The organism is Streptomyces sp. UW30, assembly GCF_008042075.1.
GTDB lineage: Bacteria > Actinomycetota > Actinomycetes > Streptomycetales > Streptomycetaceae > Streptomyces.
This window is the reverse complement of record NZ_RDBN01000033.1, coordinates 65,012-121,508: the sequence shown is the minus strand read 5'-3', so window position 1 is coordinate 121,508 and position 56,497 is coordinate 65,012. Positions and strand designations below refer to the sequence as shown.

The following is a 56,497-nucleotide window of genomic DNA, read 5'->3' as shown; positions in this document are numbered from 1 at the left end:
CATGTCGAAACCGTTGACGGGGACATGCCCGACTTTTATCTTCTGACTCCATCACGATCGGAATCACGAACTTCGTTCGAAATTACGGACAGGGACGGTCTCGTATGCCCCGGATGTCTCACCCACCGCTCAGGAAACGCCGCAGATCGCTGATCCTCTGTGTACTCGCCGCGCTCCTGGCCCTGGTGGCGACCACACAGCCGGCGTCCGCGGCCGACGGCCGCCCGTACACCAACCCGCTGAAGTCGTTCAAGGGCGCCGACCCGTGGCTCCAGTACCACGACGGCAACTACTACCTGATCACGACGACGTTCACCGGCATCCTCGGCATCCGCAAGTCGCCGACGCTCGCGGGCCTGGCCACCGCGCCCAGCGTTCAGGTGTGGTCGGACACCACGTCGACCCGCAACACCAACATCTGGGCGCCGGAGATGCATCTGTTCAACGGCCATTGGTACGTGTACTACTCGGCCGGCCAGAGCGGCGTCGCCTGCTGCGACTCCCAGCGCACGCACGTCCTGGAGAGCGCCGGCACCGACCCGATGGGGCCGTACACCTACAAGGGTTCGCTCACCGGCTCCAACCTCACGCCGGGCGGCTGGCTGATCGACGCGAGCGTGCTCCAGGCGAACAACAAGCTGTACCTGGTCGGCAGCGGGTTCATCAACGGCAGCACGCAGAGCCTGGTCATCGCCCCGCTGAGCAATCCGTACACCCTGGCGAGCAGCTCCTTCACGATCATCTCCAGTCCGACGCTGGACTGGGAGCGCTCCGGCAGCCCCGTCAACGAAGGCCCGGAGCCGCTGTACCACAACGGCCGCACCTTCCTGACGTACTCCGCGAGCTCCTGCCAGACCGCCGACTACAAGCTCGGCCGGCTGGAGTTGACCGGCTCCGACCCGCTGAGCCCGGCGTCCTGGACCAAGAAGCAGACCCCGGTCTTCCAGCGCAGTGACGCGAACGGCGTCTACGGCCCCGGCCACAACGGCTTCTTCACCTCCCCCGACGGCACCGAGAACTGGATCGTCTACCACGCCAACTCCGCATCGAACGGCGGCTGCGGCAACGGCCGCACCACCCGCGCCCAGGAGTTCGGCTGGAACGCCGACGGCACCCCGGACTTCGGCACCCCGGTCACCCTCGGCAGCACGCTCCCCGGCCCGTCCGGCGAAACGGCCGCGACGCCGACGTCGTACACCCTCGTCAACCGCAACAGCGGCAAGTGCCTGGACGTGAACGGCGGCAACAGTGCCGACGGCACGAACATCTTCCAGTGGACCTGCACCGGCGGGACCAACCAGAAGTGGCGGGTCGAGGACCTCGGCGACGACACCAACCGGCTGGTCAACATCGCCACCGGCAAGGTGATGGACACCGCCGACTGCTCCGCGGCCGACGGCGCCGACATCCGGCAGTGGTCCTGGCTCGACAACAAGTGCCAGCGCTACCGCCTCGTGTTCACCGCGACCGGCGACCACGTCCGCATCGTCAACGAGTCCACCGGCAAGGTCGCCGACGTCGCCGACTGCTCCACCGCGAACGGCGCCGACGTACGGCAGTGGACCTGGCTGAACAACACCTGCCAGCAGTGGCGCCTCGTCCCCACGACCTGACGTGAACCGGATCTGGAGAACTCCCTTGAGACGCAACGCCGTGTCCCTGCTCCTCGCGCTGCTGGTCGCATGCGCGGCCTGCCTCGTCGCGCCGGGCTCCCCCGCCCAGGCCGCCGTCCCCGACTCCCCCGCCGTGACCTACACCAACCCGATCGCCGAGAAGCGGGCCGACCCGCACATCTTCAAACACACCGACGGCTACTACTACTTCACCGCGACCGTCCCCGAGTACGACCGCATCGTGCTGCGCCGGGCGACCACCATCCAGGGCCTGTCCACGGCCCAGGAGGTCACGATCTGGACCAAGCACGCCGGCGGGGTCATGGGCGCGCACATCTGGGCGCCGGAGATCCACTTCATCGACGGCAAGTGGTACGTCTACTTCGCCGCCGGCGCCACCAACGACGTGTGGGCGATCCGGATGTACGTCCTGGAGGGCACCGGCGCCAACCCGCTGACCGCCACCTGGACGGAGAAGGGCCAGATCAAGACCCAGTGGGAGAGCTTCTCCCTGGACGCCACGACGTTCGTCGTGGGCGGCGTGCGCTACCTCGCCTGGGCCCAGCGCGACCCGTCCGTGAACAACAACACGGACATCTACCTCGCCAGGATGGCCAACCCCTGGACCATCACCGGCACTCCGGTGATGCTGTCGCGGCCCATCTACTCCTGGGAGACCGTCGGCTACAAGGTCAACGAGGGCCCGGCGGTGATCCAGCACGGCGGCAAGGTCTTCATGTCGTACTCGGCGAGCGCCACCGACAGCAACTACTGCCTGGGGCTGCTGTCCGCCTCGGCGAGCGCCGATCTGCTCAACGCGGCGAACTGGAGCAAGAGTTCCACGCCGGTGTTCACCAGCAACGCCGCCACCAGCCAGTACGGGCCGGGCCACAACTCCTTCACCGTCTCCGAGGACGGCAAGAGCGACGTTCTCGTCTACCACGACCGCAGCTACAAGGACATCACCGGCGACCCCCTCAACGACCCCAACCGCCGCACCCGCGTCCAGAAGCTGTACTGGAAGGCCGACGGCACCCCCGACTTCGGCATCCCGGTGGCCGACGGCGTCACCCCGCAGCGCTTCTCGTCGTACAACTTCGCCGACCGCTTCATCCGGCACTGGGAGTACCGGGCACGTATCGAGGCCGGTGTCTCCCCGCTCGCGGACTCACAGTTCCGCGTGGTCACCGGCCTGACCGGCAGCGGCACGGTGTCGCTGGAGTCGGCCAACTTCCCCGGCTTCTACCTGCGGCACAAGAACTTCGAGGTGTGGCTGGAGAAGAACGACGGCACGACACAGTTCGCGTCCGACGCGAGCTTCTTCAAGCGGGCCGGGCAGGCCGACTCGGCGGGCGTCTCCTACGAGTCGTACAACTACGCCGGGCGCTACATCAGGCACTACGAATACCTGCTCCAGGTCCAGACGCCCGGCACGGCGACGGATCGGGCGGACGCCACGTTCTACGCCCAGTAAAACCGCTGGAAGACGCAGGTCAGACGCTATGAACACCCACTATACATGGCGAGTATACTCGCCATGTATAGTCGCGATATGTCTTTTCCGATCAAGAAGATGAAAAAATCGTGGGCCTGGTTGTGTGCCGCCGCCGTACTGGTGGCGGCCGCTGCCTTGCTGGCCTTCCAGCAGTACATGCACATGGACACCACCTCACCCAGCGACGCCCGGGCCCAGGCCACGTCCACCACCAAGGCCGGCCTCGGCGGCGTCGACTGCCGCAAGGCCAAGTGCGTCGCGCTGACCTTCGACGCCGGGCCCAGCGAGCACTCCGCGCGACTGCTCGACATCCTGAAGGAGGAGAAGGTCCCGGCAACCTTCTTCCTGCTCGGCAAGCGGCACATCGAGAAGTACCCGGAACTGGTCGAGCGGATGGCCGACGAGGGCCATGAGGTGGCCAACCACACCTGGGACCACAAGAGACTCACGGAGCTGGAGCCCGACGAGATACGCGAGGAGATAGAGCGGCCCAACAAGGAGATAGAGCGCATCATCGGGCGGCGCCCCACGCTGATGCGCCCGCCGCAGGGCCGGACGAACGACACGGTGCACGACATCTGCCGCGAGCTGGGGATGTCGGAGGTCCTGTGGAGCGTGACGGCCAAGGACTACACGACCAATGACTCCGAGCTCATAGAGCAGCGTGTCCTCGATCAGACCGAACGGGACGGAATCATCCTGCTGCACGACCTCTACGACGGAACCGTGCCGGCGGTGCCGGGGATCATCGACACGCTGAAGGAGCGGGGGTTCGTCTTCGTGACCGTGCCGCAGCTGCTCGCGCCGGGGAAGGCCGAGCCGGGGACGGTGTACCGGTGAGCCGTCTCACCAGGTGAGGTGGAGGCGGTACGGGGAGCGGTGGATCATCGTCGGACGCATCTCGACCGGATGCTCCTCGGCACACCGCAGGCCCGGCAGGCGCCGGGTCAACTCCTGGATGGTGAGCCGGAGTTGTTCACGGGCGAGCTGTGCGCCGGGGCAGCCGTGCGCACCGAGGCCGAAGGCCAGGTGACGGACCGGGGCGCGGGTGATGTCGAACGTGTCGGGTTCCGGGTGCCGGGCGGGGTCCCGGTTGGCGCCGCCGAAGGCCACGAACAGCGTTGCCCCGGCGGGGAGTTCGGTACCGGCGAGGGTGAGCGGCCGGGTCGTGAGCCGGCGGAAGCCCTGGAGGGCGGTGTCGTGCCGGGCGGCCTCCTCGACCGCCACCGGGATCCTGTCGGGCTCGGCACACAGCAGCTCCCACTGGGCGCGATGCCGGAGCAGGTGCAGGACCGTCGTACCGATCAGGGCCGTGGTGGTCAGATGCCCCGCGAGCAGCAGGTTCTGGAGGTGGCCGACCGCCTCGTGCCGCTGCTCCAGCGTGAGTTCGCCGTCGGTGAGCGACGCCACGATCTCCGAGGCCAGGTCCTCGCGGGGACGGGCGTGCCTCTCCCGTACATACCGGTCCAGGACGTGCTGCATCGCGACCACGTCCTCGGCGGCGGCGATCTGCTCGGCCTGCGCCAGGGGCCGGAACAGCAACTCCTCGGCACGGTGTCCGCCGTGCACCACGGCCGGTACGTCGGCGGGGTCGAGTCCGACGATCCTGCCGATGACGTCGCCGGGGAGGCGCCGGGCGTAGGCGGACATCAGCTCGACCCGGCCGTCCTTGACGAAGGAGTCGACCAGGACCGCCGTCCGTTCGGCGGCGTACGGAAGAGCGGCGGCGACCCGGGCCGGGGACAGCCCGCGGACGATGGGCGCGCGCAACTGCTGGTGCACGGCGCCGTCGGTGGTGACGACGACGGGCCGTCCGCCGAATCCGCCGCCGAGGACGGCGAGCGCGGCGGGAGCCGGCAGCACGTCCGGCCGCAGGCTGTTCGCCGACGAGAAGTCCTCGGGGTGGCGCAGCACTTCGCGCACGTCGGCGTCCCGGGCGACCAGCCAGGCATCGAGCTCGGGCACGTGGACGAGCCCGTCCGCGCGACGGGCTCGCTCGTAGTGCGGATACGGATCGCGCTGCAACTCGTCGAGCACGTCGTGCGGTTGACGGTCCACGGGACGCCCTCCCGAGTGTGGTCCGGGTCGCGCTCATCGTGCCGTACGGGTATACGGGGGCGGTAGACGGCGTGCTTCGGCCGCGCGCCCGGGTCAGAAGACGACCGACCAGCCTTCCCGGCCGGCCTGCTCGGCGGTGTAGGACACGCCGTCGACCTTGATCAGCCGGGCGTCGAGGAGGCTGATCTCACCGCCGTGGTTGCCCAGTTGCGCGCCGCCGCCGAGCGGTACGGTGCGGCCGGCACCCGCCGCGAGCGGGCCGGGCGGCACGTCGGAGCGCCGGCCCAGCCGGTCCTGGAGCTGCCAGCCGGTCAGGTCGACGGGGTCGGGCGAGGCGTTCAGGAGGGTCACGGTCTCGGCCTCGGGGGCGGGGCCGCGCGGGTTGACGAGCGCGGCGACGATACGGACGGGCCGGGTGCCGGGCACCGGGCGCGAACCGTCGACGTCCTCGATGGTGTGGCCGGTGGCGTCGTCCGTCTTCCAGGACTGGCTCTGGAAGGCGAGGAAGACGGCGACCCAGCGGGACTGTGCCGGGAAGTGGATCAGCAGTCCGCCGTCCTGCCAGACACCGTCGTCGCCGCGGAAGCGGCCGCTGTTGCCCTGGTTCATATGGATGTCGTGGACGCCGTTGCCGGGCAGGAAGCCGAAGATCTTGTCCTTGACCCTGACCTCGGGCCCCCAGCGCTCGCCGAACAGATACACGCGGGCCTGCGCGTCGGTGACCGCGCGGCGCACGGAGTGGTCGAGGAGGTCGGCGAGGTCGTTGTCGGGGCCTTCGAGGTCCGGGGGCAGCTTGCGCATCAGGGCCGGGTCGAAGAGGTTGCCGCGCACGAAGTCGAGGTTCGGGCCGCCGGGGCCGGGCGGCAGCGTGTTCCAGCCGCTCGTCAGTCCCTCCAGACGGGCCGTGATCGGGTGCCGGAAGTCCTCGCTGACGAAGTACAGCAGCTCGGAGGGCTGCTGCGCGGACAGGACGTTGACGGCGGCGCGGTAGTCGGTGCCGTGGTCGTCGGTGATGTGGATCTGGTAGTGCGGCGAGTCGCTTCCGCCCTCGCGCCGGGTGTCGACGGCTCGTCCGATCAGTACGCCGTAGGTCTTCAGCGGCATGACGATCAACTCCCCCTGGCGGCGGGCGGATTGCCCGCTCTTGGGAGGAAGCGTACGGGGTGGGCGGGGCGGCCGAAGGGGAGTTCACCTCACGTACGCCTCCCCGCCGACAGCCGGCTGGACCGCCTGCACGACCCGTATACGACCGGGCTGTGACCAGCCCTGATCCCACAGAACCGTTCCGTAGGATCACCCCGTGGCGAACTTCCTCCTCGAACGTACGGTTCCACTGCCCCTGACCGAGGCGTGGCGCCGCCTGACGGAGTGGCCCCGCCACGCCGAGGTCGTCCCCCTGACCCGCGTCCGCGTCACGACGCCCGCGCCGACGCACGAGGGCACCCGCTTCGTCGCCCGCTCCGGCCTCGGCCCCCTCTCCTTCGACGACCCGATGGAGGTGACGGTGTGGCAGCCGCCGGGCGACGACGACTCACCGGGCCTGTGCCGGTTGGACAAGCGCGGCCGCGTCATCACGGGCTGGGCCGAGATCGAGGTACGGCCCGGTCCGGGCGGGCGTACCCGGGTGGTGTGGCGGGAGGAGCTGCGGGTGCGGTTCGTGCCGGGGGCCCTGGACGGGGTGGTGGAGCGGGTGGGTCGGTATGTGTTCGGGCGGGCGGTGAACCGGTTGCTGCGCAGGTCCTGACACCGGTGGATGTCAGTGCCCTCTCGTAGGGTCGCGGCGATCTCACGGATCCCGCACGGGGGGGGCGATGTCATGGGTGGCAGCGGCTGGGAGTACGTCACCGCGTACAAGAGCAGTGTCGAGGAGTCTCTGGCTGCACTGCACGAGCAGGTGTTCGCGGAGCTCTACGGCAACGACGACGAGTACGGGTCGATCGAGGAACTGTGGGCGGACGAGGAGTTCATGGGTGAGGAGGGCACCCATTCCATCCTCGACATCCAGCGGGTCGTGCACACGACGGCCGCGCCGTCGGAGCAGGCCATCGAGGACTACGGGACCCTGCGCCCCCTGCCGACCGGCCGGATCGCCCACCACTTCGGCGGCAACAGGCCGACGCCCGAGCGATTCCAGGAACTGCTCGACGAGTCGTACGAGGCCATGCGCCGTCGCCGGCCGCACGAGCAGGGGCAGACGCTCATCGACGAGTGCCGGATGCGGTGGACCGGTGTGTTCGTTGTCCTGTACACCGACGAAGAGGCAAGCCACGTAGGGATCTTCGGATACTCGGGCGACTGAGCAGGCGACGACGCGGAAGCGGGGCAAGGGACATGGCACTGAACGAGGTCGAGCCACCGACCGCCGACGAGGTCGAGGCGCTGGCGGTGGACGGGATGCGGTGGCTGCTGGCCGTCGCGCGGGACACCGGGGACGACGGCGGACTCGGCTGGCCCGTCAAGCCCTCCGACCACGAGATCGACCCCATGTTCTACAACGGCACCGCCGGAGTCGTCCCCGTCCTCCTGGAAGCCTGGCGGCACTTCGGCGACGACTCCTACGCGGACGCGGCCCTGCGCGCGGCCCGCGCACTGGCGGCATCCGTCGAGAGCTGGGAGGACGACTCCCTCTACTTCGGCCGCACCGGAATCGCCCTCGCGCTGCGTGCCGTTCACGACGAGCTGGGCGACCCGGCCGCCGAGGCCGCCGCCGACCGGGCCCTGGAGCTGGTGCGGGCGGGCTTCGACGGGGAGCGTTGGGGCGAGCTGTACGAGCTGATGGGCGGCAACGCGGGGATCGGCCTCGGAGCTCTGTCGGCCGGGGCGCAGGACCTCGCCGTGCGTGCGGTGGAGCCGTATGCCCGTACGGCCGAGCGGACCGCGGCAGGTGTGCAGTGGCAGCATCGGCCCCACGTGACCGGGCGCATGCACCACATCTCGCACGGCACCCTCGGCATCGTGTACGCGCTGGCCGCGGTCGGCCGTGCGACGGGCCGCACCGACCTGGTCGAACTGGCCCTCGCCGGCGCGGCGGACGTCGTATCTCGCGACGAAGCCGGTCCCGACGGCTTCCTCGTGCCCCACTCCGACCCTCGGCACGGCGGTGAGAAGACCGCACGCCACAACTACGGCTGGTGCCACGGCCCCACCGGCGACGCCCAGGTCTTCCGTCTGCTGCGGAACCTGACCGCCGACCCCGCCTGGCCGTCCCTCGCCGACCGCTGCTGGCACACCGTCACACACTCGGGCCTGCCGAACCGGCCGCACCCCGGGTTCTGGGACAACAACGGCCGCTGCTGCGGCACGGCGGGCGTCCTGGCCCTCGCCTGCGACCGGATCGCCGAGCAGGGCGACTCCCCCGACTTCGCCCGGATCCTCGTCGCCGACATCGCCGCCCACGCCACCCGCGACGCCGACGGCGCCCGCTGGTCCAACGTGGAGCACCGGGCCGACCCGAGCGACCTGGAACCGCAGACCGGGTGGGCGATGGGCAACGCGGGGATCGTGCGCGAACTGCTGCGCTTCGTCCGGATCAGCCGGGGCGGCGACCCGGCCTACGCCTTCGCCTGGCCCGACCAGCCCGCGCCGAGCGCTCAGGCCACCGACCCGATCCGCCCCGCCGGCGAGGGCGTGGACGTCGCGTCGTGATGGATCGGCGTGTGCGCGCCGGTCAGTGAGACCCCGCTGCCGCCACGCAGACCCGCGACGATCTCCGAGGCGATCGACAACGCCGTCTCCTCGGGCGTACGGGCGCCCAGGTCCAGGCCGATCGGGGAGCGGAGCCGGGCCAGCTCCAGTTCGGTGACGCCGACTTCCCGGAGCCGCTCGTTGCGGTCGAGGTGCGTGCGGCGCGAGCCCATCGCGCCCACGTACGCCACCGGCAGCCGCAGCGCCAGCTGGAGCAGCGGGATGTCGAACTTCGCGTCGTGGGTGAGCACGCACAGGACCGTCCGGGCGTCCACCTCGGTGCGCTCCAGGTACTTGTGCGGCCACTCCACGACGATTTCGTCGGCCTCCGGGAAGCGGGCCTTGGTCGCGAAGACCGGGCGGGCGTCGCACAGGGTCACGCGGTAGTTGAGGAACTTGCCGATCCGCACCAGCGCCGACGCGAAGTCGATCGCGCCGAAGACGATCATCCGGGGGGCGGGGACGGAGGACTCGATCAGGACCGTGACCGGGGCTCCGCAGCGCGAGCCCTGTTCGCCGATCTCCAGCGTGCCCGTGCGGCCCGCGTCCAGGAACGCGCCCGCCTCCGCCGCGACCGTGCGGTCCAGTTCGGGGTGGGCGCCGTAGCCGCCGTCGTACGTGCCGTCGGGGCGGACCAGCAGCGCGCGGCCCATCAGGTCGGCGGGGCCCGACACGATCCGGGCCATCGCCGCCGCCTCCCTGCCCGCGGCCGCCCGCAGCGCGGTCGCGAGCACGGGGCGGGCCTGGTCCGTGGCACGTACCGGCGTGACCAGGATGTCGATGACGCCCCCGCACATCAGACCGACCGCGAAGGCGTCATCGTCGCTGTAGCCGAAGCGCTCCAGGACCGTTTCGCCGTCCTCGAGCGCCTGTTGGCACAGTTCGTAGACCGCGCCCTCCACACAACCGCCGGAGACCGAGCCGATGGCCGTGCCGTCGGCGTCCACCGCGAGCGCGGCACCCGGCAGGCGGGGTGCGCTGCCGCCGACGGCCACCACGGTGGCCACGGCGAAGTCGCGTCCCTGCTCGACCCACCGGTGCAGCTCTTCGGCGATGTCCAGCATCCGTCGGTCTCCTTCACAGCGTTGTGTGGAAGGCGATTCAACCAGTCCCTAGTGCACGCCCATCCAGCTCTCAATGGGATTGAGGGCGAAATAGACCAGGAAGATGCCTGTCAGGGCCCACATGAACGCCCCGATCTCCCGTGCCTTGCCCTGGGCGACCTTGATCGCGACGTACGAGATGACGCCGGCCGCGACACCGGCCGTGATCGAGTACGTGAACGGCATGATCACGACGGTGAGGAACACCGGGATCGCGGTGGCCCGGTCGGCCCAGTCCACGTGCCGCGCGTTCATCATCATCATGGCGCCGATCACCACAAGGGCAGCGGCCGCGACCTCGCCCGGCGCGATCGCGGTGAGCGGGGTGAAGAAGAGACAGGCCGCGAAGAACAGACCGGTGACGACCGAGGAGAGACCCGTACGGGCACCCTCGCCCACACCCGTCGCCGACTCGACGAACACCGTCTGCCCGGACGCGCCGGCCACACCGCCGATCGCACCGCCGGCGCCGTCGATGAACAGCGCCTTGGACAGGCCCGGCATCCGGCCCTGGTCGTCGGCGAGCTTGGCCTCGGTGCCGACGCCGATGATGGTGGCCATCGCGTCGAAGAACCCGGCGAGCACGAGCGTGAAGACGATCATGCCGACGGTCATCGCGCCGACCTCGCCCCAGCCGCCGAACTCGACGTTGCCGAAGATCGAGAAGTCCGGCATGGACACCGCGCTGCCGTGCAGTTCGGGAGCGCCGCTGGCCCACTGCTTGGGGTTGATCACGTCGAAGGCGTTGAGGACGACGGCGAGCACGGTGCCGCCGACGATGCCGATCAGGATCGCGCCGGGTACGCCGCGTGCCTGGAGCATGAAGATCGCGAGCAGAGTGATCGCGAAGAGCAGGACCGGCCAGCCGGCCAGCTCGCCGGTCGGGCCGAGGCTGAGCGGGGTCGCCTTGCCCTGGTGCACGAAACCGGCCTTCACCAGGCCGATCAGGGCGACGAACAGGCCGATGCCCATGGTGATCGCGTGCTTCAGCGCGAGCGGGATCGCGTTCATGATCATCTCGCGCAGGCCGGTGACGACCAGCAGCATGATGATCACGCCGTACATCACACACATCCCCATGGCCTGCGGCCAGGACATCTGCGGGGCGACCTGCGAGGCGAGCACGCCGGAGACGGAGAGGCCGGCGGCGAGGGCGAGCGGCACCTTGCCGAAGAAGCCCATCAGCAGCGTGGTGAAGGCCGCCGCGAACGCGGTCGCGGTGATGAGGGCCTTCTGCCCGAGGGTGTCACCTGCCGCGTCCTTGCCGGACAGGATCAGTGGGTTGAGCAGGAGGATGTACGCCATCGCCATGAAGGTGGTGACGCCGCCGCGCACCTCGCGCGCGACCGTGGATCCTCGGTGGGATATGTGGAAGTACCGGTCGAGCCAGGACCGTCCAGCCGAGACGCGGGTGCCTTCTCCCGCGTCGTCGGCTGTGGTCGCCGGCTCCAGTGACTGCTGGGTCATGTGGGCCTACTCCCAAGGTTCAAAGGGGCACCCGCGCGGCCGCCCTGACGGCTACGGGATTTGGGAAGGTGCTTCGGCCGCACGACCCGGGGGACGGCCCGAGACGAACGAACAGGATCTTTGGTGCTGGTACTTGCTGGGTTCCCGAGTGCCGTGAGCGGTACGGCAGCCGGAGTACTCCGGGCGGCGCGGCGGAGTGTGTGACGTTCCCACACGCCGCCCGGAGGGTCTTTCGGGATTCCTTACGCCGTGCCGGTGAGGTGTTCCGGCCGTACAGGCGTTCGGTTGAGCTCCAGCCCGGTCGCGTCCCGGATCGCCGCGAGGACGGCCGGGGTCGACGACAGGGTGGGCGCCTCGCCGACGCCCCGCAGCCCGTACGGGGCGTGGTCGTCGGCGAGTTCGAGCACATCGACGGGGATGATCGGCGTGTCGAGAATCGTGGGGAGCAGGTAGTCCGTGAAGGACGGGTTCCTGACCTTCGCGGTCTTGGGATCGACGATGATCTCCTCCATCACGGCGATGCCCATGCCCTGCAGCGTGCCGCCCTGGATCTGCCCCAGGACCGACAGCGGGTTGAGCGCCTTGCCGACGTCCTGGGCGCAGGCCAGCTCGATCACCTTCACCAGGCCGAGCTCGGTGTCGACCTCGACGACGGCGCGGTGCGCGGCGAAGGAGTACTGGACGTGCCCGTTGCCCTGGCCGGTGCGCAGGTCGAAGGCCTCGGTCGGACGGTGCCGCCACTCGGCCTCGATCTCGACGGCCTCGCCCTCAAGGACGTCCACCAGATCGGCGAGCACTTCGCCGGCGTGGGTGACGACCTTGCCGCCCTCCAGGAGCAGCTCGGCGGTGGCCCAGGCGGGGTGGTAGGAGCCGAACTTGCGGCGCCCGATCTCCAGGACCTTGTCGCGCACCAGCTCGCAGGAGTTCTTGACGGCGCCGCCGGTGACGTACGTCTGCCGGGAGGCCGAGGTCGAACCGGCGCTGCCCACCTGCGTGTTCGCGGGGCGGATCGTCACCTGCGTGACGCCCAGCTCGGTGCGGGCGATCTGCGCGTGGACGGTGACGCCGCCCTGGCCGACCTCCGCCATGGCGGTGTGCACGGTGGCAACCGGCTCACCGCCGACGACCTCCATACGCACCTTGGCCGTCGAGTAGTCGTCGAAGCCCTCGGAGAAGCCGACGTTCTTGATGCCGACCGCGTAGCCGACGCCGCGTACGACGCCTTCACCGTGGGTGGTGTTGGACAGACCGCCGGGCAGCTGCCGTACGTCGGCGCCCTCGCTGGACTCCCACTGGCGCTCCGGCGGCATCGGCATCGCCTTGACGCGGCGCAGGAGTTCGGCGACCGGCGCCGGGGAGTCGACCGGCTGCCCGGTCGGCATGATCGTGCCCTGCTCCATCGCGTTCAGCTGCCGGAACGTGACCGGGTCCATGCCGAGTTCCTTGGCCACCTTGTCCATCTGCGCCTCGTAGGCGAAGCACGCCTGGACCGCTCCGAAGCCGCGCATGGCGCCACAGGGCGGGTTGTTGGTGTAGAGGGCGAGGGCCTCGATGTCGACGTCCTCGACGACGTACGGGCCGATGCTGAGCGAGGAGGCGTTGCCGACGACCGCCGGGGAGGCGGAGGCGTACGCGCCGCCGTCCAGCACGATCCGGCACTTCACGTGGGTGAGCTTGCCGTCCTTCGTGGCCCCGTGCTCGTAGTGGAGCTTGGCCGGGTGACGGTGAACGTGCCCGAAGAAGGACTCGAAGCGGTTGTAGACGATCTTGACCGGCTTGCCGGTGCGCATCGCCAGCAGGCAGGCGTGGATCTGCATCGACAGGTCCTCGCGGCCGCCGAAGGCACCGCCGACGCCGGCCAGCGTCATGCGGACCTTGCTCTCGGGCAGGCCGAGGACCGGGGCGATCTGCCTCAGGTCGCTGTGCAGCCACTGGGTGGCGATGTAGAGGTGGACGCCGCCGTCCTCGTCCGGCACGGCGAGGCCGGACTCCGGGCCGAGGAAGGCCTGGTCCTGCATGCCGAAGGTGTACTCGCCCTTGACGACGACGTCGGCCCGCCGGGCGGCCGCCGCGGCGTCACCGCGCAGGATCGGCTGGCGGTGCACGATGTTCGGGTGCGGGACGTGACCGATGTGGTGGTCGTCGCGGCCCTCGTGGATGAGGATCGCGTCCGGCGCGGTCGCGGAGGCCTCGTCGGTGATGACGGGCAGCTCGCGGTACTCGACGTGGATCTTGGCGGCSGCKCGGCGGGCCGTCTCCGGGTGGTCGGCGGCGACGATGGCCACCGGCTCGCCGTGGTGGCGTACCTTGCCGTGCGCGAGGACCGGGGTGTCCTGGATCTCCAGGCCGTAGTTCTTCACGTCGGTCGGCAGGTCGTCGTACGTCATGACGGCGTACACACCCGCCGTCGCCAGGGCCTCGCCCGTGTCGATGGACACGATCTCGGCGTGCGCGACGGTGGACCGGAGGATCTGCCCCCAGAGCATGTCCTCGTGCCACATGTCGGACGAGTACGCGAACTCGCCGGTGACCTTGAGGGTTCCGTCGGGGCGGAGCGTGGACTCACCGATGCCGCCCTTGGTCCGGGAACCCTGGGTCATCTTCGTGGGAGCGCCGGCGGGGGTACCGCCCTGCTCGATCCTGGTTGCGTGCTTGGGGGAGGGCATGCTGCTCAGACCGCCTCTCCCTGCCGGGCGGCCGCGAGGCGGACCGCGTCCATGATCTTCTCGTAGCCCGTGCAGCGGCACAGGTTGCCCGACAGGGCCTCGCGGATGTCCGCGTCGCTCGGGTTCGGGTTGTTCTCCAGCATCTCGTCGGCGGCGACCAGCAGACCCGGGGTGCAGAACCCGCACTGGACGGCGCCGGCGTCGATGAACGCCTGCTGGACCGGGGAGAGCTCGGTGCCCTCACCTGTCTGCGAGTCCTGCCCCTTGGCCGCCCATGCCCGGGCGTCCTGGAGCGAGGTACCGCAGGCACCGGTGGCGCACCCGCCGTGCTCCGCGCGCTGCTTGGCGTAGTCCGCGAGCCCCTCGACGGTCACGACCTCACGGCCCTCGACCTGCCCGGCGGCGACGAGACACGAACACACGGACACGCCGTCGAGCCGGACCGTGCAGGACCCGCACTCGCCCTGCTCACAGGCGTTCTTGGACCCGGGAAGCCCCATCCGCTCCCGCAGCACGTACAGCAGGGACTCGCCCTCCCACACGTCGTCGGCTTCCTGCGGACGTCCGTTGACAGTGAAGTTGACACGCATCACGCGGCTCCTTCAGTGGGGCGGCGCTCGCCGCGGTACGACTCCCAGGTCCAGGTGAGCGTCCGGCGGGCCATGACGCCGACCGCGTGCCGGCGGTAGCTCGCCGTGCCCCGGACGTCGTCGATCGGGTTGCAGGCGCCGGAGCACAGATCCGCGAACTGCTTGGCGACCGACGGGGTGACGATCTTGCCGTTGTCCCAGAAGCCGCCCTCTTCGAGTGCCGCGTTCAGGAACTCCTCGGCGGCCTTGGCCCGAACGGGTGTGGGCGCGGCCGAGCCGATGCCGGTCCGCACGGTCCGCGCCCCGGGGTGCAGCGCGAGCCCGAAGGCGCACACCGCGATGACCATGGCGTTCCTGGTCCCCACCTTGGAGTACTGCTGCGGCCCGTCGGCCTTCTTGATGTGCACGGCCCGGATGAGTTCGTCGGCGGCGAGCGCGTTGCGCTTCACGCCGGTGTAGAACTCGTCGATCGGGATACGGCGGCTGCCGCGCACCGACTCGACCTCGACCTCGGCGCCGGCCGCGAGGAGGGCGGGGTGGGCGTCGCCGGCCGGGGAGGCGGTGCCGAGGTTGCCGCCGACGCCGCCGCGGTTGCGGATCTGCGGGGAGGCGACCGTGTGCGAGGCGAGGGCGAGACCCGGCAGCTCTGCGCGCAGGTGCTCCATGATCTTGGCGTAGGGCACCGAGGCACCCAGTCGCACGCTCTCCTCGCCGACCTCCCACTCTTCGAGGTCGCGGATGCGGTTGAGGTCGAGGAGGTACTCGGGCCGGCGGTGGTCGAAGTTGATCTCGACCATCACATCGGTGCCACCCGCAATCGGCACAGCGGTGGGGTGCTCGGCCTTCGCGGCGAGCGCCTCCTCCCAGCTGGCGGGGCGAAGGAAGTCCATGACCGGCTCCTTCCTCGTCTCATGGGGTCGTACGGTTTGAGCCAGATCAGGTCCGGCGAACCCGGCTCGTTCACGTGCTGTTAACGCGCATTGACGTCAGTACACAGCGCCGTACTCCACCAGGGTCAGTCACGGAAACCATGAAGGAGTTGGCTGGCCAGGGTGGTCATCTTGTAGATTCGTATGAACAGAGGTCACCAGAAACCTCCACGTCTTTCTCCGGAAACAACCGGCACGGCCCTGTGACCTGGGACACCGTCCGAAAGACGACGAGCACCGCCGCCCGGCGCCGCTCATCGGCCCGCCGTACGGGCCGCCCCGACAGACCCTTCACCCTTCATCGTAGATTTCGAGACAAAGAACGGCGGCGACGAAATGCGGCTGCGCGCACTGCTGGAAACGGACGCGCTGGGCCTCAAGCTGCTCGGCGGCGAGGACGAGCTGGATCGCACCGTGCGCGGCGTGATGACCACCGACCTCAGGGACCCCAGCCGCTACCTCTCCGGCGGTGAGCTGGTGCTCACCGGGCTGGCGTGGCGTCGCGACGCGGCGGACTCCGACCCTTTCGTGCACCTTCTGGTGCAGGCCGGCGTGGTGGCCCTGGCGGCCGGTGAGGCCGAGCTCGGCGACATACCCGACGACCTGGTGGTGGCCTGCGCCCGCCACCGCCTCCCGCTCTTCGCCGTGCACGAGTCGGTGGCGTTCGCGACGGTCACCGAGCACGTCGTACGGCAGGTGAGCGGCGAGCGGGCCGGGGACCTCGCGGCCGTCGTCGACCGGCACCGCCGGATGATGACCTCGGGCCCGGCGGGCGGCGGCCCGGACGTGGTCCTGGACCTCCTCGGCTCGGACCTGGACCTGCGGGCGTGGGTGCTGTCGCCGACGGGCCGGCTCATCGCGGGTTCGGAGGTCGGGGGCCCCGCCCTGCCCGCCGAGCTGTGCGCGCGGCTGGCGGCGGAGCATCTGACGGCCGCCCGCACGGGCCGCCGCGGCCCGCACCGGATCACCCTCGGCGCCGCGACGTACTCCCTGTTCCCGATCCGCAGCAGCGGCCGCTCAGCGCCGGGCTCGCGGGACTTGCGCGAGACGCTGCTGTCGGACTGGCTGCTGGCCGTGGAGGCGGACGCGAGCGACTGGCCCGAGGAGCGGCTCGACCTCCTGCAGGGCGTCACCCAGCTGATCGCGGTCGAACGGGACCGCCGGGACGCGGCGCGCACGGTCCGCCGCCGTCTTGCGCAGGAGGTCCTCGAACTGGTCCAGACGGGCGCGGCACCCGCGGAGATAGCCGCACGCCTGAGGGTCGCGGCACCGGTCCTGCTGCCGGGTCTCGGTGCGGCCCCGCACTGGCAGGTGGTGGTCGCCCGGGCCGAGTGGGAGGACGGTGACATCGAGGCGGGCCCGATCGCGCAGTCCCTGCTGGAGGAGATCCTCGTGGACCCGCTCGCCACGGGCCCCGAACCCTCCGACCGCATCGCGGTGGCCCACACGGGCGACGAGGCCATCGCGCTGGTCCCCCTCCCCGCGGTCTCCTCGGAACACGACGGCTCGGAGACCGGCATCCTCGCCGACGCGCTCCTGGAGTCGGTGCGGGCCCCGCTCTCCGCGGGCCTGGACGGCGACGGCCGCGTCACGCTCGGCGTCAGCGCGGCGGTGCACTCGGCGGAGGGCCTGCGCGGCGCCCTGGAGGAGGCCCGGCATGCCCGCAGGGTGGCGGCGGCGCGCCCCGGGCGGGTCTGCGCGGCGGGCCACCAGGAGCTGGCCTCGCACGTCCTCCTCCTGCCCTTCGTCCCGGACGACGTACGACGGGCCTTCACCGCCCGCCTCCTGGACCCCCTGCGCGACTACGACCGCCGCCACCGCGCGGAACTGATCCCGACGCTCGAAGCCTTCCTGGACTGCGACGGCTCGTGGACCCGCTGCGCGACCCGTCTTCACCTGCACGTCAACACACTGCGCTACCGAGTGGGCAGGATCGAGCAGTTGACGAGCCGGGACCTGTCCCGGCTGGAGGACAAGCTGGATTTCTTCTTGGCATTGCGCATGAGTTGACCTCGTCCGGCCCGCCGCCGGGATGACACGAAGTGCCGCCGCTGTCCCACGACTTTGTGAAATCCTTCACCCACCCTCTTGGCCGAGCCCGGAGATTCGTGCTGAGATGCCGCAACCACTCAACAGCTCGATGGCGTGCTCGGGGAGGGCAGGTGGCGTATACCGCCATGTCTGGTAACGGAACGACCGCTGGTGACGATCCACTCCAGACCGCGGTATGGCGGCTGCGCTCACGCGCCTGCTGGGCGGACGCGGCGGCCCTGCTGCAGCCGGTGACCGCACCGGCCGCGCTCCAGCGGGCGTCGCTGCTGGTGGAGCGCTGTCTCTACACCGAGCAGGGCTGGGAGGAGGCCGAGGACGCGCTCCGTACGGCCGAGGCGCTCGCCCACAGTGACGACGAGCGGGGTGCGGCCGCTTGTGAACGAGGGCAACTTGCGTACGCCGCCACGCTGCACTCAGTGCGCGACCGGGCCGACGAGGCGCGCGCCGCGCTGGGGCGTGCGGCGGCGCTGATCGCTCCCGGGGCGCAGGGCCGCGCCCTCCTGGACTTCCGCCGCGGTCTCCTCGCGGAGAACCTGGCGCACTCGCCGCAGGCCGCGCGAGCCGCGTACCGCAGGGCCCATGCCGGTGCGACGGCGCATGCCGACCCGCTCCTGCTGTCCTTCACCTGGCGTCATCTGGCCGGACTGGCCCTGCGGGACGGCGAGTTGGCGGAGGCCCGGCACGGCTTCGCCGAGTCCCTCCGCATCCGGGAGGAGCTCGGCTATCTCGTGGGCACGGCGCCCGCGTTGGCGTCCCTGGCGGACGCGGAGAGCGAACCGGAGGCCTCCCGGCTGCGCGAGGAGGCGGGCCGCCTGTTCCGCCTCCTGGGCGGCGTCCCGACGTGGCTGTCCCGCCAACTGACGCCACCGGCGGCCCGCCTCCTCCGCCTCCTCGCGCAGCCGGGAGGCCTCCGGTTCGCTCTCCGCGTCCGCCAGGGACGCCAACGCACCACCCCCCTGCTGTCCCTGACCGCGAGCGCCCCCGAGCCGGACGAGATCCGGCCCCTGCTGGCGGCACTGTGCACGGACCTCGACCTCACGGCGGGCCCGGTGGGGATCTCCTTCACGGTGGACACGCCCCTGGGGGCGGTGACCTTCGAGTGAGGTGAGCCGGCAAGGACGCGAGCGCGCAGGTGGTGTCCGATTCCTTCAAGACCGGCCGGCCGGTCCCTGCCTACGGTGGCCGCATGACTCCACGATTCGATGCCATCGGCCTCGTCGTCACCGACATGGCCGCCTCCGTCGCCTTCTACCGTCGCCTCGGCTTCGCGTTCCCCGCCGGCGCCGAGAGCGAGCCGCACGCCGAGGCCGAACTGCCCGGCGGGCTGCGCCTGTTGCTCGACACCGAGGAGACCGTGCGGTCCTTCCACCCGGGGTGGCGAGCGCCCACGGGCGGCAGCCGCGCCGGGCTGGCACTGCGGTGCGCGGATCCGGCCGAGGTGGACGCGGTGTACGAGGAACTGCTGGAAGCCGGCCACCACGGCGAACTCAAGCCGTGGGACGCCTTCTGGGGCCAGCGGTACGCCACCGTGCACGACCCGGACGGCAACGGCGTCGACCTGTTCGCGCCGCTAGCCGCCGCGCCGGCCGAGTAGCTCACCGAGCGGCAGACCCGCCAACTCCTTGACGTCCCGCGCCAGATGGGCCTGATCGGCGAACCCGGCCCGCACGGCCGTGTCCGCGAGGCCCACTCCGCCCCGCGCCAGCGCGAGCGCCCGCTGCAGCCGCAGAATCCGGGCCAGCGTCTTGGGACCGTAGCCGAAGGCGCTCAGACACCGGCGGTGCAACTGCCGGGCGCCGAGCCCGAGCTCATCGGCGGTGACGGCGACGGGCCGACCCGCGTCGAGGGCGGTCACGACGGCTCGCAGGAGCGGATCGGGCGGCTCGGCATCGGCGGCGCGCTCCAGCGCAACGTCTTCGAGGGCGGTCACCGGGTCGGCGGCGGCACCGATACGGCCGCACAGCCGTCGTACGTCCCCTGCCGGCCACAGGTCCGCGAGATCGACCCGCCGGTCGCGCAGCTCGTGAGCCGGTACGCCCAGGACGGCGGGAGCGGTGCCGGGAGAGAAGCGGACGCCCGCCCAGCTGCTCGACTCCCCCGCGGTGACGTACGCACGCGTGTCGGGCCCGGCGACGAGCAGCCGCCCGTCGTGCCAGAGCAGATCCATGCACCCGTCGGGCAGCACCCGTCCGGCGCCGCCGACCGGCGGCGTATTGGTCCAGACGACGGCATCCAGGACCCGGGACGCCCGCTCCTCATACACATACGCCAGCGTAAGCGCCCCTCCAGGGGAGCGGGGCTACAACGAAACCCGCCCCCGGTGCTCCTGCGGACTCACCCCATAGACCCTCTTGAACGCACTGGACAGGGCAAACGCGCTCCCGTAGCCGACGTGCCGGGCAATGGCATCCAACGTGTCGTCGGTATCACGCAGCGCATCCGCCGCGAGCGCCATCCGCCACCCCGTGAGGTACGTCATCGGCGGCTCCCCCACCAGCTCGGTGAACCGACGGGCCAGCGCGGCCCGCGACACCCCCGCCTTGGCGGCGAGCGACGCAACGGTCCAGGGCAGGGCCGGGTCGTCCTGGACGAGCCGCAGCACACGGCCGACGACCGGGTCGGCCATCGCCTGGTACCAAGCCGGGGCCGCCGCCTCCGGCCGGGAGAACCAGGCCCTGAGCGCGGCGATGACCAGCAGGTCGAGCAGCCGGTCCAGGACGACCTCCTGACCGGGTTCGTCGCGGACGATCTCGTCCATGAGGTAGGGGGTGAGCGGGCAGTTCCACACGTCGGCCGTGAGGGACAGCAGCGGCGGCAACGCCTTCAGCAGCCGCCCGCTGATCTCGCCGTCCCACAGATACGTACCGATCAGCATCACGGCCGAGCCGTCGAGCCGGTCGCCCCAGGTGCGCACGCCGAGGTCCATGGAGCCGCTGAGGGAGCGCCCGTCGGGGTAGTGGCACTCGGCGCCCGGCAGGATCAGGGCCTGTGGCGCGGTGCCGGGGTCGTCGGCGCAGGTGTAGGGGTCCGGGCCGCGGGCGATGGCGAGGTCGCCGGGGCGCAGCCGGATCCGCTCGCCCCGGTCCGGGAGCACCCAGGCCTCCCCGCGAACCATGACCATGACGGTGAGCGGGGCCCGGTCCTCGATGCGGATGGACCACGGCGGCTCGAAACACGCGCGGATCATGAAGGCGCCACGGGCACGTGGACCCTCCAACAGTCCTGCAAGGGCGTCCATGTCGTCAGCGTAGACGCCCGCGCATGGGAGTGAGCCGTTCAGCGATGGGCTGTTGGCGCGCGCGGCCGTTGACTTGAGGCATGACGGAAAACGCAGCCGACAAGGCGAACACGCAAGCGATGACAGTGGTGGTGACCGGTGCCTCGGGTCGTGCCGGGAGCCGGGTGGCTCGGGCGGCGAGCGCGGCGGGGCTGACGGTGCGGGAGGCGTCCCGGGCGCGGGGCTTCGACTGGGAGGACCCGACGACCTGGGCGGAGACCCTGCGGGACGCGGACGCGGCGTATCTGATGTACCCGTCCGACATCGGCGCCCCGGCGGCGGCCGAGGGCATTGACGCGCTCGCGCGGGAGGCGGTCGGGCTCGGGGTGCGGCGGCTGGTGCTGCTGTCGGCACGCGGCGAGGACCAGGCGCTGCCGGCCGAGGAGGCGCTGAGGTCGTCGGGCGCGCACTGGACGGTCGTACGGGCCGCGTGGTTCGCGCAGAACCTCAGCGAGGGGCCGCTGGTGGAGGGGATGGTCCACGGGGAGCTGGTCTTCCCGGCGGGCGAGGTGACGGAGCCGTTCATCGACGTGCGGGACATCGCGGACGTGGTGACGGCCGTGCTGACGTCCGGCGACGGCTATGCGGGGCGGACGCTGGAGCTGACCGGGCCGCGGCTGCTGTCGTGGCGGGAGGCGGTCGCGGAGATCTCCGCGGCGACGGGCAGCACGATCACGTACACGCCGGTCCCGACCCGTGCCTACGGCGAGGCGCTGGCCGGATTCGGGGTCCCGCCGGAGGAGGTCGAGCTGCTGGTGGACGTCTTCGAGACCCTCATGGACGGCCGCAACGCCCATGTCACGGACGGTGTCCGCGAGGTGCTGGGCCGTGCGCCGCGCGACTTCACCGACTTCGCGCGGGAGGCCGCGGCGGCGGGGGCCTGGAAGGGCTGAGCGGCCACGCCGCCGCATGAGCCGCTAGGAATCCTCCGGCTTGTGCGGCGGGTGGTGCGGGTGGTGCGGGCTCTTCACATGGGTCCGCAGCCTCGACGTCAGGTCCTCCGGTGGCAGGAAGCGGGACCAGCGCTCGGGGAACTCCGACGGCATGTCCGGGTCGTCCGGATCGTCCGGGGCGGACTCGCGGCTCGCGGCGGCGCGGGCCACGTACTCGGCGACCTGGGCCTCACGCATCCGCTCGTTCGCGGCGCGGGCCGCGGCCGTCGCGGCGGCCGGCCAGACCCGGTCGATCGCGGCGTTGACCGCGGCCCCGACGAGCACGGCGAACGCGGACACACCGATCCACAGCATCACGGCGACGGCGGCTGCGAGGGAGCCGTAGATCGACGCGCCCTCGATCGTGTTCGTCAGGTAGATGCGCAGCAGGAAGCTGCCCAGCACCCACATGCCGAGGGCGACCAGCGCGCCGGGCACGTCCTCGATCCAGGGTGAGCGGACCGGCACGGACACGTGGTACAGCGTCGTCAGGAACGCGATCGACAGGATGATCACGACCGGCCAGTACAGGACCTGCACCAGGGTCTCCGACCAGGGCACGATCCGTACCACCGCGTCCGGCCCCGCCACCATCAGCGGCAGCGCCACCGAGCCGATCAGCAGCGCCGCGATGAACAGCAGGAACGCCACCAGGCGCGTCCTGACGATGCCGCGGACGCCGTCGAGGCCGTACATCACGGTGATGGTGTCTATGAAGACGTTCACCGCCCGCGACCCCGACCACAGGGCGAACAGGAAGCCGACGGAGATCACGTCGGGGCGCCCGCCGTTCATCACGTCGTCCAGGATCGGCTGCGCGATCTGCCGCACGCCCTTGTCGGACAGGACGGTGCGGGAGGCCTCCAGGAGGTTGGTCTCCAGGCTCGAGATGCTGTCGGTGCCGGTCCAGTCGTCGACGTATCCGAGGAGGCCGATGAGGCTGAGCAGGAGCGGCGGCACGGACAGCAGCGTGAAGAACGCGGCCTCGGCCGCGAGACCGAGGATGCGGTACTCGATGCAGGAGTTGACGGTGTCCTTGAGCAACAGCCAGGCGGTCCTGCGCTTGGAGACGTTCCGGTAGAGGACACGCGCCCGGTGGAGACGACCGGAGGAGCGCTGGGGGGACGATTCACTTGCTGGCTGCACGACCTAAAGGTATCCGCCGTGCGGCGCGCCACTCGTCGCGGCGCCGGATCCCCCGCCAAGGGATAGGTTCGCAGTCATGGCAGGCAGCACGCACTCGGTGACCAACCAGCCTCCGCCCCTGGTCGGCCACGACGTCTACAGCTGCGACCGGGCCCTGTCCGAGGCCGTCGAGCGTCACGTCGTGCCCGAGCTCCTGGACGAGGTCCGCGGGGAACTGACCTCCTTCGGACGGACCTGTGGGTCGGCGCAGGTGCAGGAGTGGGGGGTCCAGGCGAACGAGCACCCGCCACGGCTGCGGACGCACGACCGCTACGGCCACCGTGTCGACGAGGTCGACTTCCATCCGTCCTGGCACCGGCTGCTCGGCAAGGGTGTCTCTGTGGGGCTCACCGCGGCCTGGGGGCGGCCCGGCGGGCATGTGCGCCGGGCGGCGGCCTTCCTGCTCTGGACGCAGGTCGAGGCGGGCAACGGCTGCCCCCTGTCCATGACCCACGCGGCGATTCCCGCCCTGCGCACCGACCCCGGCCTGGCCGCCGAGTGGGAGCCGAGACTGACGTCGACGGTCTACGACCGTGATCTGCGCCCGGCGGGGCAGAAGGCCGGGGCCCTGTTCGGTATGGGCATGACGGAGAAGCAGGGCGGCAGCGACGTGCGCGCGGGCACGACGGCCGCCACTGCCCTCGCGGAGGCCGGGACGTACGCGCTGACCGGGCACAAGTGGTTCTGCTCGGCTCCCATGTCGGACGGGTTCCTGGTGCTCGCCCAGGCGCCGGAGGGTCTGACCTGCTTCCTCGTGCCGCGCGTGCTGGAGGACGGCAGCCGCAACGTGTTCCTGATCCAGCGGCTGAAGGACAAGCTGGGCAACCGGTCGAACGCGTCCGCCGAGGTCGAGTTCGACGGGACGTGGGCGCGCCGGGTCGGTGACGAGGGGCGCGGGGTGCGCACCATCATCGAGATGGTGGCGGCGACCCGGCTCGACTGTGTGCTCGGCTCGGCGGGGCTGATGCGGCAGGCCGTCGCGCAGGCGATCCATCACTGCACCCACCGCGCCGCGTTCGGCGCGAAGCTCGTCGACCAGCCGCTCATGCGCAACGTCCTGGCCGACCTGGCCGTCGAGTCCGAGGCGGCGACCACCCTCGCGCTGCGGCTCGCGGCCGCCTACGACGACGGCGGCGAACAGGAGCGGGCGCTGCTGCGAATCGCGGTGCCGGCCGCCAAGTACTGGGTGACCAAGCGGTGTACGCCGGTCACGGTCGAGGCCGCCGAGTGCCTGGGCGGCAACGGGTACGTCGAGGAGTCCGGGATGCCGCGGCTGGTGCGCGAGTCACCGCTGAACTCGATCTGGGAGGGCGCGGGCAACGTCCAGGCGCTGGACGTGCTGCGGGCGTTGCAGCGGGAGCCGGCGGCGCTCGACGCCTATCTGCGGGAGGTCGGCAAGGCACGCGGCGCCGATCACCGCCTGGACGGGGCGATCAAGGGGCTGTTGACGGAACTGGCCGACCTGGAGGGCATCGAGGCACGCGCCCGGCGCCTGACGGAACGCCTCGCGCTGGTCCTGCAGGGTTCGCTTCTGGTCAGGTTCGCGCCACCGGAGGTGGCCGACGCGTTCTGCGCGTCCCGCTTGGGCAACGACGGAGGCGCGGCGTTCGGCACCCTGCCGCACACCGTGAATCTGCCCTCGATCGTGGCCCGGTCAAGGCCGCAGGCCTGACGGCGGCCGGGGGCGCGGGGCTGTATCGATATGCGGCTCCGCCGCGATGGGGGTCCCCCCTGCTCGAGCGAAGCCGAGAGCTTGGGGGAGCGACCAGCCACAACGCGCCCGCAGCCGCCGACGCACGTCAACCAGCACCCTCTGAAGCGCAACGCCGCCCAACCGCCGGAGGCAAGGGGTGGTGCTGCGCCGACACGGCACCACCCCCGCCATGGCCCGTTCGAGGCCGCGAACGCCGCTCGAAACGGCGTCGCTCAAGTTTCAATCAAGCCAGGGCGGTCCACCAGGGTTGCAAGGGGTTGCAACTTGTCGGCGACTGTGTGCGGACTGTGTCCCTCCGCGCTCGGCGGGGCGGCACTATGAGACGCACGGTCAGGATGAGAACGCTTCTCCCGGGAGGACCCTTGGACGCGGCACGGGCGGCGCGAGTACTGAGCGAGGTCCGCGCCGCCGCACTCGCCGGACAGCGCACGCCCGTCGCGCCGCGCCCGGTGATCGAGCAGTCCTGGGAGCGCATGCTGCGCGGCGGGGTCGATCCGGACCACGACTTCCGGTCCGGGGTGCTGCCCCGCGAGGAGGTGCAGCGGCGTCGGGAGTCCACCGCGCTCAGACATGTGCTGCCGGTGCTGCGCGAGGGGCTGCTTTCGGTCGCCGACATCGCCCACCACATCATGGTCGTCGCCGACGGCGAGGGCCGGGTGCTGTGGCGGGAGGGCAACTCCTCGGTGCTGCGCAGGGCCGACGGCCTCGGCTTCGAACTCGGCGCCGACTGGCGGGAAGACGTCGTCGGTACGAACGGCATCGGCACCCCGGTCGTGGTGCGCCGCCCCGTACAGGTCTTCGCCTCCGAGCACTTCCACCGCTCGCAGACCTCCTGGACCTGCACGGGCGCCCCCATCACGGATCCACGCGACGGCCGGCTGCTCGGCGTGGTCGATGTCAGCGGCCCGCTGGAGACCATGCACCCGGCGACGCTCGCCTGGGTCGACTCGGTGGCCAAGCTCGCCGAGGCCCGGCTGCGGGAGCTGCATGTGACCTCGCTGGAGCGGCTGCGCGCGGTGGCGGCGCCGGTGCTGGCGCGGCTGACCGGGCGGGCCCTGGTGGTGGACCGGGACGGCTGGACGGCCGCGGTGACCGGGATGCCGTACACGAGCCGGATCTCGCTGCCCAAGGCGCTGTCGCCGGGCCTGCGGTGGCTGTTGCCGCTGGGGCTGTGCGCGGTGGAACCGCTCGCGGGCGGCTGGCTCCTGCGGCCCGCGGACGAGCCGGCGCCGCCCGGGGCGACGCGGATCGCGCTGGATCTGACGCAGCCGCGCCGCTGGTCGATGACGGTGTCCGCCGGCGCGGGCACCTGGAGTCATGAACTGAGCCCCCGGCACGCCGAGTTGCTGTATCTGCTGGCCCTGCACCGGGGTGGCCGCAGTGCCGCCGGGCTGGCCGATGACATGTTCGGGGACCCGGGCCGTACCGTGACGGTGCGGGCCGAGCTGTCGCGGGTACGGCGCTATCTCGGGGGACTTCTGGAGCACCGGCCGTACCGCTTCTGCGAGGACGCGGACGTCGAGGTGCTGTTGCCGGACGATCCGCGCGAGCTGCTGCCGCACTCGACGGCGCCCGCGGTGGTGCGTGGGCGGATCTCGGCCGACATGCCCTGAGTACGGATCCTTCTTCCGCATATTTGCAGGGTCTTACTCCGCAAGCGTGCTCAACTGCCGTAGCATCCCTGTACGGGCCACCCCACCTGCTTCTTTGGTCAACACTCGGACCAATAGCCGCAGTTGGCTCGCCTCGGGAGGTTTGATGAAGCACCGCGGCAGACACCGTCGACGCAAGCAGGGACGTGCGGTGCGCGCGTTCCTCGCCGGAACCGCCCTGGCACTCACCGCCGCCGCCACGATGATCAGCGCCTCGCAGGCCACGGTCGGCGACAACCCCGGGGCGCTGACGCCTCTCACCAGGGCCGCCGACACCGGCGCGCTGCGACTTCAGGAGCAGTCGGTCCCGCAGGCCACGCTCGACGGACTCTCCTCCGGGATGGGCAAGCCGGTCGGTGTGAGCGCCGTCCTGGAGACCGCCGACCGGAGTCTGCGCGACGCGGCCGGCTGTACGGCCACCGAGCGCTCGGCGCTGCCGGTCGCGCCGACGGCCACGCGCGCGTACTGCTGGGACGCCGCCGACACCCGGACCTGGCGGGCGGGTGCCGTCACCACCTCGGGCGACGCCGACGACGACGGCTGGTGGAACGACAATCGGGTGATCCTCTCCGGCTGGAACGAGGGCACCGCCGACCGAGGGCTCGCCCGGGTCTCGTTCGTCGACGCGAACGACCTGGCCCACCTGAGGTACGCCTCCGCCCTCCTGGTCGTCCCGGTGGACGGCGGACGCGACTACCGCGCGCTGACCTCCCGTCTCTCCGGCATGGTCTGGTACCAGGACAAGCTGCTGGTCACCGCCGCCGACGGCCTGTACGTGTACGACATGAACCGCGTCCAGCGCACCACGGTCGACAGCGCCGCGGTGGGCCGGGTGGCGGCGGGCTGGTCGGCCCACGGCCACCGCTTCGTGCTGCCGGCCGTCGGCTCGTACCGCCTGACCGGCGCGAGCGCCGCGCCGCACCTCGGCGGCATCTCCCTCGACCGCAGCACGGCACCCGACAGCCTGGTCGCGAGCGAGCGCACGGCGGCCGACAGCGACCGGCCCGCCCGCCTGTGGCGCTACGACTTCGACAAGGACCCGGCCCGCCCCGGCCTGCTGGCCACCGACGCCACCGGATCCGCGTCCGCGGTCGAGGCGTACGAGACGGACGCGTCCGGCATCGAGGGCGTCCTGTCTCACCGGGCGAGCGGGGCGCAGGACCCGGCCTGGTACGTCGGCCGGGCTCCGGGCAGCACCGACCGGCACGGCAGCTTGTGGCGCCAGGACGCCGAGGGCGCCGAGGCGACCCGCTGCGGCGAGCAGAACGCCCCCAGGTGCTGGGGCCTGCAGGCCGGCCCCCTGTCGTACTGGGAGGCCACCGGCGAGGTCTGGTCCCAGTCGGGCCGGATGCTGTTCGCGATGCCGCTGGAGTCGATCGACGGGGCGCTCGGCTAGCCGTCCGCGGCCGACCGCCGAGGGAGCCCCCGGGTGGACACCGATCGACAGATCGGCCACTCGGGTGATTCCCTGGCGGTCATGACCAACATCCCCGTGACCACCTGGTCCCTGGAGCAGACCTCCCCCGACGACCTCCTCCCGGCCGCCGCCCCGCAGGGTGACGTCAGGATCGTCCGCGCCGAGGTGCCCTCCCCCGAGTTCAGCCGCTACCTGTACGCCTCGGTCGGCGGGGACATCCTGTGGATCGACCGGCTCGGCTGGACGTACGCGCGGTGGCGGGAGCACCTGGAGCGTCCGGGGGTCGAGACGTGGGTGGCCTACGACCGGGGAACGCCCGCGGGGTATGTGGAGCTGGGCCCGCAGGACGACGGGGTCGTGGAGATCGAGTACTTCGGCCTGATCCCGGCCTTCCGCGGCCGCCGTATCGGTGGGCATCTGCTGGCGTACGGCGCCGCGCGCGCCTGGGACCTGGCGGATCGCTGGCCGGGGCTGGGGCCGACGAAGCGGGTATGGCTGCACACCTGCAGCAAGGACGGCGAGCATGCCATGGCCAACTATCAGCGCCGCGGCTTCACGCTCTTCGACACCAAGGTCGAGGCGGAGGCCGAGGCGGCCACGCCCGGACCGTGGCCCGGGGCCTACCCAGCCTGACCTGGGCAGAAACGGCCCAATACGGCCATGTGACCGACGACACCCTTGTCTCGCTCTACGAGACAAGGGTGTCCGCATGATGGACGAAGCTGGACTGTGTCCAGATCGCCATGCCACGCTTCCGTCATGTCTGGAACTGGGATTGCCTTGGTGAGTCGGCGGCACGTCGACCTCGGCCGCATGTCCAGCGCCATCTGTCCGGCGCGCTGACAGCCTCGCTGCGCCCGACATCTCCCTCTTTTCCGCTTCATTCCCGCGCAACGACGCGCACCTATACCCATGCGCCCGTATGCGCAGGTCAGAGCCGCTTTCCCGCCTGTCCCGAAGGACGTATCAACCATGGCCGCCACCCCGCAGAAGCCTGCCGCCGCGACTCCCCGCCGCAAGGTGAGCCGTCACCGCGGTGAGGGTCAGTGGGCCGCGGGGCACTTCACCCCGCTCAACGGCAACGAACAGTTCAAGAAGGACGATGACGGTCTCAATGTGCGGACACGCATTGAGACGATCTACTCCAAGCGCGGCTTCGACTCCATCGACCCGAACGATCTTCGCGGCCGGATGCGCTGGTGGGGGCTCTACACCCAGCGCAAGCCCGGGATCGACGGCGGCAAGACCGCGATCCTGGAGCCGGAGGAGCTGGACGACAAGTACTTCATGCTGCGGGTGCGGATCGACGGCGGTCGGCTGACCACCGAGCAGCTGCGCGTCATCGGCGAGATCTCGCAGGAGTTCGCGCGCGGCACCGCCGACATCACCGACCGGCAGAACGTGCAGTACCACTGGATCCGGATCGAGGACGTGCCCGAGATCTGGGACCGTCTGGAGGCCGTCGGCCTGTCCACCACCGAGGCCTGCGGTGACACGCCCCGCGTGATCCTCGGCTCGCCCGTCGCCGGCATCGCCGCGGACGAGATCATCGACGGCACCCCGGCCATCGAGGAGATCAACCGCCGGATCATCGGCAACAAGGACTTCTCGAACCTGCCCCGCAAGTTCAAGTCCGCGATCTCCGGCTCGCCGCTGCTCGACGTGGCGCACGAGATCAACGACATCGCCTTCGTCGGCGTGAACCACCCCGAGCACGGCCCCGGCTTCGACCTTTGGGTCGGCGGCGGCCTGTCCACCAACCCCAAGATCGGCGTCCGGCTCGGCGCCTGGGTGCCGCTGGACGAGGTCGCGGACGTCTACGAGGGCGTCATCTCGATCTTCCGCGACTACGGCTACCGGCGGCTGCGCACCCGCGCCCGCCTGAAGTTCCTGGTCGCCGACTGGGGCACGGAGAAGTTCCGGCAGGTCCTGGAGGACGAGTACCTCAAGCGGAAGCTCGTCGACGGCCCCGCGCCCGCCCAGCCCGTGGAGCGCTGGCGCGACCACGTCGGTGTGCACCGGCAGAACGACGGCCTCTTCTACGTCGGTTTCGCCCCGCGCGTCGGCCGCGTCGACGGCGCCACGCTCACGAAGATCGCCGAGCTGGCCGAGGCGCACGGCTCGGGCCGGGTCCGTACCACCGTCGAGCAGAAGATGATCGTGCTCGACGTCGAGGAGACGCAGGTCGAGTCGCTGGTCGAGGCCCTGGAGGCGCTGGACCTGACCGCCAAGCCGTCCCCGTTCCGGCGCGGCACCATGGCCTGCACCGGCATCGAGTACTGCAAGCTCGCCATCGTCGAGACCAAGGCGCGCGGCTCCTCCCTGATCGACGAGCTGGAGCGCCGGATCCCGGACTTCGACGAGCCGATCACCATCAACATCAACGGCTGCCCGAACGCCTGCGCCCGTATCCAGGTCGCGGACATCGGTCTCAAGGGCCAGCTGGTCGTCAACGACCAGGGCGAGCAGGTCGAGGGCTTCCAGGTGCACCTGGGCGGCGCGCTCGGCCTGGAGGCCGGGTTCGGACGCAAGGTGCGTGGCCTGAAGGTCACGTCCGACGAGCTGCCCGACTATGTCGAGCGGGTCCTCAAGCGGTTCCAGGACGAGCGTGAGGACGGCGAGCGGTTCGCGACCTGGGCCGCACGCGCCTCCGAGGAGGCCCTCTCATGAGCGAGCGGGCCGCCCCCTTCTACTGCCCCTACTGCGGCGACGAGGACCTGCGTCCCAGCGAGCAGGGCCACGGCGCATGGGAATGCGCGGCGTGCAACCGCGCATTCCAGTTGAAGTTCCTCGGGCTGCTCGCCCGTGGCCTTCAGCCCAACGACGCAGGGGGAGACGAGACATGACCGCGGTTCAGGAAGAGCGCACGACCGAGGATCTCAAGGCGCTCGCCGAGCAGGCGGGCCGTGACCTGGAGGACGCCTCCGCGCTGGAGATCCTCCAGTGGGCGACGGACACCTTCGGCAAGCGCTTCTGCGTGACCTCGTCGATGGAGGACGCGGTGGTCGCCCACCTCGCCTCCCGCGCGATGCCCGGCGTCGACGTGGTGTTCCTCGACACCGGCTACCACTTCGAGGAGACCATCGGCACCCGCGACGCGGTCGAGGCCGTGATGGACGTCAACGTCATCACGCTGACGCCGCGTCAGACGGTCGCCGAGCAGGACGCCGAGTACGGCCCCAAGCTGCACGACCGCGACCCCGACCTGTGCTGCAAGCTGCGCAAGGTCGAGCCGCTGGAGCGGGGCCTCAAGGGCTACGTGGCCTGGGCGACCGGACTGCGCCGCGACGAGTCCCCGACCCGGGCGAACACCCCGGTCGTGGGCTGGGACGACAAGCGCCAGAAGGTGAAGATCTCCCCGATCGCCCGCTGGACCCAGGACGACGTGGACGCCTACGTCACCGAGCACGGCGTCCTGACGAACCCCCTCCTGATGGACGGCTACGCCTCCGTCGGCTGCGCCCCCTGCACCCGCCGGGTGCTGGCGGGCGAGGACGCGCGCGCCGGCCGCTGGGCGGGCAACGCCAAGACCGAGTGCGGGCTGCACGGCTGACCATGACCGAGCTTGCTACGAATTTGGAGAACCACGTGACGAGCGGAGCCACCGTCTGGCTCACGGGTCTGCCGAGCGCCGGCAAGACCACCATCGCCTACGAGCTGGCCGGCCGGCTCCGCGAGGAGGGCCACCGCGTCGAGGTGCTCGACGGCGACGAGATCCGCGAGTTCATCTCGGCGGGCCTCGGCTTCAGCCGCGAGGACCGGCACACCAACGTGCAGCGCATCGGCTTCCTCGCCGAACTGCTCGCCCGCAACGGCGTCAAGGCGCTCGTCCCGGTGATCGCGCCCTACGCCGACAGCCGTGACGCGGTACGCAAGCGTCACCAGGGCAGCGGGGCGGCGTACCTGGAGATCCACGTGGCCACGCCGGTCGAGGTGTGCTCCGTACGCGATGTGAAGGGTCTGTACGCCAAGCAGGCCGCGGGCGAGCTGACCGGGCTGACGGGGGTCGACGACCCGTACGAGACGCCCGAGTCGCCCGATCTGCGCATCGAGTCCCAGGACCAGACCGTGCAGGAGTCCGCGGCGTCGGTGTACGCCCTGCTCACCGAAAGGGGACTGGCATGACGACGACCGTCGCCACGCTGGAGGAGGGTACGGCCAGCCCGTACGCCCTCTCGCACCTGGACGCGTTGGAGTCCGAGGCGGTGCACATCTTCCGTGAGGTCGCGGGTGAGTTCGAGCGGCCGGTGATCCTGTTCTCCGGCGGCAAGGACTCCATCGTCATGCTGCACCTGGCGCTGAAGGCGTTCGCCCCCGCGGCGATCCCCTTCTCCCTGCTGCATGTGGACACCGGACACAACTTCCCCGAGGTCCTCGACTACCGCGACCGTGTGGTGGCCGCACATGGGCTCCGCCTCCATGTGGCCTCCGTACAGGACTACATCGACCGCGGTGTGCTCCGCGAACGCCCCGACGGCACCCGCAACCCCCTCCAGACCCTGCCCCTCACCGAGAAGATCCAGGCCGAGAAGTTCGACGCCGTCTTCGGCGGCGGACGCCGGGACGAGGAGAAGGCGCGGGCCAAGGAGCGGGTGTTCAGCCTGCGGGACGAGTTCTCGCAGTGGGACCCGCGCCGGCAGCGCCCCGAACTGTGGAACCTCTACAACGGCCGCCACGCCCCCGGCGAACACGTCCGCGTGTTCCCGCTGTCCAACTGGACCGAACTGGACGTCTGGCAGTACATCGCCCGTGAGGGCATCGAGCTGCCGGAGATCTACTTCGCGCACGAGCGTGAGGTGTTCAAGCGGGCCGGCATGTGGCTGACCGCCGGCGAGTGGGGCGGCCCGAAGGACGGCGAGACCGTGGAGAAGCGGCTCGTGCGCTACCGGACCGTGGGCGACATGTCCTGCACCGGTGCCGTCGACTCGGACGCCCTGACGCTGGAGCAGGTCATCACCGAGATCGCCGCGTCCCGGCTCACCGAGCGCGGCGCGACCCGTGCCGACGACAAGATGTCCGAGGCCGCGATGGAAGACCGCAAGCGCGAGGGGTACTTCTAAGCATGAGCACGACCACGACCGAGGAGCTCTCGGCCACCACGCTGCTGCGGTTCGCCACCGCCGGCTCCGTCGACGACGGCAAGTCCACCCTGGTGGGCCGGCTGCTGCACGACTCCAAGTCGATCCTCACCGACCAGCTGGAGGCCGTCGAGCGCGCCTCCGCGAGCCGCGGCCAGGACGCCCCCGACCTCGCCCTGCTCACCGACGGCCTGCGGGCCGAGCGCGAACAGGGCATCACGATCGACGTGGCGTACCGTTACTTCGCCACGCCCCGGCGCCGGTTCATCCTCGCCGACACCCCCGGCCATGTGCAGTACACCCGCAACATGGTCACCGGCGCCTCGACGGCCGAGCTGACGGTGATCCTGGTCGACGCCCGCAACGGCGTCGTCGAGCAGACCCGCCGGCACGCGGCGATCGCGGCTCTGCTGCGCGTCCCCCACGTCGTCCTCGCCGTCAACAAGATGGACCTGGTCGACTACCAGGAGTCCGTGTTCGCCGCCATCGCCGAGGAGTTCACGGCGTACGCACTCGAACTGGGCGTCCCGGAGATCACCGCGATCCCGATCTCTGCGCTGGCCGGCGACAACGTGGTGGACCCGTCCTCGAACATGGACTGGTACGGCGGACCGACCTTCCTGGAGCACCTGGAGACGGTCCCGGTCACCCACGACCTGAGCCACTGCCACGCCCGGCTGCCCGTGCAGTACGTGATCCGCCCGCAGACCGCCGAGCACCCCGACTACCGGGGCTACGCCGGTCAGATCGCCGCCGGTTCGTTCCGCGTCGGCGAGTCGGTGACCGTGCTGCCGTCGGGCCGTACGTCGAAGATCTCCGGCATCGACCTGCTGGGCGAGCCGGTCGACATCGCCTGGACCACCCAGTCGGTGACCGTCCTCCTGGAGGACGACATCGACATCTCGCGCGGCGACCTGCTCGTGCCGACCAAGGACGCGCCCGCGACCACGCAGGACATCGAGGCCACCGTCTGCCATGTCGCCGACGCCCCGCTGACCGTCGGGCACCGTGTGCTGCTCAAGCACGGCACCCGCACGGTCAAGGCCATCGTCAAGGACATCCCGTCGCGGCTCACGCTCGACGACCTGTCCCTGCACCCGCACCCGGGGCACCTCGTCGCCAACGACATCGGCCGGGTGAAGATCCGTACCGCCGAGCCGCTGCCGGTCGACTCCTACGCCGACTCGCGCCGCACAGGATCGTTCATCCTGATCGACCCCAGCGACGGCACCACGCTCACCGCGGGCATGGTCGGCGAGTCGTTCGCCTCGCCGGAGCCGGTCAAGGACGAGGCCGACGACGACGGGTGGGACTTCTGACATGAAGCCCTACGACGTCTACTCCACGTTCGCGAAGGAGGGCGGCCGCGTCGGCAGCGGCCGGCTCGGCAGCGGGCAGGGCGGAGTGGCGCGATGTGTGCGCTGACCCGCGCGCACCTCATGCGCGCCGCTCCGGACGAACCCGCCGACCTCCCGGCCACGACCTGCTGAGGGCGTGAGCGCCGGGCCACCGAGAGGAACCCCTCCGTGCCTGCCACCCCCGCCCTGCGACGGACGTTCGCCGTCCTGGCCGCGCTGCCGCTGCTCGCCCTCGCGGCGTGCGGCTACGGCTCGCAGGCCAAGGAGAACACCGAGCAGGCCGTCGCCGGGGCGGCCAAGGTCGACGGCCTGGACTCGGTGAAGATCGGCTACTTCGGGAACCTCACCCACGCCACCGCGCTGGTCGGCCGGCACGAGGGGCTGTTCCAGAAGGAGCTGGGCGGCACCACGGCGCAGTACTCGACGTTCAACGCCGGTCCCTCCGAGATCGAGGCGCTGAACTCCGGCTCCATCGACATCGGCTGGATCGGTCCCTCCCCCGCGATCAACGGCTACATCAAGTCGGGCGGCAAGAACCTGCGGATCGTCTCCGGTTCGGCCTCGGGCGGCGTGAAGCTGGTCGTGAACCCTAAGAAGATCAAGTCCCTGAAGGACGTCAAGGGCAAGAAGATCGCCACACCGCAGCTCGGCAACACCCAGGACGTGGCGTTCCTCAACTGGATCTCCGAGCAGGGCTGGAAGGTCGACGCCGAGAGCGGCCAGGGTGACGTGTCGGTGGTCCGTACGGACAACAAGATCACGCCGGACGCGTACAGGTCCGGCTCGATCGACGGTGCCTGGGTGCCCGAGCCGACCGCGTCCAAGCTGGTCGCCGAGGGCGGGAAGGTGCTGCTGGACGAGGCCGGCCTGTGGCCCGACAAGAAGTTCGTGATCACCAACGTGATCGTGTCGCAGAGCTTCCTGAAGGATCACCCGCAGGCCGTGGAGGCCGTCCTGCGCGCCTCGGTGAAGGCCAACAAGTGGATCGGCGCCAACCCGGACCGGGCGAAGGCCGCGGCGAACGCCCAGCTGAAGGCCGACACCGGCAAGCCGCTCCCGGCCGGTGTGCTCGACCCGGCGTGGCAGTCCATCCAGGTCATCGACGACCCGCTGGCGGCCACGCTGAACACCGAGGCCGAGCACGCGGTCAAGGCGGGGCTGCTGCAGCAGCCGGACCTGACCGGCATCTACGACCTGGCCCCGCTGAACAAGGTCCTCAAGGCCGAGGGCAGGCCCGAAGTCGACGACGCCGGTCTCGGCGTCAAGTAACCACCGCACCCGATGAGTTCACAGGAGGTGACGACCATGGCAACCGCCCTCGCCAAGGCCGCCGACACGGCTGCGTCCGTGGAGCACGCCGCGCGCATCGACCACGTCTCGAAGTCCTTCGCCGGCCCCGCCGGACAGCAGCTCGTCCTCGACGACATCACGCTCGACGTCGCGCCCGGCGAGTTCGTCACCCTCCTCGGCGCGTCCGGCTGCGGCAAGTCGACGCTGCTGAACCTGGTGGCCGGGCTGGACCGGCCCAGCGCGGGCAGCATCACGACCGACGGCCGCCCGGCGCTGATGTTCCAGGAGCACGCCCTGTTCCCGTGGCTGACCGCGGGCAAGAACATCGAACTCGCCCTGAAGCTGCGCGGGGTCGCCAAGGCGGAGCGGCGCGAGCGCTCCGAGGAGCTCCTCGAACTGGTCCGCCTGAAGGGCGCGTACGGCAAGCGGGTGCACGAGCTGTCCGGCGGTATGCGCCAGCGCGTCGCCATGGCGCGGGCGCTCGCCCAGGACAGCAAGCTGCTGCTGATGGACGAGCCGTTCGCGGCGCTGGACGCGATCACGCGCGATGTACTGCACGACGAGCTGACCCGTATCTGGCGCGAGACGCAGCTGTCCGTCCTGTTCGTCACGCACAACGTGCGTGAGGCAGTGCGCCTCGCCCAGCGCGTCGTCCTGCTGTCCTCCCGCCCGGGCCGGGTCGCCCGGCAGTGGACGGTCGGCATCCCGCAGCCGCGCCGCATCGAGGACGCCGAGGTGGCCGAACTGTCCCGGGAGATCACCGAAGAACTGCGTGGGGAGATCCGCCGCCATGGCCAGCACTGAGACGACCGCCAAGGACGGCGGCAACGATCTCGCCGGGCTCGAAGCCGGCCTGGACGCCCTGGAGACGGTCCAGACGAGCCGTACGCCGTTCCGCAGGACCCTGACGCAGAAGATCCTCCCGCCGATCGTCGCCGTCGCGCTGGTGCTGGGCATCTGGCAGCTCCTGGTGTCGACGGGTGTCGCCGACGACCCGACGAAGCTGCCCGCGCCGTCCGACGTGTGGGGGGAGCTGCGCGAGGCCTGGCTGCAGGGCACCCTGCACGAGTACATCTGGACGTCCGTCTCGCGCGGTCTGCTCGGTTTCCTGCTGGCGCTGGTCATCGGCACGCCGCTGGGCCTGCTGGTGGCGCGTGTGCGGTTCGTGCGCGCGGCGATCGGGCCGATCCTGTCCGGCCTGCAGTCCCTGCCGTCCGTGGCGTGGGTGCCGCCGGCCGTGATCTGGCTGGGCCTGAACGACCGGATGATGTTCGCGGTGATCCTGCTGGGCGCGGTCCCCTCTATCGCCAACGGGCTGGTGTCCGGCGTCGACCAGGTGCCGCCGCTGTTCCTGCGGGCCGGCCGCACGCTGGGCGCGACGGGTCTGAAGGGCACCTGGCACATCGTGATGCCGGCCGCGCTGCCCGGCTATCTCGCGGGTCTGAAGCAGGGCTGGGCGTTCTCCTGGCGTTCGCTGATGGCCGCGGAGATCATCGCGTCCTCCCCCGACCTCGGCGTGGGCCTCGGCCAGTTGCTGGAGAACGGCCGCAACACCAGTTCCATGTCGATGGTGTTCTTCGCCATCCTGCTCATCCTGATCGTCGGCATCGCCATCGACCTGCTGATCTTCAGCCCGCTGGAGCGGTGGGTGCTGCGCAGCCGCGGTCTGCTGGCAAGGAGCTGAAGCCCGATGTCCATGAAGCCGGTTCTCCTCGTCATCGCCCACGGCAGCCGCGACCCGCGGCATGCCGCGACCGTGCACGCCCTCGTACGGCGGGTTCGGTCGCTGCGCCCGGACGTACGGGTGGAGACCGGCTTCCTGGACTTCAACATCCCGTCCGTGCAGGGCGTGCTGGAGTCGCTTGCGGCTCAGGGCGTGCGGGACGTCGTGGCGCTGCCGTTGCTCCTGACCCGCGCCTTCCACGCGAAGGCCGACATCCCGGCGGTCCTGAAGGACGCGCCGCCGCAGCTGCGGATCCGGCAGGCGGAGGTCCTCGGCCCGTCGCCGCTGCTGTTGTCGGCCCTGGAGCGGCGCCTGTACGAGGCGGGGCTGACGCCCGCCGACAAGTCCTCGACCGGGGTCGTGCTGGCCTCGGCGGGGTCCACCGACCCGGAGGCGATCGCAGTGATCGCAGAAATCGCGCGGGAGTGGCGGCACACCGGTTGGTGCGCCGTGCGGCCTGCGTTCGCCTCCGCATCTCTTCCTCGCACCGAGGACGCCGTGAGTGAGCTGCGCGCACTCGGCTGCGAGCGGGTGGCCGTGGCGCCGTACGTCCTGGCGCCCGGCTTCCTCCCGGACCGCATCGCCCGGGGCGCGGCCGACGCGGACGTCCTGGCGGACGTGCTCGGGGCCGCGCCCGAGGTGGCGCGGGTCCTGCTGGATCGGTACGAAGCGGCGCGGGTACCGGTGTTGACGGCCGTCGGCGCCTGAGCGCCTGACACCCGGGGCAGCCCGAGGGCGCCGGTGCGCGGCGCCCTGCGTCACCCCTCACACGTCCAGTACGCGGCCGATCTCCTGCACCAGGATCAGGCAGCCGCCGCCCGCCGCGACGCCGATGCCGATCGCCTCCAGGGCGAAGCGGATCCGGCCGCGGTTGGCGGGCAGGCCGTCCTGCGCGGCGTACAGCAGCTCGTTGAGGATGATCTCCCCCTGCGGGACGAGCACCGGCTTCTCTATGCGCAGCCGCTCGACGAGACGCTCGGCGAGACGCAGCACCGCGGCGGGGTCGGACCCGTCGTGGGCCGAGCCGTCGAAGTCGCGCATGTTGTAGCTGCTCACTGTCCCGCCTCCTGTGGCTTGCACGGCCGAGCGCACGGGCGGCGTGCCGCCGCCCCTGGTGGGACGGGTTCAGGCGCACCGCCCACCGCGGTGACCTGCCCTTCCCGCCGTCCTGCCGCGGATCACCCTAGGGACAACGGCAGCCGTTTGTCCCGTGGTTGGACCGAGCCGCGGTCAGATGATCAGCGTGTGTTGACGACCGCCTCGTGAGCCAGCCGCACCAGCTCGCCCACCGGCATCGATCCCGGGGCCCGCCGTTCGCGCGCGAAGGTGTTGGCGAGGTGCTGGAACAGTTCGTTCAGCGGGGTCGGTACGCCGTGCAGACGGCCCAGCAGGGCGATCTCGCCGTTGAGGTAGTCGGCCTCGATGGTGCCGGTGCCGCGGTTGAGGGACTGCCAGGAGGAGCCGCCGCCGCGCGGGGCGCCGTCGAGGGGGACGAGGGTGACCTTGTCGCCCCGTACCTTCTGCTGTTCCTCGGTGCTCACGTACGCGATCCCGGCGGCGTCCAGCACGGCCACGCCCTCGGCCCGCACCTGCCGCAGCAGCGCCGCCGCCTCCTCGCTGTCGACCGGCCCGGTCACCGCCTCCAGGGCGTTGCCGAGGTTGGACAGCAGCTTGGCGTACTGCCAGCGCGCGATGTCCGCCACGACCGGCGCCTCGAAGTGCGACTTCTCCAGGTCGGCGGCCACGAGGCGGGTGGTCTCGTCGGTGCCGTGCGGGTGGCGGCCGAGGTGCAGGATGCCGGTGAGGGGGCTGCCGGCCGCGGAGACGACGCCGGGTTCGACGTACGTCGACGGCAGCCAGACGCAGACGCCGTGGACCCGGCGGAACAGGCGCAGGGCGAGCCGCTTGCCCTCGACGCCGTTCTGCGCGCAGAACAGGGGCAGCCTCTCGGCGGCCGTGCCGCCGCCCCTGACGGGGACCGGACCCCAGGTCCGCAGCGCGGCCACGCTGTCCTGTGTCTTCACGGCGAGGAGGAGGACGTCGTCGGGGCGCAGTTCCCCGAGCGCGGCCGGTCCGTCGACGACGGGCAGCCGGTGGGTCAGCTCGCCCTGGGGCACCCTGAGCCGCAGCCCGTGGTCCCGTAGGGCCTCGTGGTGCGCGCCCCGGGCGACGAGGACGACCTCGTGTCCCGAGCCCGCGAGCCGTCCGCCGATGACGCCGCCGACGGCTCCGGCCCCGATGACGATGTAGCGCAAGGTCAGTTCCCCTCGGTGCTGAACGGTGTCCCCTGATGGAAGTACATCTGCCAGCCGTCGTCCGTCCGCCGCCAGAGCGAACTGCGGTGTGCGTGGCCGCCGTTGTACACCGTGTCGAAGGTGAGGTGGACGACGTCCGGGGCGAGCCGGACGCCCTCGATCCCGGAGGTGACGACGTACCGGTCCGCCGGGTCGGTGTCCGCGGGCAGGCGGGCCAGGGTCGACTCCCGGTCCCAGCGCCGTCCCGACGAACCGAACTCGTGGAACTCGGGGTGCAGCAGCGCCCCGAGCTGTTCGGGCGAGCGGCGGACCTCGGGGTCGAGCAGCCTCAGCTCGCCCTCGATGGCGGCCCGTACAGCGCAATCGTGTTCAGTCACCTGTCATCTCCACAAGCTTCACGACGGTGTTCCAGTTACGGCTTGTGGCGATCAAACCCTTGTTGAGGCGGGGGCGCGACAGCATTTCGGCGAGCTTGGAGCGGCCCAGGCCATTCGGGGCGTACAGGTACAGCGCGCGGTCGCCGAGCCGGAACTCCTCCGGGAGGAAGGCGGCCTGGTCGATCTCCGCGAAACGCTCGGCGTCGACCGGGGCGGAGAAGTAGGTGACATGGAGCTGCTTGGGCTCCAACTCGGCTGCGGGGAAGGGGCAGTTGTCGGCGATCGCCCTGAGGTAGGCATGGTCGCGCACGATGACGTCCACGGCGAAGCCGAAGTGCTTCTCGATCGCCGACGCGAGCTCGGCGGCCAGCGAGTCCTCGTCGCCGTGGTCGGAGGCGAAGACCGCCTGGCCGCTCTGGAGATAGGTGCGTACGCCGTCGTGACCGAGGTCGGTCATCAGGGTGCGCAACTCGGCCATCGGGACTTTTCTGCTGCCGCCCACGTTGATCCCGCGCAGCAGCGCCGCATACGTCGTCGTCATCCGGCCACCTTATGGCGCTGTGACCGGCTGGGTCCGGCCGTCGTGCCCCGTGGGGGTGGGCACGACGGCCGGACCCCGTAAGTTACTTACCGGTCAGCATGAAGCACAACCTCTTCCGCCTGATCCGCCACACCGTTCCCCCTGATCCGCTCCCCCGACCCGACCGGATAGATGTAAGGGACCCCCATCCTCCCCAGTGGGGAGAGCCCGGGGTTCGAGCGGATGATTTCCGGCCGCCGGACATCACCGGGCAGCACGACGAGATGGCTTTATCCGGCCCATACCTTCGAAACGTAAGGAGGCGGCAGGGGGCCGCCACCGCAAGACGAGGGGGCAAGCCCATCATGGGGAACGGAGAAACGCGGGTACGGGGCCTCGCCGCCCGCGCCGGCGGCTGGAGCGCCCGCCATCGATGGGCTGCCGTCGGCATCTGGGTGCTGTTCGTCGTCCTGGCGATGGGGCTCGGTTCGGCGGCCGGCCGGGTCGACGTCAAGGACAGCGACCAGCTGAAGGGCGAGACGCACACCGCCGCCAAGATCATCGAAGACGCCGGGATCGAGGAGCCGGCCAGTGAGACCGTCCTGATCCAGGCGAAGGACGGTTCGCTGAAGGCCACCGACAGCGAGTTCCGGGCCGCCGTCACCGCGGTCGTCGGCGCGGTCGAGGGCACCGGCAAGGTCACGGACGTGACGTCGCCGTACGACACACAGACGATCTCCAAGGACGGCCGCAGCGCGCTGGTGCAGTTCGACATACGCGGTGACTCCGAAACCGCGGGCGAGCGCGTCGAGCCGGTGCTGAAGGCGGTCGAGGACGTCCAGAAGGACCATCAGTCGCTGCGGATCGAGGAGATCGGCGGCGCGAGCATGATGAAGACGTTCGACGACGCGTTCGGGGACGACTTCCAGAAGGCCGAGTACTCCGCGGTGCCCGTGGCCCTCGGCATTCTGCTCATCGCCTTCGGCGCGCTGGTGGCGGCCCTGCTGCCGGTGCTGCTGGCGGTCACCGCGATCATGGCGACGATGGGCCTGATGGGCATCGTCAGCCATGTCATGCCGATGAGCGACACGGCGAACTCCGTGATGCTGCTGGTCGGTCTCGCCGTCGGCGTCGACTACTGCCTGTTCTATCTGCGCCGTGAGCGCGAGGAACGCCAGGCCGGCCGGGACGCGCAGACCGCGCTCCAGGTCGCCGCCGCCACCAGCGGCCGGGCGATCATCGTCTCCGGCGTCACGGTGTGCGTGGCGATGGCGGGCATGCTGTTCACCGGGCTCGCCGAGTTCGAGGCGATGGGTCTGGCCTCGCTGATGGTCGTGGCGGTCGCCATGGTCGGGTCGGTGACGGTCCTGCCGGCACTGCTGTCGCTGCTGGGCGAGCGGGTCGAGAAGGGCAAGATCCCCTTCCTGCACCCGGACAGCAAGCTGCGTCGCAACCGGGGCCAGGGCAACCGCGAAAGCCGGTTCTGGACGGCCGTACTGAAGGGCGTCCTCGCCCGGCCGGTCATCTCGGTGGTGGTCGCCGCCGGTGCGCTGCTGGCCATCGCGGCTCCCGCGGTCGGCATGAAGACGCAGAACCTCACACTGGACCAGGAGTTCGGCGACTCGCTGCCGATCGTGCAGACGTACAACCGGGTCAACGAGGCCTTCCCGGGCGGCTCGGAGCCGGCCGAGGTGGTCGTCAAGGCGAACGACATCAACGCTCCCGAGGTGAAGTCCGCGCTCGCCGACTTCCGTGAGCGGGCGATCAGTTCGGGTGCCTCGCGCGGCCCGGTCGAGATCAAGCTGCACGACCAGCAGAACGTCGCCTTCGTGTACGTCCCGCTGGTCGGCGGCTCCGACCTCGACAAGGCGGGCGCGAGCCTGGACAAGCTGCGCGACGACGTACGCCCGGCCACGCTCGGCAAGGTGGACGGGGTCGAGGCGCCGATCACCGGGCAGGTCGCCGGCTCGAAGGACTTCAACGACCAGCTGGCCGGAGCGGTCATCCCGGTCTTCGCCTTCGTCGTGGTCTTCGCCTTCGGCCTGATGCTGCTGTCCTTCCGCTCGCTGACGATCGCCGTCACGTCGATCGTGCTGAACCTGCTGTCGGTGGGCGCGGCGTACGGCATCCTCGTCGCCGTCTTCCAGCACGGCTGGGGCGCGTCCCTGGTGGGCGCGGAGGGCGTCGGCGCCATCATCACCTGGCTGCCGCTGTTCCTCTTCGTGATCCTGTTCGGCCTGTCGATGGACTACCACGTGTTCGTGGTCTCCCGGATCCGCGAGGCACGTATGCGGGGCCGCAGCACGAAGGACGCGATCCAGCACGGCGTGGTCACCACGGCCGGCGTCGTCACCAGCGCCGCGGTCATCATGGTCGCCGTGTTCGCGATCTTCGGCACGCTGTCCATGCAGTCCATGAAGCAGATGGGCGTGGGCCTCGCGGCCGCGGTCCTCATCGACGCGACGATCATCCGGGGCGTGTTGCTCCCGGCGGTCATGGCGCTGCTGGGCGAGCGCAACTGGTACCTGCCGAAGTGGCTGAACCGCCTGCCCGACCTGACCCACGACGAGGCCCCCGAGGCCGTGACGCGTGACAAGGCCCGGGACGACGAGGGCGAGCGCGTTCCGGTCTGACCCGACCCGCCATGGCCGAGGGCCCGTTGACTCCGGGGGAGTCAACGGGCCCTCGACGCGTGCCTCCTCAGTCCGTGAGGCGACGCACCTCCAGCACGGCCTCGTCGCAGCGCACAATCTCCAACTCCCGCTCCGGGCGGACTCCTTCGAAGGTCAACAGGACATGACCGTCCGTCACCAGCCGCCAGTGACCGGGTACGGCCGCGGGAGCGTCGCCGCGTCCGAGGGGATGGTCGACGAAGGCGCCGTCGGGTGCGAACTCCATGCCGCGGCGTCCGCGGGCCGGCGGGAACGGGTAGTCGTCGGGCCGGTAGACCCGCACGTCACCGTGATCCTCCTCGTAGGAGTGGATCCAGGACCGGAACAGGTCCGCAGGGGGCTCTCGCATGACCCGGCCACCTCGCTCACTTCCGTGCCGCAAAAATTGCCGGTCTTCTCCACCAATGCCTAGGATTATCAGTGTATGGGTACAGGGGGAGCGGGCAACCGAGCATGCCGACCGGCGCCCGGCCCCCACAGCGCGTGTCCGACGCGCAGTTCCGCAGCCGAGCGCGCGGCAAGTCCAACACCTTTCTAGGGACGTAGCCATGTCCGATGCGCAGTCCTATCTCCGCGCCACTTCCGCCGACTACAGCCGCTGGTGCGGCGCCATGGAAGTGCACCGCCGACTCCTCACCGTGAATCCCGAATACGCCGACAACCGTGCTCTGATCGAGAACACCGCGTTCGGCTACGAGACGAAGCGGCGGGAGGCCGCCCGGCAGGGCGTCATCGACGTTCCCGTCGTCGTGCACGTGGTGCACAACACCCCCGAACAGAACATCGACGACGCCCAGATCCTCAGTCAGATCGACGTCCTCAACCAGGACTTCCGCGCGGCCAACCCCGACGTCAACCAGGTGCCGCCGGTGTGGCGGGACCTGGTGGCCGACGTGCGCATCCAGTTCCATCTCGCCCAGACCGATCCGCTGGGCCGGACCACGAACGGCATCACGCGGTCCCAGACCTCGAACGCGGACTGGGACACGGACGATCTGGTCAAGTTCAGCCTGAGCGGAGGACGCGACGCCTGGCCCGCGGACGTCTACCTGAACGTCTGGGTCTGCCGGCTGCGCCGCGGGCTGCTGGGTTACGCCCAGTTCCCGGGTGGCGCCGCATCCACGGACGGCGTCGTCATCACGCACACCGCCTTCGGTACGCGCGGCACCGCCGCCGCGCCGTTCCACGGCGGCCGCACGGCCGTGCACGAGATCGGCCACTGGCTCAATCTGCGCCACATCTGGGGTGACGACGACGAGGGGTGCAGCGGCAGCGACTTCGTGGCGGACACGCCCAACCAGGCCGGGCCGAACCTCGGTTCACCGAACTTCCCCAGTACCACCTGCGGCAACGCCCCGAACGGCGACATGTTCATGAACTACATGGACTACACCGACGACGCCGCGATGTTCATGTTCACCAAGGGCCAGGCTGCCCGGATGGACGCCACTCTCGACAACGCGCGTCGGACCCTCAGCCAACAGGCCGTCACGGTGTGACGGACCTCCGCCGCCGATGTGATGGCCGCCCCTGAAGTGGGACGGCCATCACGGCGATGAGCTCGGCGAGCCGCCCCGGACTAGCCGCGCGGAGCGAGCAGTTCGGCCTCGATGAGGTCCGCGGCGCGCTTCGTGCCGCCCTCCTGGGCCATCTCGGCCTGGATGGCCTTCAGGCGCCGGGCGACCTCCGGGTCGTCGGCGAGGGTGAGGGCGGCAGCGCGCAGGGTCTCGGCGGTGGCCTCCTCCGTGGGGATGTGGCGGGCGACGCCGAGGGACTGGAGCATGTCGGCGTTGCCGAACTGGTCCACGGCCTGCGGTACGGCGATCATCGGGGTGGCCGTGGCCAGGCCCTCCTGGCTGCCGCCGGCGCCCGCGTGGGTGACGAACAGGTCGGCCTGCTTCAGGATCGCCAACTGCGGGACCCAGGTGCGCACTTCGACGTTCGGCGGGATGTCGCCGAGCTCGGCGGGGTCGACGTGCCTGCCGACCTGGAGCACCAGGTGCCAGCCCGGCAGGCCGGCGAAGGCGCGCACGCACTCCCGGTAGAAGGCGGGCTGCTTGGTGAAGCTCGACCCGAGAGAGACCAGCGCGACCTTCTCGGCGCCCTCCGGACGCTGCCAGTCGCCCTCTGCGGTGCGGTCGCCCTGGCAGGCGCCGACGAACGTGTACGCCTTCTCGTCGACGCGGTCGGCGTTGGGCTGAAGGGCCCGCGGGATGAGGACGAGCGAGCGGTCGGGCCGGCCGGCGAAGGGGTCGGGGTGCTGGGTGATGCCGTTCTCCTCCAGCCACGTCCCGAAGCGCCGGTAGTACGCCTGCCCGCGCTCGGACTTCTTCGGCTCCGCCCACATCGGCTCGGCGACCTCCTCCTCGTAGCCCTCCCAGGCCACGAGGTTCGGCGAGAGCGAGATCGCGGGCACGCCCCAGCGGTGGGCCAGGACGCGGGCGGGGTACGAGGTGATGTCGTGCAGGACGAGATCCGGCTCGTCCCCCTCGTACGCCTCGATCAGCTGCGGCAGGGCCTGGATCGCGTCGGCCAGGAACGGCTCGACGTTGTCCAGCAGGGTGCTCCCCCAGGCCTCCGGGTCGGCGTCGGGCCCGGGCAGCGTGGAGTTCCACAGCTTCGGCTCGGCGCCACTGCCGGCGACCTTCTCGGCGAAGGCCGGCGGGATCGCGTACGTGACCCGGTGCCCGCGTGCCACGAGCTCCCGGATCACTTCGAGGCTGGGGTTCACGTGACCGTGGGCGGCGATGGAGAACATGGCGATGTGAGCGGGACTGGTCATGACTCCGACACCAATCGAGACGATACGTCTCGTGCAACATACCTTCATCGCGCCAGCACCTCGTGCAGCCTCAGCCACGCCCCCGGCGGCACCTCGCCGACGAGGACCCTCGCATCGAGGCCGGCCGCGCGGAACGCCGCGTCGACCCGCCGCCTCGGATGCGCCCGGCACAGCGACGCCTGCAAGGAGCCGCCGACGCCGGAGAAACCGAGCTCGACCAGGCGCCGCCAGCTGTCCCCCGCGCGGGCGTCGAGCAGAGGCGTGCGGCGCCGCGAGATCCGTACGATCCCGGCGTCCACGCGCGGCACCGGCCGGAAGCTGTGCCGCCCGACCCGCCCGACCAGCCGCCACTCGTGGCAGGGCCAGGTCAGGATCGTCAGCCGGGTCCAACTGCCGTAGTCGCCCGTGCGTTTGCGGGCGTACTCGAGCTGGGTGAGGAGCGTGGCGTCTGTGAGGGCGGGCGCCCGCAGACACCACTCGACGATGGCGGCGGTGCGGGAGAAGGGCACGTTCCCCGCGACGGAGAACGGCGTGCCCGGAGGGCGTGCGGTGAGGAAGTCCTCACCCACGACACGGACTCGGGGGGTGTCCGAGAAGCGCGAGCGCAGGGCGGGGACGAGCCGTGGGTCGATCTCGTAGGCGAGCAGGCGCCGGCAGCGCGGGGCGAGCAGCTCGGTCAACGCGCCCTTCCCGGCGCCGACTTCGAGCAAGAGGGGTGCCTCGCGTCCGTGCGGTACGGCGAGCCGGGCGAGTCGTCCGGCGGCGGCGCGGTCGGCGAGGAAGTTCTGGGAGAGCGCGCGGGATGCGCGGGTGGGGCGGGCCATGGCCTGCGGTCCTTGTCTTCCGTGGAGTGGGAAAAGGGCAGACGAAGGCCCTGACCGGAAGACAGGAGGCGGGAAGCAGCAGGCGGGACGCTGGAAGCGCAAGCTCAGAGCTGAAGCTGAGGAAAACGGATCCGCCGTGGATCAGCGCGCGTGACTCCCCGGGCCGGTCAGGGCTCCGGGGCCGCGGCGCATCCGTGGGGAGTGCGCGTAGCCCCGGCCGTGACCGGAGAAGAGGATCGCGTTGTTCGCTGCCACGGACGGCACGTTAGGCGGGGCCGGGTGACGCGGACAACCGAATTACGGCGGCCCGGCGTCAGCGCTGGTAGCGGGCCAGTACGAGGTTCCCGTCCTCCTCCAGCCGCGCGCGCAGTTCGGCGAGGCCGATGGCCCCGCTGTAGTACTCCTGGAAGGCGGGCGTGGCGATCTTGTCCTTCCACTCGGGGTAGCCCCGCACCGACTGAGCGGGCGCCGAGCGCAGGTGGGCGGCGAGGGCGGTGCCGGTGGCCCAGTCGTGCTCGGTGGTGTGCAGGGCGGGGTCCTTCAGGGCTTCGGTCCCGGTGGGCAGCATCCAGTCACCCAGGGCCAGCCGCACCATGTTGTCGGGGCGCAGCAGGAAGTCGATGAACTCGGCCGCCTCCCGCTGGTGCGGGCTGTCCTCGGCGATGGACAGGGTCTGCGGGCTGACGCCCTGGCTGAGCCCGTCGGCGCCGGCCGGGGCGGGCAGCACCTGCCAGTCGAAGCCCTTCGGGGCCTGCTGCACGATCTGCTGGCGGTACGAGAAGCCGAGCGGGACCATCGCGTACCTGCCGCCGAAGAAGCCGGGCAGGGTGTCCGAGCCGCCGCTGCCCAGGGTCGTCGGCGAGGCGCTGCGGTCGGCGTTGACCTGGTCGTGGACGGTGCGTGGCATGACCTGGTCGGCCGCCTCGAAGCGGACGGTCACCTTGCCGTCGGGGCCCCGGTGGAAGAGCTGTCCGCCGGACGACAGCGAGAGGTTGAGGGTGGCGGAGACGGGCTCCTTGAGCGGCCAGGCGACGCCGTACTTGCCGTCCCCGCCGAGCTGTTCGGTGATCGTCCGGAACTCGGCCCAGCTCCACGGCCGTTCGGGGGTGGGGATGCGTACGCCGGCGCCCTTCAGCCACTTCGCGTTGGCGACCAGCACCCGCGGCTCCTGGAGGAACGGCACGCCGTAGATCCCGTCCCCGAAGGTCGCCGTGTCCCAACTGCGCTGCGGGACGTCGGACTTGAGCCGCTCGGGCAGCAGGTCGGTCAGATCGGCGAGATAGCCGCCGTACGCGAAGTCCGCGAGGTCGTCCGAGGCGTCGTGGATGATGTCCGGCGCCTCACCGCCCTCGAAGGAGGTCAGCAGCTGGTCGTGAACGCCGTCCCAACTGCCCTGGACGTACTCGACGTTGACGTCCGGATGGGCTGCGTTCCACTCCTCCACCAGCTCCTTGTTGACCTGGACGGACTCCTCCTGCCAGGCCAGGGACTGGAAGCGCAGGGTGATCCGGCCGCCCGCGCTGTCGCCGTCGTCGCCGCTGCACCCGGCGAGCAGCAGCATCAGGGCCAGGCAGCCGGGCAGCAGTCTCCTGCGCATCAGTTCTTCACCGCCCCGGTGAGCATGCCGCCCGTGATCCGTCGTTGGATGAGCGCGAACACGACCAGTGAGGGCAGCGTCGCGAGGAACGCGGCGGCGGCCAGCGGGCCGAGGTCGGCCACGCCCTCCGCGCCGATGAAGTGCGTGAGGACGACCGGCAGGGTCTGTTTCTCGGGGGTCTTCAGCAGCACCAGCGCGAAGAAGAACTCGTTCCACGCCGTGACGAACGCGAACATCGCCGTCGCCACGATTCCGGGTGCCAGCAGCGGCGCGGTCACCGAGACCAGGGTCCTGAGGCGCCCGGCCCCGTCGACCGCCGCCGCCTCCTCCAGCTCCGGCGGCACCGCGCGGACGTACCCGACGAGCATCCACAGCGCGAACGGCAGCGCCCACACCACGTACACCATGATCAGCCCCGGCATCGAGTTGATCAGCCGCAGGTTCTTCAGCACCAGGAACAGCGGGATGATCACCAGCACCAGCGGGAACGCCTGGCTGACGACCACCCAGCCGGTCGCCGCCCGGGCGAGCGGGGTGCGGTGGCGGGCCATGACGTACGCCATCGGGGTCGCGAGCACCACGGCGACGAGAGCGGCGCCGAGCGCGGCGATCAGGGAGTTGAGCGCGGCGTGCAGCAGGGGCTGTTCGTCGAAGGCCTGGCGGAAGTTGGCGAGGGTGGGGTCCTTCGGGATCCAGGTGGGGTGCAGACTGCCCACCTCGCGCGGGGGTTTGAAGGCCGTGGAGATCAGCCAGAGGAAGGGGAGGGCGAGGAAGAGGAGATAGGCGAGCAGGGCGACGTACTGTCCGGCGCGGGCGCTTCGGCTGGTCCTCATGCCTCGTCGCCTCCCTTGAGCCGGCCGGCCAGGAAGAGGGCGAGGAGGATCGAGATCACCGCGACCATCACGCATCCCATCGCCGCCGCGTAGCCGAACTGCCCGTAGCGGAAGGCCTCTTCGTAGGCGAAGAGCATGGGCAGGCGGGTGCGGCCGCCGGGGCCGCCGCTGGTGAGCACGTAGACCAGGGCGAAGGAGTTGAAGTTCCAGATGAGATTGAGCGCCGTGATGGAGAGGGCGACGGGCCGCAGGGCGGGCCAGGTGACCGTGCGGAAGCGGCGCCAGGCGCCGGCGCCGTCCACGGCCGCCGCCTCGTGCAACTCGCGCGGGGTGTTCTGGAGGCCGGCGAGCAGGGCGACCGTCGTGGTCGGCATGCCCGCCCAGATGCCGACGACGATGACGGCGGGCAGGGCGGTGCCGAGTCCGCTGAGCCAGTCCCGGCCGTCGCCGAGGCCCAGGTCGCGGATCGTCTCGTTGAGGATGCCCGCGTCGGGGTTGTAGACCAGCCGCCACATGACGCCGACGACGACCTCGGGCATGGCCCACGGGACGATCGCGAGGGCGCGGGCCAGCCAGCGCAGTCGCAGGTCCTCGTTGAGGAGGAGGGCGAGGCCGAGCGCCAGCAGGAACTGCGGGACGGTGACACCGACCGCCCAGACCAGACCGATCCGGAACGACTCCCAGAACAGCGTGTCGTGCAGCAGATCCCGGAAGTTGAGCGCGCCGATCCACTGGGTGGGCTGGGTCCGTCCGGACTGGGCGTCGGTGAAGGAGAGCAGGATGCCGTAGAGCAGCGGACCGACGCTCAGGACGAGGATGGGGATCAGCGCGGGCAGTACGAGGAACCAGGCGCCGTGGTCCATGACGCGCCGTCGCCCCTTGCCGCCCGGCGCGCGTCTCACCGGCCTCTCCGCCTCGGTCACCAATGTCACGGAATCAGCCCCTTTGCGCGGCTCGAGTGGGCCCCGTCATGGTCGTGAAGGCGCCGTACCCCGTCAAGGCCGCGCGCACGCGGTCCGACCTGTGGAAATGCGAGACTGGGCGCGGATGGCGGGAATCCGACGCCGTCCCTGGAACAGGCGACCCCACGGAGGCGGACGATGGACGAGGCACGGGCGCGGGACGTACTGGCCGCGGCGGACGTACTGTCCGTTCCGGCGCGGGACGCCCGGCTGCTCGCCCTGGGGGAGAACGCGGTGTTCGCCGCCGGTGACCTGGTCGTCAAGGTGGCCCGTGACGCCGAACTCCTCGACCGGGCGCGGCGCGAGCTCGACATCGCGGTGTGGCTGGAAGAGGCGGGCGTGCCGGCGGTGCGCGCGGCCGAGCCGAAGGCACTGCTGGTGGAGGGTCATCCGGTGACCGTGTGGCACCGGCTGCCGGATCCGGTACGGCCCGCCGAGCCACGGGATTTGGCCGAACTGCTACGGGTGGTGCACGCCCTGCCCTCGCCCTCCTTCGATCTGCCGCCGCGGGAGTTGCTGGGCGGGGTGGAGCGGTGGCTGCGGCTGGCCGGCGGCGCGATCGATCCGGCGGACGCGGCGTACCTGCGGGAGCGGCGGGACGGTTTCGCCGCCGCGGCGGCGGGGTTGACGCCTCATGTGACGCCGGGCCCGATCCATGGGGACGCGTTGCCGCGCAATGTGCATGTGGGGGCGGACGGGCCGGTGCTGGTCGACCTGGAGACCTTCGCCTTCGATCTGCGTGAGCACGACCTGGTGGTCATGGCTCTCTCGCGGGACCGGTACGGGTTGGCCGCGGCGGCATACGAGTCGTTTGTCGAGACCTATGGCTGGGACGTGCGGGAGTGGGAGGGCTGTTCGGTGCTGCGCGGCGCGCGGGAGACGGCGAGTTGTGCGTGGGTCGCTCAGCACGCGTCGAGCAACCCGAAGGCGTTGGTGGAGTTCGAGCGGCGGGTGGCGTCGTTGCGGGACGGGGACGAGACCGTGCGGTGGCATTCGTTCTGAGCGCCCGACCGCCCGCCGAGCCGAGGATCGAGGGCTTCGGCGCGTCTCTTCGCCGTCGCCCTCACTGTTCTGGATGCTCCGCGTACTGGATGCCGCGCGCGGCTCGGCGCAGCTCGGTCAGGACGGTGCGGACCGCTGTGCGGGCCGTGCGTTCGGGGCGGTAGAGGGCATCGATGTGGCGTCTTGCCTGGACGCCGCTCAGGGGTCTCAGGGCCAGCGCGGGATGCGGTCGCATCGTCCAGCGTGGCATCAGGGCGATGCCGCCGCCGGCCGCCACCACCTCGGCGACCACCGCGAACTCGTTGATGCGATGGGCCAGTTGGAGGCGCCGCCCGGCCGCGGCGGCGATCGCTTCGATGACCGCCAGCACCGGGAAGCCGTCGTGCACCGTGATCCACGGCTCGTCCGCCAGGTCGCGCGGAGTGACCCGGCGCTTGGCGGCCAGGGGGTGGCCGGCGGGCATGGCCACGTCCAGCGGCTCACGCAGCAGCGTCGTCGCGGCCACCGTGTCCGGCCAGGGCGGGGCGTGGTCGAGGCGGTGCGCGAGGACGATGTCGTACTCCCGGGTGAGCCGGGGGAAGTCCTCCTGCGGCACGTCCTCGTCGGCGAGCCGCGGCACGGGCTTGCCCGGTCCGGCCAGTGCGCGCACCAGCAGCGGGAAGAACGCGGTGCCCGCGCTGTGGAACGCCGCCACCGACACGTCCCCGTCCGGCCGCCCGACGAAGTCCTCGACGGTGTGCCGCGCCCGCGCGAGCGCCGTCTCCACCTCGACGGCCGCGCCCGCCAGCGCCTGCCCGGCCTCGGTGAGCACCAGGCGCCGCCCCTGCCGCTCGGTGAGCGGCACCGGGATCGCCCGCTGGAGCAGCCGTAGCTGCTGGGAGATCGCCGACGGCGTCACCAGCAGTGCCTCGGCGACCGCCGTGACACTGCCCAGTTCGCCCAGCTCCCGCAGGATCCGCAGCTGCCGTTCGTCCATCGCCTCAGTGTAGGGCGACGATGTAGGTCTGCTAAATGATCGTTTTAGAAAGTGGTACTGGGCTTCAAGGACACACCTGGTGCACCGTGGGCAGGTGTCCGACGTCCGCCGTACCGATGCGGTACTTCTCCTTGTCGCGCTCGTCTGGGGTTCGAGCTACCTGTCCGCCCAGACGGCCACCGCCGCGCTCCCCGTCCTGCTCGTGCTGTTCGCCCGCTACGCCCTGTCCGCGCTCGCCTGCCTCGGTCTGCTCGCCTCCCGGCGGCGCGAGGCACGCGGCTGGACGCGTGACGAGATCCGTACCGGGCTGCCTCTGGGCTTGACCCAGGCGGCGGTCCTGGTCGTGGAGACGTACGGTGTCGCGCACACCAGCGCCGCGAACGCCGGCCTCATCATCAGCCTGACCATCGTCCTCACCCCGCTCCTCGACCGCGGCGGCCACCGCGGCGCGCTGCCTCCCGCCTTCTTCGCCGCGACCGGCGTCTGCGTCCTGGCCGTCGGACTGCTGATGTCCGGCAACGGCTTCCACGAGCCCCGCCTCGGCGACCTGCTGATGCTCGGCGCCGCGCTGATCCGGGCCGGGCATGTCGCGCTCGTCGGCCGCATGACCGTGGGGCGGGCGATCCGTCCGTTGCAGCTGACGACCGTGCAGACGCTCGTCGGCACCGCCCTGTTCCTGCCGGCCACGGCCCACGACCTGCCGACGCTGTTCCACGCCGACCCGGCGATCTGGGCCCAGCTCGGCTATCTCGCCCTGCTGTGCAGCGTGTTCGCCTTCCTCGCCCAGACCTGGGCCGTGCAGCGCACCTCCGCCAGCCGGGCCAGCCTGCTGCTGGGCACCGAGCCGGTCTGGGCCGTCGCGATCGGCGTGGCCCTCGGCGGCGAACACCTCACCCCCCTCACCGGCCTCGGGGCGGCCCTCATGGTCGCCGGCACCTATTGGGGGCAGTCGGTGGAGCGGGCGCATCGACAGGTGCCCGAAGACCGGCCACCCCCGGCCCACGACTCGCCCCATGCCTGTGACCAGGACCACGACAAGGACTCCGCATGCCCGAGCACACCGGCCACGACGTCCCCCACCACGACACTTACGACCACCTGATCTCCCTGCTCGACTCCGCCGGCGCCGACCATCGCGTCATCGACCACGAGCCCGAGGGCKGCKCCGAGGCCGTCTGCGCACTGCGCGGGCACCCGGCGTCGCAAGCCGCGAAGTGCATCGTGCTGCGGGTCAAGGTGGACCGCCGCACCACCCGTCACGTCCTCGCGGTCGTCCCCGGAGACCGGCGGGTCGACCTGGACGCCGTCCGGGCGCTGTTCGACGCCCGCTACGTCGGCTTCAGCGACCCGGAGACCGCCGAGCGGCTGGCCCACGCCGTGCCCGGCACCGTCCTGCCGTTCAGCTTCGATCCCGACCTCGAAGTCGTCGCCGACCCGGACGTCGTCGCGCAGCCGAAGCTGTACTTCAACGCGGCCAGGCTCGACCGCTCGCTGCTCATCTCCGGCGCGGACTACGAGCGGCTGGCCAAGCCACGCATCGAGCGCATCGCGGCGGCGGCGTCGGCACAAGCACCGGCACCGGCACCGGCACCGGCGGTCACACCCCGATGAAGCTCACGGTCTCCGTCATGTCCGCCCGCCCCGTGCGCAGCGGTGGCACGCCGTCCTTCTCGAATCCCACCGCGACACCGCACAACAGCACGAGCCCGTCACCGGCTCCGACCGTCTGACCGACGGTCCTGCGGTACATCGTCCACATCACCTGGGGGCAGCTGTGCAACCCCTCCGCCCTCAGCAACAGCATGACCGTCTGGAGGTACATCCCCGCGTCCGCCCACTGTCCGGGCCCCATCGTCCGGTCGAGGTAGCAGAACAGGACGACCGGCGCCCCGAACGCCTCCGAGTTCAGGGCGGCGATCTTCATGGGTCTGTCGATGTCGTCACGCTCGATGCCCAGCGCTTCGTACCGCTGGGCGGCCGCGGCGGAGAAGCGGTCGAGATACGGCGAGGTCAGTGCGGCCGGGTACATCGGGTACTCCCGCTCGTCGCCGGGGTCTCCCGCCCGTGCCCTGGCCGTGGCACGCCTCTTCAGTTCGGCCAGGGGTTCGCCGGTGACGACGTACACATGCCATGGCTGGAGGTTCCCGCTCGACGGGGCACGTGTCGCCGCGGCCAGCACTCGGTCGAGTATCTCCTTGGACACCGGTTCATCGCTGAACGCCCGCACGGCCCGGCGACTGTCCACGGCCTCGTACACGTCCACGTCTCGTCGTCCTCTCGCTCGGCACGCCGGCAAGGCAGTTGACGCAGACGGTCACGGTCGCTCAGACCGTCTCGCCCGCCACCGTCTCCCCCGCCGGCTCCCTCAGCGGCCAGGTGCCGTCGACCACCGCGGTCGGGTCGCCCTTGCGGCGCAGGAAGTCCTGGAAGTCCGCCGCCCACTCGGCGTACCACTCGATCTGGCTGCGGTGCAGTTGCGCCGGGCCGAGGGCCGCGATCTTGGGGTGGCGGGTGGCTATCGCGCAGGCGAGCCGGGCCGCGGCGAGGGCGTCGGCGCCGGCGTCGTGGGCGGAGTCGAGTGCGATGCCGTACTCGCGGCAGACCGCTTCGAGGTTGCGCTTGCCGCGGCGGTAGCGGTCGGCCCAGCGGTCGATCGTGTACGGGTCGATGACCGGGGCGGGGTCCTGGCCGCCGAGGCGGTCGCGCAGGGACGGCAGTCCGTACCGCCGCAGTTCGGCGGAGAGCAGGCTCAGATCGAAGGCGGCGTTGTACGCGACGACCGGCACGCCCGTCTTCCAGTAGGTGACCAGGACGTCCGCTATGGCGTTCGCCACCTGGTCGGCCGGGCGGCCCTCGGCGGCCGCGCGTTCGTTGCTGATGCCGTGTACCGCGACCGCGTCCGCCGGGATCTCCACGCCCGGATCCGCGAGCCACTCCCGGTGCCCGACCGGCTGCCCGTCCCTGACCTCGATCACGGCGCCGGTGACGATGCGCGCCTCGCGCGGATCCGTACCGGTCGTCTCCAGGTCGAAGCCGATCAGCAGCTCACGGTGCCAGCCCATGGGCGGTCCCCCTTCTTGGTGGTGCGTTCCCCCAGTGGTCTCCACCTTCGCATGCGCCACTGACAATCAGAGGACCGCATTCCGCTTCCCCGCTCCGCGGCCTCATGCCGGTTCGGGACAGTTCAGGACACCGGTCGCGAATCCGCCCACATGAGTTCGAACTCCTCGCGATAGGTGGGGAAGAGACCGCCTTCGTCGATCTCGTCCGTCTTGACCACCCTGTTGCCGTTGCGCAGCACCAGGGCCGGCGCCTCCAGCCCCCGGGTCTGCCGCAGATAGGTCTGCACGACCGCGACGCCGTCGGAGCCGTCGCCGTCCACGAGGTACGCCGTGAAGCGGGGCGTCTCGTCGAAGACCTGGATCTCGAAGGCGCCCGGGTCGCGCAGCCGGGACCGCACCCGGCGCATGTGCAGGATGTTCATCTCGACCGCGCGGCTCAGCTCGCCGCGCTTGATGCCGAGTTCGCGTTCACGCCGCTTGACCGCGCTGGAGGCCGGGTTCAGGAAAAGCAGCCGCATCCGGCAGCCGGACTCGGCAAGGCGCACCAGGCGGCGCCCCGAGAAGTTCTGCACAAGGAGGTTGAGGCCGATGCCGATGGCGTCGAGCCGGCGTGCGCCGCCGAAGATGTCCTCGGCGGGGAACTGACGCAGCAGCCGCACCCGGTCGGGATGCACGGCGACGACGTCGGCATAGCGGTCGCCGACCAGGTCCTCGACCGCGTCGATGGGCAGCCGGCGGGCCGAGGGCACATCGCCGCTCTGGCCGAGAACCTCCAGCAGCCGGGCCGAGGCGCGCTCGGCCTGGTTGAGGACCGCCTCGGACAGGGCCCGGTTGCGCGAGACGACGTTGCGGGTCACCTCGAGCTCGTCCAGGGCGAGTTCGACATCCCGGCGGTCGTCGACGTACGGCTCGAAGCACGGCCAGTGCTGCACCATCAGCTCACGCAGCTGCGGCAGTGTCAGGAAGCTGAGGACGTTGTCGTCGGCGGGGTCCAGCAGATAGCCCTTGCGGCGGCTGACCTCGCGTACGGCGACCGCGCGCTGCACCCACTCCTGGCCGGCCGGTCCGGCGGCCGCGACCACCCACTCGTCGCCGTGGACGGGTTCGTAGATGGGGCGCAGCACAGCGGCCACGACCGCCCGCAGCCGCTGTTCGACGAGGTTCAGCCAGATGTAGGCCCGGCCGGCTCGTTGCGCGCGCGTACGTACCTCGCGCCAGGCGTCGGTGTCCCAGTCCAGCTCCGGGCCGATGGAGTTGGTCTCCATCGGCCGGGCCAGGGACACCGTGCCGGGTGGGACGTCTGTGGAGTTCCCCTCGTGACCCTCGTCACCAGGYGGCAACTCCAGCCCTCC

Annotated in this window: 52 protein-coding genes and 2 pseudogenes; 30 read left to right on the top strand and 24 right to left on the bottom strand. The window is 70.9% G+C overall.

The genetic code is table 11. The features are described from left to right. The first annotated feature begins 113 nt into the window (after positions 1–113). The 3 genes from EAO75_RS15785 to EAO75_RS15775 all read left to right on the top strand — a co-directional run bounded on the left by EAO75_RS15785 (position 114) and on the right by EAO75_RS15775 (position 3,948). A complete protein-coding gene (locus tag EAO75_RS15785) occupies positions 114–1,613 on the top strand; it encodes a family 43 glycosylhydrolase (protein ID WP_147996022.1) in 1,500 nt (499 codons plus the stop codon). Between the two features lie 25 nt (positions 1,614–1,638). Beyond that, the gene (locus EAO75_RS15780; RefSeq protein WP_187284456.1) at positions 1,639–3,087 is read left to right on the top strand and encodes a family 43 glycosylhydrolase; all 1,449 of its coding nucleotides are present in this window, start codon (positions 1,639–1,641) and stop codon (positions 3,085–3,087) included. Between the two features lie 78 nt (positions 3,088–3,165). Next, positions 3,166–3,948, top strand: a complete 783-nt coding sequence (locus EAO75_RS15775) for a polysaccharide deacetylase family protein (protein ID WP_410092349.1) — start codon at positions 3,166–3,168, stop codon at positions 3,946–3,948. 6 nt (positions 3,949–3,954) lie between these two features. On the opposite strand, the gene EAO75_RS15770 is transcribed toward EAO75_RS15775, so the two are convergent. Both EAO75_RS15770 and EAO75_RS15765 read right to left on the bottom strand, forming a co-directional pair. After that, a complete protein-coding gene (locus EAO75_RS15770; RefSeq protein ID WP_147995697.1) occupies positions 3,955–5,166 on the bottom strand; it encodes a cytochrome P450 in 1,212 nt (403 codons plus the stop codon). 93 nt (positions 5,167–5,259) lie between these two features. Then, positions 5,260–6,270, bottom strand: a complete 1,011-nt coding sequence (locus tag EAO75_RS15765) for a DUF2278 family protein (RefSeq protein WP_147995696.1) — start codon at positions 6,268–6,270, stop codon at positions 5,260–5,262. Positions 6,271–6,466: 196 nt separating this feature from the next. Here EAO75_RS15765 and EAO75_RS15760 point away from each other — a divergent pair, with 196 nt between their 5' ends. The 3 genes from EAO75_RS15760 to EAO75_RS15750 all read left to right on the top strand — a co-directional run bounded on the left by EAO75_RS15760 (position 6,467) and on the right by EAO75_RS15750 (position 8,811). After that, positions 6,467–6,910 (top strand): SRPBCC family protein, encoded by a 444-nt coding sequence (locus EAO75_RS15760; protein ID WP_147995695.1) that lies wholly within the window; start codon positions 6,467–6,469, stop codon positions 6,908–6,910. Between the two features lie 72 nt (positions 6,911–6,982). Next, the gene (locus EAO75_RS15755; protein WP_147995694.1) at positions 6,983–7,465 is read left to right on the top strand and encodes a hypothetical protein; all 483 of its coding nucleotides are present in this window, start codon (positions 6,983–6,985) and stop codon (positions 7,463–7,465) included. A gap of 32 nt (positions 7,466–7,497) precedes the next feature. Then, positions 7,498–8,811 (top strand): lanthionine synthetase LanC family protein, encoded by a 1,314-nt coding sequence (locus EAO75_RS15750; protein WP_147995693.1) that lies wholly within the window; start codon positions 7,498–7,500, stop codon positions 8,809–8,811. Here EAO75_RS15750 and EAO75_RS15745 read toward each other — a convergent pair. The 5 genes from EAO75_RS15745 to EAO75_RS15725 all read right to left on the bottom strand — a co-directional run bounded on the left by EAO75_RS15745 (position 8,757) and on the right by EAO75_RS15725 (position 15,566). Then, positions 8,757–9,914, bottom strand: a complete 1,158-nt coding sequence (locus tag EAO75_RS15745; protein WP_147995692.1) for an XdhC family protein — start codon at positions 9,912–9,914, stop codon at positions 8,757–8,759. The genes EAO75_RS15750 and EAO75_RS15745 overlap by 55 nt on opposite strands. Positions 9,915–9,962: 48 nt before the next feature. Further along, positions 9,963–11,420, bottom strand: a complete 1,458-nt coding sequence (locus EAO75_RS15740) for an NCS2 family permease (RefSeq protein ID WP_147995691.1) — start codon at positions 11,418–11,420, stop codon at positions 9,963–9,965. A 242-nt stretch (positions 11,421–11,662) separates the two neighbouring features. After that, a complete protein-coding gene (locus EAO75_RS15735; protein ID WP_147995690.1) occupies positions 11,663–14,086 on the bottom strand; it encodes a xanthine dehydrogenase family protein molybdopterin-binding subunit in 2,424 nt (807 codons plus the stop codon). Positions 14,087–14,091: 5 nt separating this feature from the next. Further along, complete coding sequence (locus tag EAO75_RS15730; RefSeq protein WP_147995689.1) at positions 14,092–14,676, bottom strand: (2Fe-2S)-binding protein; 585 nt, start codon at positions 14,674–14,676, stop codon at positions 14,092–14,094. Next, positions 14,676–15,566, bottom strand: coding sequence for an FAD binding domain-containing protein (locus tag EAO75_RS15725; protein ID WP_147995688.1), 891 nt, complete (start codon positions 15,564–15,566; stop codon positions 14,676–14,678). The genes EAO75_RS15730 and EAO75_RS15725 overlap by 1 nt, the downstream gene beginning before the upstream one ends. Positions 15,567–15,941: 375 nt before the next feature. Between EAO75_RS15725 and EAO75_RS15720 the strand changes: the two genes are divergently transcribed. From EAO75_RS15720 to EAO75_RS15710, 3 genes and pseudogenes are all read left to right on the top strand, one after another. Next, positions 15,942–17,615, top strand: coding sequence for a PucR family transcriptional regulator (locus EAO75_RS15720; protein ID WP_147995687.1), 1,674 nt, complete (start codon positions 15,942–15,944; stop codon positions 17,613–17,615). 152 nt (positions 17,616–17,767) lie between these two features. After that, positions 17,768–18,532, top strand: a pseudogene (locus tag EAO75_RS15715) (hypothetical protein); the annotation flags it as partial. Positions 18,533–18,843: 311 nt separating this feature from the next. Next, positions 18,844–19,251 (top strand): VOC family protein, encoded by a 408-nt coding sequence (locus tag EAO75_RS15710; protein WP_147995686.1) that lies wholly within the window; start codon positions 18,844–18,846, stop codon positions 19,249–19,251. On the opposite strand, the gene EAO75_RS15705 is transcribed toward EAO75_RS15710, so the two are convergent. Then, a complete protein-coding gene (locus EAO75_RS15705) occupies positions 19,228–19,920 on the bottom strand; it encodes a helix-turn-helix domain-containing protein (protein WP_147995685.1) in 693 nt (230 codons plus the stop codon). The genes EAO75_RS15710 and EAO75_RS15705 overlap by 24 nt on opposite strands. A gap of 36 nt (positions 19,921–19,956) precedes the next feature. Continuing rightward, positions 19,957–20,895: an AraC family transcriptional regulator gene (locus tag EAO75_RS15700; protein WP_147995684.1), complete on the bottom strand. Its 939-nt coding sequence runs from the start codon at positions 20,893–20,895 to the stop codon at positions 19,957–19,959. A gap of 80 nt (positions 20,896–20,975) precedes the next feature. Here EAO75_RS15700 and EAO75_RS15695 point away from each other — a divergent pair, with 80 nt between their 5' ends. After that, positions 20,976–21,827, top strand: a complete 852-nt coding sequence (locus EAO75_RS15695) for an NAD(P)H-binding protein (RefSeq protein ID WP_147995683.1) — start codon at positions 20,976–20,978, stop codon at positions 21,825–21,827. 24 nt (positions 21,828–21,851) lie between these two features. On the opposite strand, the gene EAO75_RS15690 is transcribed toward EAO75_RS15695, so the two are convergent. Beyond that, positions 21,852–23,012, bottom strand: coding sequence for a YihY/virulence factor BrkB family protein (locus EAO75_RS15690; protein WP_147995682.1), 1,161 nt, complete (start codon positions 23,010–23,012; stop codon positions 21,852–21,854). Positions 23,013–23,088: 76 nt separating this feature from the next. On the opposite strand from EAO75_RS15690, the gene EAO75_RS15685 reads away from it, so the two are divergent. The 15 genes from EAO75_RS15685 to EAO75_RS15615 all read left to right on the top strand — a co-directional run bounded on the left by EAO75_RS15685 (position 23,089) and on the right by EAO75_RS15615 (position 37,991). Beyond that, positions 23,089–24,723: an acyl-CoA dehydrogenase family protein gene (locus EAO75_RS15685; RefSeq protein WP_147995681.1), complete on the top strand. Its 1,635-nt coding sequence runs from the start codon at positions 23,089–23,091 to the stop codon at positions 24,721–24,723. A gap of 404 nt (positions 24,724–25,127) precedes the next feature. Beyond that, on the top strand, positions 25,128–26,378 hold the full coding sequence (locus EAO75_RS15680; protein ID WP_261989309.1) for a GAF domain-containing protein: 1,251 nt from the start codon (positions 25,128–25,130) through the stop codon (positions 26,376–26,378). A gap of 145 nt (positions 26,379–26,523) precedes the next feature. Beyond that, positions 26,524–27,813 (top strand): hypothetical protein, encoded by a 1,290-nt coding sequence (locus EAO75_RS15675; protein ID WP_147995679.1) that lies wholly within the window; start codon positions 26,524–26,526, stop codon positions 27,811–27,813. Positions 27,814–27,894: 81 nt separating this feature from the next. Next, a complete protein-coding gene (locus EAO75_RS15670; protein ID WP_147996020.1) occupies positions 27,895–28,467 on the top strand; it encodes a GNAT family N-acetyltransferase in 573 nt (190 codons plus the stop codon). 126 nt (positions 28,468–28,593) lie between these two features. Next, entirely contained in the window at positions 28,594–28,677 is an 84-nt protein-coding gene (locus EAO75_RS48575) for a putative leader peptide (RefSeq protein WP_310591794.1), read from the top strand. Positions 28,678–28,806: 129 nt separating this feature from the next. After that, complete coding sequence (locus tag EAO75_RS15665) at positions 28,807–30,504, top strand: nitrite/sulfite reductase (RefSeq protein WP_147995678.1); 1,698 nt, start codon at positions 28,807–28,809, stop codon at positions 30,502–30,504. After that, positions 30,501–30,680: a hypothetical protein gene (locus EAO75_RS15660; protein ID WP_147995677.1), complete on the top strand. Its 180-nt coding sequence runs from the start codon at positions 30,501–30,503 to the stop codon at positions 30,678–30,680. The genes EAO75_RS15665 and EAO75_RS15660 overlap by 4 nt, the downstream gene beginning before the upstream one ends. Continuing rightward, positions 30,677–31,387 (top strand): phosphoadenylyl-sulfate reductase, encoded by a 711-nt coding sequence (locus tag EAO75_RS15655; protein WP_147995676.1) that lies wholly within the window; start codon positions 30,677–30,679, stop codon positions 31,385–31,387. Before EAO75_RS15660 ends, EAO75_RS15655 begins: the two co-directional genes overlap by 4 nt. Before the next feature lie 2 nt (positions 31,388–31,389). Continuing rightward, positions 31,390–31,959, top strand: a complete 570-nt coding sequence (gene cysC / locus EAO75_RS15650; protein ID WP_147995675.1) for an adenylyl-sulfate kinase — start codon at positions 31,390–31,392, stop codon at positions 31,957–31,959. Next, positions 31,956–32,894, top strand: coding sequence for a sulfate adenylyltransferase subunit CysD (cysD, locus tag EAO75_RS15645; protein ID WP_147995674.1), 939 nt, complete (start codon positions 31,956–31,958; stop codon positions 32,892–32,894). The genes cysC and cysD overlap by 4 nt, the downstream gene beginning before the upstream one ends. A gap of 2 nt (positions 32,895–32,896) precedes the next feature. Continuing rightward, positions 32,897–34,231 (top strand): sulfate adenylyltransferase subunit 1, encoded by a 1,335-nt coding sequence (locus tag EAO75_RS15640; RefSeq protein ID WP_147995673.1) that lies wholly within the window; start codon positions 32,897–32,899, stop codon positions 34,229–34,231. Positions 34,232–34,438: 207 nt separating this feature from the next. Further along, complete coding sequence (locus EAO75_RS15630; RefSeq protein WP_147995671.1) at positions 34,439–35,539, top strand: aliphatic sulfonate ABC transporter substrate-binding protein; 1,101 nt, start codon at positions 34,439–34,441, stop codon at positions 35,537–35,539. 36 nt (positions 35,540–35,575) lie between these two features. Further along, positions 35,576–36,364, top strand: a complete 789-nt coding sequence (locus EAO75_RS15625; RefSeq protein ID WP_147995670.1) for an ABC transporter ATP-binding protein — start codon at positions 35,576–35,578, stop codon at positions 36,362–36,364. Next, positions 36,351–37,244, top strand: a complete 894-nt coding sequence (locus EAO75_RS15620; protein ID WP_147995669.1) for an ABC transporter permease — start codon at positions 36,351–36,353, stop codon at positions 37,242–37,244. The genes EAO75_RS15625 and EAO75_RS15620 overlap by 14 nt, the downstream gene beginning before the upstream one ends. 6 nt (positions 37,245–37,250) lie before the next feature. Further along, a complete protein-coding gene (locus EAO75_RS15615; RefSeq protein WP_147995668.1) occupies positions 37,251–37,991 on the top strand; it encodes a sirohydrochlorin chelatase in 741 nt (246 codons plus the stop codon). 57 nt (positions 37,992–38,048) lie between these two features. Here EAO75_RS15615 and EAO75_RS15610 read toward each other — a convergent pair whose 3' ends face one another. The 4 genes from EAO75_RS15610 to EAO75_RS15595 all read right to left on the bottom strand — a co-directional run bounded on the left by EAO75_RS15610 (position 38,049) and on the right by EAO75_RS15595 (position 40,456). After that, positions 38,049–38,339, bottom strand: a complete 291-nt coding sequence (locus EAO75_RS15610; protein ID WP_147995667.1) for a hypothetical protein — start codon at positions 38,337–38,339, stop codon at positions 38,049–38,051. Between the two features lie 182 nt (positions 38,340–38,521). After that, a complete protein-coding gene (locus EAO75_RS15605; protein WP_147995666.1) occupies positions 38,522–39,538 on the bottom strand; it encodes a ketopantoate reductase family protein in 1,017 nt (338 codons plus the stop codon). A 2-nt stretch (positions 39,539–39,540) separates the two neighbouring features. Next, on the bottom strand, positions 39,541–39,915 hold the full coding sequence (locus EAO75_RS15600) for a DUF4440 domain-containing protein (protein WP_147995665.1): 375 nt from the start codon (positions 39,913–39,915) through the stop codon (positions 39,541–39,543). Further along, positions 39,908–40,456 (bottom strand): DUF1697 domain-containing protein, encoded by a 549-nt coding sequence (locus EAO75_RS15595; RefSeq protein WP_147995664.1) that lies wholly within the window; start codon positions 40,454–40,456, stop codon positions 39,908–39,910. The genes EAO75_RS15600 and EAO75_RS15595 overlap by 8 nt, the downstream gene beginning before the upstream one ends. 344 nt (positions 40,457–40,800) lie before the next feature. Between EAO75_RS15595 and EAO75_RS15590 the strand changes: the two genes are divergently transcribed. Next, positions 40,801–43,068 (top strand): MMPL family transporter, encoded by a 2,268-nt coding sequence (locus EAO75_RS15590; protein ID WP_147995663.1) that lies wholly within the window; start codon positions 40,801–40,803, stop codon positions 43,066–43,068. 67 nt (positions 43,069–43,135) lie between these two features. On the opposite strand, the gene EAO75_RS15585 is transcribed toward EAO75_RS15590, so the two are convergent. Further along, entirely contained in the window at positions 43,136–43,456 is a 321-nt protein-coding gene (locus tag EAO75_RS15585) for a hypothetical protein (RefSeq protein WP_147995662.1), read from the bottom strand. A 199-nt stretch (positions 43,457–43,655) separates the two neighbouring features. Here EAO75_RS15585 and EAO75_RS15580 point away from each other — a divergent pair, with 199 nt between their 5' ends. After that, a complete protein-coding gene (locus EAO75_RS15580) occupies positions 43,656–44,606 on the top strand; it encodes a zinc metalloprotease (RefSeq protein WP_147995661.1) in 951 nt (316 codons plus the stop codon). Between the two features lie 80 nt (positions 44,607–44,686). Here EAO75_RS15580 and EAO75_RS15575 read toward each other — a convergent pair. The 5 genes and pseudogenes from EAO75_RS15575 to EAO75_RS15555 form a co-directional block, all read right to left on the bottom strand. Beyond that, positions 44,687–45,929, bottom strand: a pseudogene (locus EAO75_RS15575) (glycosyltransferase). A gap of 4 nt (positions 45,930–45,933) precedes the next feature. Beyond that, positions 45,934–46,713, bottom strand: coding sequence for an ErmE/ErmH/ErmO/ErmR family 23S rRNA (adenine(2058)-N(6))-methyltransferase (erm, locus tag EAO75_RS15570; RefSeq protein ID WP_147995659.1), 780 nt, complete (start codon positions 46,711–46,713; stop codon positions 45,934–45,936). Between the two features lie 313 nt (positions 46,714–47,026). Then, positions 47,027–48,310, bottom strand: a complete 1,284-nt coding sequence (locus EAO75_RS15565; RefSeq protein ID WP_147995658.1) for an ABC transporter substrate-binding protein — start codon at positions 48,308–48,310, stop codon at positions 47,027–47,029. After that, positions 48,310–49,143 carry a carbohydrate ABC transporter permease gene (locus tag EAO75_RS15560; protein ID WP_147995657.1) on the bottom strand — a complete coding sequence of 278 codons (834 nt, stop codon included), beginning with the start codon at positions 49,141–49,143 and terminating at the stop codon, positions 48,310–48,312. The genes EAO75_RS15565 and EAO75_RS15560 overlap by 1 nt, the downstream gene beginning before the upstream one ends. After that, a complete protein-coding gene (locus EAO75_RS15555; RefSeq protein WP_147995656.1) occupies positions 49,140–50,075 on the bottom strand; it encodes a carbohydrate ABC transporter permease in 936 nt (311 codons plus the stop codon). Before EAO75_RS15555 ends, EAO75_RS15560 begins: the two co-directional genes overlap by 4 nt. 168 nt (positions 50,076–50,243) lie before the next feature. Here EAO75_RS15555 and EAO75_RS15550 point away from each other — a divergent pair, with 168 nt between their 5' ends. Then, on the top strand, positions 50,244–51,107 hold the full coding sequence (locus EAO75_RS15550) for a phosphotransferase enzyme family protein (protein WP_147995655.1): 864 nt from the start codon (positions 50,244–50,246) through the stop codon (positions 51,105–51,107). A gap of 61 nt (positions 51,108–51,168) precedes the next feature. Here the strand turns inward: EAO75_RS15550 and EAO75_RS15545 are convergent, their stop codons facing one another. Further along, positions 51,169–52,083: a LysR family transcriptional regulator gene (locus EAO75_RS15545; protein WP_147995654.1), complete on the bottom strand. Its 915-nt coding sequence runs from the start codon at positions 52,081–52,083 to the stop codon at positions 51,169–51,171. 94 nt (positions 52,084–52,177) lie between these two features. On the opposite strand from EAO75_RS15545, the gene EAO75_RS15540 reads away from it, so the two are divergent. Together EAO75_RS15540 and EAO75_RS15535 are read left to right on the top strand one after the other, a co-directional pair. Next, a complete protein-coding gene (locus tag EAO75_RS15540) occupies positions 52,178–53,185 on the top strand; it encodes a DMT family transporter (protein ID WP_147996019.1) in 1,008 nt (335 codons plus the stop codon). Continuing rightward, positions 53,131–53,694, top strand: a complete 564-nt coding sequence (locus EAO75_RS15535; RefSeq protein ID WP_147995653.1) for a YbaK/EbsC family protein — start codon at positions 53,131–53,133, stop codon at positions 53,692–53,694. Before EAO75_RS15540 ends, EAO75_RS15535 begins: the two co-directional genes overlap by 55 nt. Here EAO75_RS15535 and EAO75_RS15530 read toward each other — a convergent pair. The 3 genes from EAO75_RS15530 to EAO75_RS15520 all read right to left on the bottom strand — a co-directional run. Further along, a complete protein-coding gene (locus EAO75_RS15530) occupies positions 53,681–54,346 on the bottom strand; it encodes a nitroreductase (protein WP_147995652.1) in 666 nt (221 codons plus the stop codon). The two genes, EAO75_RS15535 and EAO75_RS15530, sit on opposite strands and share 14 nt — an antisense overlap. A gap of 61 nt (positions 54,347–54,407) precedes the next feature. Continuing rightward, on the bottom strand, positions 54,408–55,145 hold the full coding sequence (locus EAO75_RS15525) for a 3'-5' exonuclease (protein ID WP_147995651.1): 738 nt from the start codon (positions 55,143–55,145) through the stop codon (positions 54,408–54,410). 122 nt (positions 55,146–55,267) lie between these two features. Continuing rightward, a partial coding sequence (locus tag EAO75_RS15520; RefSeq protein ID WP_147996018.1) for an SAV2148 family HEPN domain-containing protein occupies positions 55,268–56,497 on the bottom strand: 1,230 nt, incomplete at its 5' end.

Bases quoted from the DNA above. Each gene is read 5' to 3' on its own strand.
- EAO75_RS15785 (WP_147996022.1), top strand. From the start codon at position 114: ATGTCTCACCCACCGCTCAGGAAACGCCGCAGATCGCTGATCCTCTGT.
- EAO75_RS15775 (WP_410092349.1), top strand. From the start codon at position 3,166: ATGTCTTTTCCGATCAAGAAGATGAAAAAATCGTGGGCCTGGTTGTGT.
- EAO75_RS15765 (WP_147995696.1), bottom strand. From the start codon at position 6,270: ATGCCGCTGAAGACCTACGGCGTACTGATCGGACGAGCCGTCGACACC.
- EAO75_RS15755 (WP_147995694.1), top strand. From the start codon at position 6,983: ATGGGTGGCAGCGGCTGGGAGTACGTCACCGCGTACAAGAGCAGTGTC.
- EAO75_RS15750 (WP_147995693.1), top strand. From the start codon at position 7,498: ATGGCACTGAACGAGGTCGAGCCACCGACCGCCGACGAGGTCGAGGCG.
- EAO75_RS15745 (WP_147995692.1), bottom strand. From the start codon at position 9,914: ATGCTGGACATCGCCGAAGAGCTGCACCGGTGGGTCGAGCAGGGACGC.
- EAO75_RS15740 (WP_147995691.1), bottom strand. From the start codon at position 11,420: ATGACCCAGCAGTCACTGGAGCCGGCGACCACAGCCGACGACGCGGGA.
- EAO75_RS15730 (WP_147995689.1), bottom strand. From the start codon at position 14,676: ATGCGTGTCAACTTCACTGTCAACGGACGTCCGCAGGAAGCCGACGAC.
- EAO75_RS15725 (WP_147995688.1), bottom strand. From the start codon at position 15,566: ATGGACTTCCTTCGCCCCGCCAGCTGGGAGGAGGCGCTCGCCGCGAAG.
- EAO75_RS15720 (WP_147995687.1), top strand. From the start codon at position 15,942: ATGCGGCTGCGCGCACTGCTGGAAACGGACGCGCTGGGCCTCAAGCTG.
- EAO75_RS15710 (WP_147995686.1), top strand. From the start codon at position 18,844: ATGACTCCACGATTCGATGCCATCGGCCTCGTCGTCACCGACATGGCC.
- EAO75_RS15700 (WP_147995684.1), bottom strand. From the start codon at position 20,895: ATGGACGCCCTTGCAGGACTGTTGGAGGGTCCACGTGCCCGTGGCGCC.
- EAO75_RS15695 (WP_147995683.1), top strand. From the start codon at position 20,976: ATGACGGAAAACGCAGCCGACAAGGCGAACACGCAAGCGATGACAGTG.
- EAO75_RS15685 (WP_147995681.1), top strand. From the start codon at position 23,089: ATGGCAGGCAGCACGCACTCGGTGACCAACCAGCCTCCGCCCCTGGTC.
- EAO75_RS15675 (WP_147995679.1), top strand. From the start codon at position 26,524: ATGAAGCACCGCGGCAGACACCGTCGACGCAAGCAGGGACGTGCGGTG.
- EAO75_RS15670 (WP_147996020.1), top strand. From the start codon at position 27,895: ATGACCAACATCCCCGTGACCACCTGGTCCCTGGAGCAGACCTCCCCC.
- EAO75_RS48575 (WP_310591794.1), top strand. From the start codon at position 28,594: ATGTCTGGAACTGGGATTGCCTTGGTGAGTCGGCGGCACGTCGACCTC.
- EAO75_RS15665 (WP_147995678.1), top strand. From the start codon at position 28,807: ATGGCCGCCACCCCGCAGAAGCCTGCCGCCGCGACTCCCCGCCGCAAG.
- EAO75_RS15660 (WP_147995677.1), top strand. From the start codon at position 30,501: ATGAGCGAGCGGGCCGCCCCCTTCTACTGCCCCTACTGCGGCGACGAG.
- EAO75_RS15655 (WP_147995676.1), top strand. From the start codon at position 30,677: ATGACCGCGGTTCAGGAAGAGCGCACGACCGAGGATCTCAAGGCGCTC.
- cysC (WP_147995675.1), top strand. From the start codon at position 31,390: ATGACCGAGCTTGCTACGAATTTGGAGAACCACGTGACGAGCGGAGCC.
- cysD (WP_147995674.1), top strand. From the start codon at position 31,956: ATGACGACGACCGTCGCCACGCTGGAGGAGGGTACGGCCAGCCCGTAC.
- EAO75_RS15640 (WP_147995673.1), top strand. From the start codon at position 32,897: ATGAGCACGACCACGACCGAGGAGCTCTCGGCCACCACGCTGCTGCGG.
- EAO75_RS15625 (WP_147995670.1), top strand. From the start codon at position 35,576: ATGGCAACCGCCCTCGCCAAGGCCGCCGACACGGCTGCGTCCGTGGAG.
- EAO75_RS15620 (WP_147995669.1), top strand. From the start codon at position 36,351: ATGGCCAGCACTGAGACGACCGCCAAGGACGGCGGCAACGATCTCGCC.
- EAO75_RS15615 (WP_147995668.1), top strand. From the start codon at position 37,251: ATGTCCATGAAGCCGGTTCTCCTCGTCATCGCCCACGGCAGCCGCGAC.
- EAO75_RS15595 (WP_147995664.1), bottom strand. From the start codon at position 40,456: ATGACGACGACGTATGCGGCGCTGCTGCGCGGGATCAACGTGGGCGGC.
- EAO75_RS15590 (WP_147995663.1), top strand. From the start codon at position 40,801: ATGGGGAACGGAGAAACGCGGGTACGGGGCCTCGCCGCCCGCGCCGGC.
- EAO75_RS15585 (WP_147995662.1), bottom strand. From the start codon at position 43,456: ATGCGAGAGCCCCCTGCGGACCTGTTCCGGTCCTGGATCCACTCCTAC.
- EAO75_RS15580 (WP_147995661.1), top strand. From the start codon at position 43,656: ATGTCCGATGCGCAGTCCTATCTCCGCGCCACTTCCGCCGACTACAGC.
- erm (WP_147995659.1), bottom strand. From the start codon at position 46,713: ATGGCCCGCCCCACCCGCGCATCCCGCGCGCTCTCCCAGAACTTCCTC.
- EAO75_RS15565 (WP_147995658.1), bottom strand. From the start codon at position 48,310: ATGCGCAGGAGACTGCTGCCCGGCTGCCTGGCCCTGATGCTGCTGCTC.
- EAO75_RS15560 (WP_147995657.1), bottom strand. From the start codon at position 49,143: ATGAGGACCAGCCGAAGCGCCCGCGCCGGACAGTACGTCGCCCTGCTC.
- EAO75_RS15550 (WP_147995655.1), top strand. From the start codon at position 50,244: ATGGACGAGGCACGGGCGCGGGACGTACTGGCCGCGGCGGACGTACTG.
- EAO75_RS15545 (WP_147995654.1), bottom strand. From the start codon at position 52,083: ATGGACGAACGGCAGCTGCGGATCCTGCGGGAGCTGGGCGAACTGGGC.
- EAO75_RS15525 (WP_147995651.1), bottom strand. From the start codon at position 55,145: ATGGGCTGGCACCGTGAGCTGCTGATCGGCTTCGACCTGGAGACGACC.